This window comes from Nodularia harveyana UHCC-0300 (genome assembly GCF_034931085.1).
GTDB classification, from domain to species: Bacteria; Cyanobacteriota; Cyanobacteriia; order Cyanobacteriales; family Nostocaceae; genus Nodularia; species Nodularia harveyana.
In genome coordinates, this window is record NZ_JAYGHG010000003.1 from 115,343 (window position 1) to 173,013 (window position 57,671).

45 protein-coding genes (2 of these 45 running past the window's edge) are annotated in these 57,671 nt (G+C 39.8%); 22 read left to right on the top strand and 23 right to left on the bottom strand.

The genetic code is table 11. From position 1 onward, the window contains the following. Positions 1-1,804, bottom strand: partial view of an AAA domain-containing protein gene (locus tag VB620_RS03265; protein ID WP_323194699.1) — the 5' end (the start) only. It extends 2,423 nt beyond the left edge of the window; only the first 1,804 of its 4,227 coding nucleotides appear in the window; its start codon is at positions 1,802-1,804; its stop codon lies beyond the left edge, outside the window. A gap of 248 nt (positions 1,805-2,052) precedes the next feature. Beyond that, on the bottom strand, positions 2,053-2,967 hold the full coding sequence (locus tag VB620_RS03270; protein WP_323194700.1) for a histone deacetylase family protein: 915 nt from the start codon (positions 2,965-2,967) through the stop codon (positions 2,053-2,055). Positions 2,968-3,257: 290 nt separating this feature from the next. Here VB620_RS03270 and VB620_RS03275 point away from each other — a divergent pair, with 290 nt between their 5' ends. Together VB620_RS03275 and VB620_RS03280 are read left to right on the top strand one after the other, a co-directional pair. After that, complete coding sequence (locus VB620_RS03275) at positions 3,258-4,010, top strand: THxN family PEP-CTERM protein (RefSeq protein WP_323194701.1); 753 nt, start codon at positions 3,258-3,260, stop codon at positions 4,008-4,010. 165 nt (positions 4,011-4,175) lie between these two features. Then, a complete protein-coding gene (locus tag VB620_RS03280; RefSeq protein WP_323194702.1) occupies positions 4,176-5,222 on the top strand; it encodes a mechanosensitive ion channel family protein in 1,047 nt (348 codons plus the stop codon). A 429-nt stretch (positions 5,223-5,651) separates the two neighbouring features. Here the strand turns inward: VB620_RS03280 and rodA are convergent, their stop codons facing one another. Together rodA and VB620_RS03290 are read right to left on the bottom strand one after the other, a co-directional pair. Then, positions 5,652-6,974, bottom strand: coding sequence for a rod shape-determining protein RodA (gene rodA, locus VB620_RS03285; RefSeq protein ID WP_323194703.1), 1,323 nt, complete (start codon positions 6,972-6,974; stop codon positions 5,652-5,654). An 89-nt stretch (positions 6,975-7,063) separates the two neighbouring features. Further along, positions 7,064-8,134 (bottom strand): Mrp/NBP35 family ATP-binding protein, encoded by a 1,071-nt coding sequence (locus tag VB620_RS03290; RefSeq protein ID WP_323194704.1) that lies wholly within the window; start codon positions 8,132-8,134, stop codon positions 7,064-7,066. Positions 8,135-8,602: 468 nt separating this feature from the next. Here VB620_RS03290 and hemF point away from each other — a divergent pair, with 468 nt between their 5' ends. Both hemF and VB620_RS03300 read left to right on the top strand, forming a co-directional pair. Then, entirely contained in the window at positions 8,603-9,646 is a 1,044-nt protein-coding gene (gene hemF / locus VB620_RS03295) for an oxygen-dependent coproporphyrinogen oxidase (RefSeq protein ID WP_323194705.1), read from the top strand. A 387-nt stretch (positions 9,647-10,033) separates the two neighbouring features. After that, positions 10,034-10,402 carry an STAS domain-containing protein gene (locus VB620_RS03300; RefSeq protein WP_323194788.1) on the top strand — a complete coding sequence of 123 codons (369 nt, stop codon included), beginning with the start codon at positions 10,034-10,036 and terminating at the stop codon, positions 10,400-10,402. Positions 10,403-10,419: 17 nt separating this feature from the next. Here VB620_RS03300 and VB620_RS03305 read toward each other — a convergent pair whose 3' ends face one another. Beyond that, a complete protein-coding gene (locus VB620_RS03305) occupies positions 10,420-11,016 on the bottom strand; it encodes a chromophore lyase CpcT/CpeT (protein ID WP_323194706.1) in 597 nt (198 codons plus the stop codon). Positions 11,017-11,109: 93 nt separating this feature from the next. Here VB620_RS03305 and psb29 point away from each other — a divergent pair, with 93 nt between their 5' ends. After that, on the top strand, positions 11,110-11,811 hold the full coding sequence (gene psb29, locus VB620_RS03310; protein ID WP_323194707.1) for a photosystem II biogenesis protein Psp29: 702 nt from the start codon (positions 11,110-11,112) through the stop codon (positions 11,809-11,811). A gap of 220 nt (positions 11,812-12,031) precedes the next feature. Here psb29 and VB620_RS03315 read toward each other — a convergent pair whose 3' ends face one another. The 4 genes from VB620_RS03315 to VB620_RS03330 form a co-directional block, all read right to left on the bottom strand. Next, complete coding sequence (locus VB620_RS03315; protein WP_323194708.1) at positions 12,032-12,394, bottom strand: phage holin family protein; 363 nt, start codon at positions 12,392-12,394, stop codon at positions 12,032-12,034. A 239-nt stretch (positions 12,395-12,633) separates the two neighbouring features. After that, complete coding sequence (locus tag VB620_RS03320; protein WP_323194709.1) at positions 12,634-13,206, bottom strand: ExbD/TolR family protein; 573 nt, start codon at positions 13,204-13,206, stop codon at positions 12,634-12,636. Positions 13,207-13,210: 4 nt separating this feature from the next. Further along, positions 13,211-13,981 (bottom strand): MotA/TolQ/ExbB proton channel family protein, encoded by a 771-nt coding sequence (locus tag VB620_RS03325; protein ID WP_323194710.1) that lies wholly within the window; start codon positions 13,979-13,981, stop codon positions 13,211-13,213. Positions 13,982-14,513: 532 nt separating this feature from the next. After that, a complete protein-coding gene (locus VB620_RS03330) occupies positions 14,514-15,521 on the bottom strand; it encodes an aromatic ring-hydroxylating dioxygenase subunit alpha (protein WP_323194711.1) in 1,008 nt (335 codons plus the stop codon). A gap of 283 nt (positions 15,522-15,804) precedes the next feature. Between VB620_RS03330 and VB620_RS03335 the strand changes: the two genes are divergently transcribed. Then, positions 15,805-16,083, top strand: a complete 279-nt coding sequence (locus VB620_RS03335; protein ID WP_323194712.1) for a YkvA family protein — start codon at positions 15,805-15,807, stop codon at positions 16,081-16,083. A 59-nt stretch (positions 16,084-16,142) separates the two neighbouring features. Here VB620_RS03335 and VB620_RS03340 read toward each other — a convergent pair whose 3' ends face one another. The 5 genes from VB620_RS03340 to trmB all read right to left on the bottom strand — a co-directional run bounded on the left by VB620_RS03340 (position 16,143) and on the right by trmB (position 22,113). Then, the gene (locus VB620_RS03340) at positions 16,143-19,370 is read right to left on the bottom strand and encodes a glycoside hydrolase family 15 protein (protein ID WP_323194713.1); all 3,228 of its coding nucleotides are present in this window, start codon (positions 19,368-19,370) and stop codon (positions 16,143-16,145) included. 303 nt (positions 19,371-19,673) lie between these two features. Continuing rightward, a complete protein-coding gene (locus VB620_RS03345) occupies positions 19,674-20,012 on the bottom strand; it encodes a type II toxin-antitoxin system RelE/ParE family toxin (protein ID WP_323194714.1) in 339 nt (112 codons plus the stop codon). Further along, on the bottom strand, positions 19,987-20,217 hold the full coding sequence (locus VB620_RS03350) for a hypothetical protein (protein ID WP_323194715.1): 231 nt from the start codon (positions 20,215-20,217) through the stop codon (positions 19,987-19,989). Before VB620_RS03350 ends, VB620_RS03345 begins: the two co-directional genes overlap by 26 nt. Before the next feature lie 204 nt (positions 20,218-20,421). After that, a complete protein-coding gene (gene ygfZ, locus VB620_RS03355; RefSeq protein WP_323194716.1) occupies positions 20,422-21,405 on the bottom strand; it encodes a CAF17-like 4Fe-4S cluster assembly/insertion protein YgfZ in 984 nt (327 codons plus the stop codon). Positions 21,406-21,465: 60 nt separating this feature from the next. Further along, the gene (gene trmB / locus VB620_RS03360; RefSeq protein WP_323194717.1) at positions 21,466-22,113 is read right to left on the bottom strand and encodes a tRNA (guanosine(46)-N7)-methyltransferase TrmB; all 648 of its coding nucleotides are present in this window, start codon (positions 22,111-22,113) and stop codon (positions 21,466-21,468) included. Positions 22,114-22,445: 332 nt separating this feature from the next. Between trmB and VB620_RS03365 the strand changes: the two genes are divergently transcribed. After that, complete coding sequence (locus VB620_RS03365) at positions 22,446-23,546, top strand: metallophosphoesterase family protein (protein WP_323194718.1); 1,101 nt, start codon at positions 22,446-22,448, stop codon at positions 23,544-23,546. Between the two features lie 21 nt (positions 23,547-23,567). Here VB620_RS03365 and VB620_RS03370 read toward each other — a convergent pair whose 3' ends face one another. Next, positions 23,568-24,806 (bottom strand): FIST signal transduction protein, encoded by a 1,239-nt coding sequence (locus VB620_RS03370; protein ID WP_323194719.1) that lies wholly within the window; start codon positions 24,804-24,806, stop codon positions 23,568-23,570. Between the two features lie 374 nt (positions 24,807-25,180). On the opposite strand from VB620_RS03370, the gene VB620_RS03375 reads away from it, so the two are divergent. From VB620_RS03375 to guaA, 5 genes are all read left to right on the top strand, one after another. Continuing rightward, complete coding sequence (locus VB620_RS03375) at positions 25,181-25,414, top strand: Calvin cycle protein CP12 (protein ID WP_323194720.1); 234 nt, start codon at positions 25,181-25,183, stop codon at positions 25,412-25,414. Between the two features lie 347 nt (positions 25,415-25,761). Beyond that, positions 25,762-26,355, top strand: coding sequence for a DUF3177 family protein (locus tag VB620_RS03380; RefSeq protein WP_323194721.1), 594 nt, complete (start codon positions 25,762-25,764; stop codon positions 26,353-26,355). A 5-nt stretch (positions 26,356-26,360) separates the two neighbouring features. Continuing rightward, a complete protein-coding gene (locus tag VB620_RS03385; protein WP_323194722.1) occupies positions 26,361-26,660 on the top strand; it encodes a DUF7734 family protein in 300 nt (99 codons plus the stop codon). Positions 26,661-27,173: 513 nt separating this feature from the next. Further along, positions 27,174-28,289 (top strand): cobalt-precorrin-5B (C(1))-methyltransferase CbiD, encoded by a 1,116-nt coding sequence (gene cbiD, locus VB620_RS03390; protein ID WP_323194723.1) that lies wholly within the window; start codon positions 27,174-27,176, stop codon positions 28,287-28,289. 226 nt (positions 28,290-28,515) lie between these two features. Then, positions 28,516-30,135 carry a glutamine-hydrolyzing GMP synthase gene (gene guaA / locus VB620_RS03395; protein ID WP_323194724.1) on the top strand — a complete coding sequence of 540 codons (1,620 nt, stop codon included), beginning with the start codon at positions 28,516-28,518 and terminating at the stop codon, positions 30,133-30,135. A 164-nt stretch (positions 30,136-30,299) separates the two neighbouring features. Here guaA and VB620_RS03400 read toward each other — a convergent pair whose 3' ends face one another. After that, positions 30,300-33,998, bottom strand: a complete 3,699-nt coding sequence (locus VB620_RS03400) for an NACHT C-terminal alpha/beta 1 domain-containing protein (protein WP_323194725.1) — start codon at positions 33,996-33,998, stop codon at positions 30,300-30,302. Between the two features lie 426 nt (positions 33,999-34,424). On the opposite strand from VB620_RS03400, the gene VB620_RS03405 reads away from it, so the two are divergent. Beyond that, positions 34,425-35,834 (top strand): isochorismate synthase, encoded by a 1,410-nt coding sequence (locus VB620_RS03405; protein ID WP_323194726.1) that lies wholly within the window; start codon positions 34,425-34,427, stop codon positions 35,832-35,834. 58 nt (positions 35,835-35,892) lie between these two features. Then, a complete protein-coding gene (menD, locus tag VB620_RS03410) occupies positions 35,893-37,659 on the top strand; it encodes a 2-succinyl-5-enolpyruvyl-6-hydroxy-3-cyclohexene-1-carboxylic-acid synthase (protein WP_323194727.1) in 1,767 nt (588 codons plus the stop codon). A gap of 148 nt (positions 37,660-37,807) precedes the next feature. Here the strand turns inward: menD and VB620_RS03415 are convergent, their stop codons facing one another. The 4 genes from VB620_RS03415 to VB620_RS03430 form a co-directional block, all read right to left on the bottom strand. Next, on the bottom strand, positions 37,808-38,596 hold the full coding sequence (locus VB620_RS03415) for an ABC transporter permease (RefSeq protein ID WP_323194728.1): 789 nt from the start codon (positions 38,594-38,596) through the stop codon (positions 37,808-37,810). A gap of 33 nt (positions 38,597-38,629) precedes the next feature. Then, positions 38,630-39,610: an ABC transporter ATP-binding protein gene (locus tag VB620_RS03420; RefSeq protein WP_323194729.1), complete on the bottom strand. Its 981-nt coding sequence runs from the start codon at positions 39,608-39,610 to the stop codon at positions 38,630-38,632. Between the two features lie 106 nt (positions 39,611-39,716). After that, positions 39,717-41,363, bottom strand: coding sequence for an ABC1 kinase family protein (locus VB620_RS03425; RefSeq protein WP_323194730.1), 1,647 nt, complete (start codon positions 41,361-41,363; stop codon positions 39,717-39,719). A 176-nt stretch (positions 41,364-41,539) separates the two neighbouring features. After that, the gene (locus VB620_RS03430; RefSeq protein ID WP_323194731.1) at positions 41,540-42,604 is read right to left on the bottom strand and encodes a mannose-1-phosphate guanylyltransferase; all 1,065 of its coding nucleotides are present in this window, start codon (positions 42,602-42,604) and stop codon (positions 41,540-41,542) included. A gap of 116 nt (positions 42,605-42,720) precedes the next feature. On the opposite strand from VB620_RS03430, the gene VB620_RS03435 reads away from it, so the two are divergent. The 8 genes from VB620_RS03435 to VB620_RS03470 all read left to right on the top strand — a co-directional run bounded on the left by VB620_RS03435 (position 42,721) and on the right by VB620_RS03470 (position 52,824). Next, positions 42,721-44,229 carry an LCP family protein gene (locus VB620_RS03435; protein WP_323194732.1) on the top strand — a complete coding sequence of 503 codons (1,509 nt, stop codon included), beginning with the start codon at positions 42,721-42,723 and terminating at the stop codon, positions 44,227-44,229. Between the two features lie 116 nt (positions 44,230-44,345). Beyond that, positions 44,346-44,852 carry a pentapeptide repeat-containing protein gene (locus VB620_RS03440; RefSeq protein ID WP_323194733.1) on the top strand — a complete coding sequence of 169 codons (507 nt, stop codon included), beginning with the start codon at positions 44,346-44,348 and terminating at the stop codon, positions 44,850-44,852. A 68-nt stretch (positions 44,853-44,920) separates the two neighbouring features. Then, on the top strand, positions 44,921-46,525 hold the full coding sequence (gene murJ, locus VB620_RS03445) for a murein biosynthesis integral membrane protein MurJ (RefSeq protein WP_323194734.1): 1,605 nt from the start codon (positions 44,921-44,923) through the stop codon (positions 46,523-46,525). A gap of 492 nt (positions 46,526-47,017) precedes the next feature. Next, a complete protein-coding gene (locus VB620_RS03450) occupies positions 47,018-47,920 on the top strand; it encodes a hypothetical protein (protein WP_323194735.1) in 903 nt (300 codons plus the stop codon). Positions 47,921-47,932: 12 nt separating this feature from the next. Next, positions 47,933-50,653, top strand: coding sequence for an ATP-binding protein (locus VB620_RS03455; protein WP_323194736.1), 2,721 nt, complete (start codon positions 47,933-47,935; stop codon positions 50,651-50,653). Between the two features lie 2 nt (positions 50,654-50,655). Next, entirely contained in the window at positions 50,656-51,564 is a 909-nt protein-coding gene (locus VB620_RS03460; protein ID WP_323194737.1) for a hypothetical protein, read from the top strand. 55 nt (positions 51,565-51,619) lie between these two features. Beyond that, on the top strand, positions 51,620-52,189 hold the full coding sequence (locus VB620_RS03465) for a hypothetical protein (protein ID WP_323194738.1): 570 nt from the start codon (positions 51,620-51,622) through the stop codon (positions 52,187-52,189). A 32-nt stretch (positions 52,190-52,221) separates the two neighbouring features. After that, positions 52,222-52,824, top strand: a complete 603-nt coding sequence (locus VB620_RS03470; protein ID WP_323194739.1) for an ARC6/PARC6 family protein — start codon at positions 52,222-52,224, stop codon at positions 52,822-52,824. Positions 52,825-52,943: 119 nt separating this feature from the next. Here the strand turns inward: VB620_RS03470 and VB620_RS03475 are convergent, their stop codons facing one another. The 3 genes from VB620_RS03475 to VB620_RS03485 form a co-directional block, all read right to left on the bottom strand. After that, positions 52,944-55,325 carry a phosphoketolase family protein gene (locus VB620_RS03475; protein WP_323194740.1) on the bottom strand — a complete coding sequence of 794 codons (2,382 nt, stop codon included), beginning with the start codon at positions 55,323-55,325 and terminating at the stop codon, positions 52,944-52,946. 301 nt (positions 55,326-55,626) lie between these two features. Further along, positions 55,627-57,570: an SdrD B-like domain-containing protein gene (locus tag VB620_RS03480; protein WP_323194741.1), complete on the bottom strand. Its 1,944-nt coding sequence runs from the start codon at positions 57,568-57,570 to the stop codon at positions 55,627-55,629. A gap of 3 nt (positions 57,571-57,573) precedes the next feature. Then, on the bottom strand, positions 57,574-57,671 hold the end of the coding sequence (locus VB620_RS03485) for a TonB-dependent receptor (RefSeq protein ID WP_323194742.1). Its footprint extends 3,619 nt past the window's final position; 98 of the gene's 3,717 nt are visible here — the last part of the coding sequence; its start codon lies off the right edge, out of view; its stop codon occupies positions 57,574-57,576.

Below are 57,671 nucleotides of genomic sequence, written 5' to 3' on the forward strand. Positions count from 1 at the left end.
TACCGAATGCTAATTTAAAATCGGCAATTTTATCAGATATATCTTCACGCAACCAAACAGCTAAACCAAAAGCACCATAAGCAGGACGCACTAAACCAAGTTCATCAGTACAATGGATAGCTGCATGAACATTTGTCAAAAAATCTTGGACTACAATATTATTTTCTGTATATGGCTGAAGATGCGGTAAACAGTTTTTAACTTCCGGTGCTTCCCAATTAACATTCGGGGCATTTTTGAGGATATAATCTAAACCTAATTGCAGAGACTTAATCTGATTTTGTTTAATTAAACCTGCCTCAAAAGTTGCTGCTAGCTTTTTACATTCTGCTGCTAAAGTTTCCCGTTGCTGAATTAATTGATTTTGTTCCTGATTCAGTTCTGATTCTAACTGCAAATAATCTGTAAAATCTGGTAACTCTGCCCATAACTCTCCTAAAATCTCCACATTTTCTAAACGTTTAGCCAGACTATTTTCACAGTCAGTCGCCGTATTTTCCAGCCATGTACCAATAACTTGATCTTCTAAAAATGGCTGTCCTTCTTCCCCGACTCTCTCAGCCCTTCCTTTGCGTACCGCCCGAATAACAGGGTTATGAACTAATCGACTCAAAGCATTATCCACAGCTAAATTAGCTTGAGAAGCAATGAGAGTCCGTCCACCCTGCAGGGCGATTTGATAGCAAATTTCGGCAATTACAGTAGTTTTACCAGTACCTGGCGGTCCCTGAATCAGAACTAAATCTTCAGCCGCTAGTACCTTTTCTACAGCTGCTTTTTGTCCAGCATTAGCCGCAGATAATAATAAATCATCGGCTGACAATTCCACAATTTTTTTCATCCGTCTCGCCTGGGAAGCGTCGAATAAAAAGTTACCCAAATAAGGATTTTGAGTCTGTCCCTGCTTTAATTTTTCTAAAGCTTCCTTTTTCCGTTTTACTTGTTGAATATCACCAGCAGCATCAAAAAATAAAAATCCCTTCACTGGTGGCTGATAACGTTGTGTGGCGATATATTCAGCTAATTCTCGGTCTAATTTGACTTTAATTACACAATTTTTCGGGTCAACTTTTTCAATGGAACCAAACTTAGGAATTTTATGGGTAAATTTTCCTGTAGGAACAGTTTCCGAAAGTTTTACTTCTTGATTTTTAGAACGTTTCACCCGTTCCCAGAAACTAGAAACCTGTAAATAATTTTGTTCCGAACCATCGAGAGTAGCTGATTTCACATCTACTTCAAAGGTGATTTGTCTGGGATTTTTGCCATAATCATTCCCAACAAAAGCTACACAAAACTGACGGGATTTAGCAATATTTTCCTCAACTTGCAAAAATGCTTTCCAAGCTTTTAATTGTTCTTCAGTAGGTATATGGTCTCCACAAATTGGCATTTTTCCGACACGTGCCAAAGCTGATTTCGAAATACCTAAACGATGTTTATTATGAGGTAGGAGACGTAAGGGAAAAGGGGCAGCATAAGCATCAGCGTGTCCCCGTGAAACTTGTAATAACCGAGTCGATAAAATTTTCAACCCGCCAATACCATCATCCTTGATAGCGGCGATTAAACCTATAGTTTTACCGAGATTTTTCAACTTTAAAGGTAAAGGAAAATCATCTCTGTCAGTGGCAATTGTTAACTGCCAAATTTCCTCATCTTCATGTTTTCCCGCACCTTGACGACGCACATAAAACAGACAAACTTGATCACCCAATAACTCTATAATTTCATCTTTTGCCACTGATCCAACACATTTATAGCTCCAGTCTTGGAAATTGCGATTGTGGGGAAAAGTGGACATAGATAATCTTAAACTTCCTGATATGGGGTGAAATAATCAACTTTAGTATTTGGACTTATGCAAGGACTCTCTAAAACCCTCTTAACTTCGTGTCCTTTGTGTCCTTTGTGGTTCATTTTTTCATAATTTTGCGTAAGTCTTGAGTATTTGGAGAATAAGTCAAGAACCACAGAATAAAACCGCGCCAAATTCTCTTCTTCCCTCTTCCTTTGCGCCTCTGCGCCTCTGCGTGAAACTAATCCATATTTTCATATATACTGATGATAAACCTGACTAGCCGCGCGATGTAACAAAGAATGTCGCCAAACCAGAGACTTCATATCATCAGCGTACCCCCCACCAATCACACAAGCCACGGGGTAACCAGCAGCCGCACAGGTGCTTAAAACCTGCATTTCTCGGCAAAAAATGCCACTATCACTCAGGGCTAATTTTCCCAAGCGATCGCCTATATGAGGATCTACCCCTGCATCGTATAATACTAAATCAGGGCGGGTCTGCGCTAATAAATCTGGTAAATAACTTGCCAAAGTTTGCAAATAAGCATCATCTTCCATTCCCACCGTCAGAGGAACATCTAAATCACTGGTTTGTTTAGTACCGGGAAAATTCACCTCACAGTGCATAGAAAAAGTAAACACACTTTCATCTCCTTGAAAAATGAAAGCCGTACCGTCTCCTTGATGGACATCTAAATCTACAATCAAAACTTTCTTTACAAGTCCGAGTTTTTGCAACACTCGACAGGCGATCGCTAAATCATTGAAAATACAAAAACCAGAACCATAACTAGGAAAAGCATGATGAGTACCACCAGCCGTATTACAAGCTAAACCGTGACTTAGTGCCATCTGAGCAGTTAGCATTGTACCACCAACCGCTACACAGGTACGATTTACCAGTTCCGGACTCCAAGGTAAGCCAATGCGACGCTGTGCTTTCGGTTCTAGAGTTCCCTCACAGTAAGCTTTGACGTATTCTGGAGTATGCACCAACTCAATTAACTCCAGAGGTGGGCGTTTGGGTGTGTGAAATTGTTGACTTTGTGCTACACCATCAGCTAACAGCAATTCATAGAGTTGTCCGAACTTCGGCATGGGGAAGCGATGTTCTGCCGGCAATGGTGCAATATAATCTGGGTGGTAAATAATTGGTAATTCCATAAGATTTATTCTGAACCATCATCTCGTGCTAAATATACATAGGAACTATCCAGAATATTAATAACACAAATAACATTCAACATTTCTGGCTTATCTCTTACTTTCACCTACTATAAAATTCAGCATAGTTATTTTACTGATACTATTAATTTAATATATATACACAACAATATTGATTCGGTTTTCACTTAAGTATTAATTGTAAAAATTTGGTAAAGAAAAGAAAATAACTTTGGTCAGTGATATAGTAAAAATGACAAATATAGTCAAATAATCCGAATTAACTGGAAATGAAGAACTCAGGGAAATCTACTATCTCTACTTCCGCATTTGTATCAGCCGCAACCTTATCCCTATTTTTGGGAAATGCCATACCTGCTGTTGCTGCGGATATTACTTTAAACTCAGTTACTGGTAGCTGGACGAATCCAATTGGTGGTACATCACTAAACGGTCTTGATACTAATGAGATTCGCTGGGGTACTCCTGCGGCTGGTGAACAAAGTGGATTTAGGTTTGATAGTGCAGTACCGTCATCTGTCTCTATTAGTACAGAAACCAACTTTTTACTGGGTACATTAACTCACTTTAACTTTCCTACATTTTCTGGTACTTTTATCGATGCTGTAGATTTAGATGTTAGCCTCGACATAGGAAGCACACAAAACTTCAAATACACATTTAATATTGACGAAACATCCAACGGTCTTTTTGTATCAAGCTGTCCGAGCTTTCAGATTAGTAATACACCCTGTGATGACAGGATAACCTTTGGTTCTGGCTTTACTGATCAAACATTCTCCATCGATGGAGAAGAGTTTACTCTACAACTAGCCGGCTTTAGTAGCACTGCTGACGGTTTGAATCCGATTTCTAGTTTAGTTACTGAAGAGAACAGAGCTAGTACTGCATTCTTGGTTGGTCGCATCACAACACCAGTCATCGAAAGACCAGCCAGTACTCCTGAACCTGGAGCGCTGATAGGTTTCTCTCTGTTAGGACTTTATGGGTTCAACCGTCGTCCAAAGTATCAACAGTCTTAATTAAAGGCTAAGAGGTTCAGTTAACTTTCAAACTGCTTCCTTAACCATAAATATACATAAATATTTTTTTTAGCGCTTGCAAGGAATCATTCTTGTAAGCGTCATTTATGCTATCTTGACGGCAGATGAATTAAATTTTGTAACCAAACTTCAACCTCAAAATTAATGATACAGGAATGGATTGTACCAATAGCATTTATTCTGATTGGCTTGCTATCTGGGTTAATTGGTGAGAAAGTTATCTTCAGAAAACTGAGAAAATTTGTTGTTGATACAGATATACCAGGTGGTGAAATAATCTTTCAATCCTTAGACCACATGACCTTTCTGTGGTTTTTGCTAGCAGGGTTTTTCGGTGCAGTTATTTATTCTTCTGTGAATATCAGTGATGATCTTAAAAATCTCCTGCAAAAAATAATTACCATTTTATTTCTCTACACAGTAACCTTAGTTTTAGCTAGGTTAACTGCGGGTTTTGTAAATTTATTTATCCAGAGAACAGAAGGAGTACCCGCATCATTAATTTCTAACCTAGCTAAGATTGCTGTTCTAATTTTAGGAACACTCATTCTGTTGCAAACTGTAGGTGTAGAAGTTACACCCATAGTCACAACTTTAGGGGTTGGTGGTTTAGCCGTAGGTTTGGCGCTGCAAGATACACTAGCAAATTTGTTTTCTGGGTTTTATCTAATTATCTCTAAACAAGTGAGAACAGGAGATTATGTCAAATTAGATGATGTATATGAAGGTTATGTTACAGATATAACTTGGCGAAATACAACTATTAAAGAAATTAGAAATAATATAATTATTGTACCTAATTCTCGGCTAGCATCCGCGATTTTTACTAACTTTCATCTACCAGGAAAGCCAATTACTTTAACAATGGATGTTGGTGTCGGTTACGATAGTGATTTGGAACAAGTGGAAAGAGTGACTGTAGAAGTAGCCAAAGATGTCATGGCAGAAATTGCCCCAGAATTAATAGAGTTTGAGCCTAATATTCGATTTCATACTTTTAATGATTTTAGTATAGATTTTAAATTATATATGCGGGTGAATGAATATTTTGACCAGCGCATTGCTAGGCATTTATTTATTAAGAAATTGCATAAACGCTATCAACAAGAAGGAATCCAAATTCCCTTCCCCATCAGAGATATTTATGTACAGAATAAAGGCAACGAAAGTTCAAGTCTTGATTTAAATTAATATTAATCTGCTAGGTGGATAATGACTGATTCATTAGCATTTATCTGCATCCATCTGCGTTCAATTATTCGGAGAATCTTATTTTATACAGACTCATCTTAGAGGGTGTTTGAAAAGTTTTAGATGAAACTAATAATCTCCAAAAACCTAACCCCCCTTCCCTACCGTGTACACACAAGTGATCTGATCCCCCTAAATCCCCCTTAAAAAGGGGGACTTTGATTCTAATTCCCCCCTTCTCAAGCAGGGCTAGGGGGTATCAAAACGTGATGAGGTAACTTGATAGGACTTGTGTGTACACCGTAGTTGTAGGTTAGGGAGAGGTCGGGAAGAGGTTTGGAGAGTGGTTTATTTATACATTAAAAACTTTTCAAACATCCTCTTAATTTGTTATAAGATTGATGGTAAATACAGACTTATCTAAAATCTTTAATAATATTTCCTCTTGCTTGGACGAAAATTAGCTACTGATTCCACTAAGCCTAACGCAATAAAATTAGTCAGCATGGCTGAACGTCCGTAACTCATCCAAGGTAGGGGAATTCCCGCTACAGGTGCTAAACCAACAGTCATGCCGATGTTAACAACTAACTGAAATACAATCATTGATAAAACACCAATAGCCAATAATGAACCAAAGTTATCTTTGGCTGTTTCAGCTATTCGCAATAGGCGAAAACAAATCAGGCAGAAGACTAATAGTACTACTAAACAACCGACAAAACCAAATTCTTCACCGACGACGGAAAAAATAAAGTCTGTATGTTGTTCGGGGACGAAGTTCAGTTGTGTCATTGGCCCTTTGAATAAACCCCATCCCCAAACTTCACCACCACCAATAGCAATGCGAGATTGATGTTGGTGATACCCCACACCTAGAATGTCGTATCCAGGTTTGAGAAATACAGTCAACCGGTCTTTTTGATAATCTCTTAATATATTGTTCCAGGCAAAAACTCCTAATTCACCACCTAATAAATTGATAGCTGATGCACCAATACCATTGAGGATAAAATACCGCCAGGGGAGAGTTAGGTAACCCAAAATTCCCATAGCGATTACCCAAAGTATTCCTAATATTCCAAAGGATAAAATATTAAATATCTCTATTGGCTGTGACAATGGCCAATTGATGCTAAAAAGAATGGCAGAAATAATCGGCGAAATCAATAGGATTAGCCAAGCTGGGTTAGCATTTGCCCAATACATCATTCCTAAGACGATCGCACCAAAGACTAAGGATGTGGCTAAATCTGGCTGTAAAAAGACTAACGCCCAAGGAAGAGCGGTGATTCCTAAAGTACGGAAGACATCGTTTATATTGGCGGCTGTGCGCTTGTGTAATACAGCTGCTAAGGTGATAATCATGCCGATTTTGGCAAATTCCGAAGGCTGCACGTTGAAGTCACCAATGGTAATCCATCTCTGCGCCCCTTTAGCGCTAGTACCAATGATCATGACGGCAATGAGGCTGAAATTAGTCAGGGCGTATGTTACCCAATGCCATTGAATCAGATGTTCATAACGGGTACGAGCTAAAAACAAGGCTATCACAATGCCGATTCCAGCTACTGTCCAATGCCAGAACCAATCAGCTACTGGTTGCCTTAATTCTGTACTGAGAATCATCAGTCCGCCAAACATACTGATACCAATAGTCAGGCAGAATAGTAGTAAATCTACTTGTTGCCAGGGTTTAACCCAAGATTGCCAGCGAATTTTGGGGAGCCACCGCCACCGTTTTGATAACATTGTGCAATTTTATATTTAAATTTATAGGCTATTGTTAATCTTTCATTCCCAGGCTATTGCCCAGGAATCAGACAAAAACTGAAAATTGATTATGTCAGGGCGGCTACTGATATTTTACCGGCGATGTTAAGTGCGATCGCCTTTAATGCTTTAGCGGAAGGGGAATCAGGATCACCCACAACTATCGGCATACCGCTATCACCGCCCACTCTTGTAGAAATTTCTAGGGGAACGCACCCCAGTAAAGGAACTTCCAACTCAGCTGCTGTCTTGGAACCACCGCCAGAACCAAAGATGTCATACTGCTTATCTGGCATATCTGGGGGAATAAAGTAGCTCATATTTTCCACTATTCCCAAAACTGGGACGTTCATTTGCTGGAACATCCGTAAACCTTTACGTGAATCTAACAAGGCTACAGTTTGGGGTGTGGTAACGATTACTGCCCCTGACATGGGTACAGCTTGGGTTAAAGTTAATTGAGCATCGCCAGTTCCTGGTGGCATATCGACGATTAAATAATCCAATTCCCCCCATTCTACTTGATAAAGAAATTGGCGAATTACACCGTTGAGCATGGGACCCCGCCAAATTACTGGCTGATCTCGGTCAATCAAAAAGCCCATTGAGACTAATTTGACACCGTGATTAAAAGCAGGTTCGAGAATATCACCTTTGTCTGTGGAACGTACCACAATTTCGGCATCAGCTAGCCCCAGCATGGTGGGGTCATTGGGGCCATAAATATCGGCATCCAGTAATCCCACCTTAGCGCCTGTTTGTGCTAAAGCCACAGCTATATTCACCGCAACTGTGCTTTTACCTACACCGCCTTTACCACTGGAAACAGCGAAAATATTTTTTACCCCAGTAATCCCTGTCCGGTCAGGTAAGCTTTTTTGTTGGGGTGTTTCGGCTGTGACATCTACATTTATCTCTGTAACGCCAGGTAGCTTGTTCACAGCTTTTTTACAATCCTCAACAATAAATTCACGTAGGGGACAGGCGGGTGTAGTTAATACTAAAGTGAAACTCACCTTGCCAGCGTCAATTTTGATGTTGCGAATCATATTGAGTTCCACCAAACTCTTGCGGAGTTCTGGGTCTTCTACTGGTCGCAAAACTTCTAAGACTGAGCCGGAATCGAGAACATCGTACATACTTTTTTCACGGTTACTGTCGTAACGAAATTTAAGAAAATTTTATGATCATCTAGTTATGATCTTAACTTTGTTTGGAACGTGGCGATCAGGGAGTAGTGGTCATTAGTCATTCAATTTTAGATTTTAGATTTTAGATTTTAGATTTTGGATTAGACTGCAATCTAAAATTCTTTACTCCCCACACGTCCCACAGTACCGGAACAATAACTGAAAGGAGAGAGGGCTGATAGACTAATTAAACAGGGTCTGGTGTCGATATGAAGATGTTTACATCAAGAAGTACAAAAAAAACTCAGTTAATATACAAGCCTATACGCATTTGAGGGAAAATAGCTTTGGTGATACCCATTAATGGCGTAAATCCTCAGAAGTAAGAAAAAAGTAGATTAGGCAAATATTGCCCACAAATGTTTAAATTAACTAATTTGTGGATTTTTGAAAATTGTAATTTAGGTTCGGGAATCTATGTTAACTAACTCGCAAACGCCAGCTGTAGACGCAGCATCATCGCAGTTTTTGCCACCGACTGATGGTAAGACTAGGGTTCGTCAGTTTATGCAAGGGTTGCAAGATACAATTTCGCAAAACTTGGCGGAACTAGATGGTGTCGGTAAGTTTAACGAAGATGGTTGGGAACGTCCAGAAGGCGGTGGTGGGCGATCGCGTATATTACGTGATGGAGCGATATTTGAACAAGCAGGGGTAGGTTTTTCGGAGGTTTGGGGCGATCGCCTCCCGCCATCTATTTTAGCCCAACGACCAGATGCGGAAGGACACAGCTTTTATGTGACTGGCACTTCGATGGTATTACACCCCCGCAATCCTTATGTGCCGACAGTTCATCTCAATTATCGCTATTTTGAAGCTGGGCCAGTGTGGTGGTTTGGGGGTGGTGTTGATTTAACACCCTATTATCCTTTTGCCGAAGACGCTAAACATTTACATGAAACTCTGAAACAAGCTTGCGACAAGCATAACCCAGAGTATTATCCGGTATTTAAGCGTTGGTGTGATGAATATTTTTACCTAAAGCATCGGAATGAGACACGGGGTGTAGGTGGTCTATTTTTTGATTATCAACACAGCGAAAGTGGTTTTTATGGTGGTACTGACCCCCACGGACCGGCGGCTAAATACAGTGATCAGGTAGGAAAACCAGCACGACGCAGTTGGGAAGAATTATTTGCTTTTGTGCAAGATTGTGGCGCAGCATTTTTACCTGCTTATGTACCAATTGTGAAACGGCGACATGGAATGGAATATGGCGATCGCCAACGGAATTTCCAACTCTATCGGCGCGGTCGGTATGTAGAATTTAACTTGGTTTATGACCGAGGTACACTTTTTGGTCTGCAAACCAACGGACGCACAGAATCTATTTTGATGTCCTTACCTCCCTTGGTGCGTTGGGAATACGGCTATAAGCCAGAACCACAATCTCCAGAAGCCGAGTTGTATGAAACTTTTCTCAAACCTCAAGATTGGGTCAACTGGACAACTAATACTTAAAAATTACTCAGCAATGTTTTGCTGAGTTAAACTACTAAATGTCACCAATGCAACACCACAGGGGCGTAAAGTCAAAGCTCAGGAAATGTCCTCTGCTCCACGCCACTTGCTCATGGGGGAGACCCCCAAGACCGCAGTGGCTCCTCTGCGATCGCAGGAGTTACTGAGAAACCTACATTGTCATGCTGGCAAACAGTGTAGTATATGTCACCAGTAACTTGTTAATTCAAGTACCAGTGGTGGATAATTTTGTGGCTGGTGAGTCAATTTACTAACTGCACAACTAAAAAATTTTTTGGTGATGTGCAGGTCTCAAACAAGCAAAACCTGTTTTTTTTGGCTCACCAATCTCAAACTAACTTTAGACTAGTGCCACGGGGAGGCTTAGTGATTCAAATAGAACAAACAACCTATACAACCCAAGACGACAATACCGTTATTGTCTTAACACCAGCAGGACGTTTAGACATCACCACAGCTTGGCAATTTCGCCTGAAATTACAGGAATGTATTTCCAAACTCAGCCACCATGTTGTAGTCAACCTCGGTCAGGTAAATTTTATTGATAGTTCTGGCCTCACCTCTTTGGTGGCGGGGATGCGTGATGCTGATAAAGTCAAAGGCAGTTTCCGCATCTGTAATGTACACCCAGAAGCAAAACTCGTTTTTGAAGTCACAATGATGGATACAGTCTTTGAAATCTTTGAAACCGAAGAAGAAGCTTTAGAAGGTGTACCTCGTAGCATCGCCAGTTAAATGGTGAGTTCTGAGTGTCAATACTGTTCTCGCTTCGTGTATCTATAAGGCCCTAAAATGGCTCCCCAGGTTGCTTTTCCAGTCTCCGAGTCAATTCCTTTATCGTAGCTGTTAAATTCTCTCGCTGTGGCTTCAAATCCTAAAGCAACTTGCACAATCTGATTTAGATAACTAAAGCAGCAACGACTATTTGGCGGTTGAATAGCAGTAAATTTATAGCTATGGTCAGGGATTGTTTGTTGGTTAACTGTGAGGATGCAGCCTGGTAATAAATCTAATTGATCCACAGTCAATGTTTTCAGCACAGCCGGATTACTTCCTGCACCACGGAAAACACCAGGATCTTTAAACATATAGTACTGTATCTGTAAGGGTGCATCAGCGCCACTCCCAGACATTAAGCGCATAATTCGCTGGCGATAAGGATGCTCTAAATTGACAATATTCGCTTGCTCGGCAAACAAGGTGATACTGTCTTCTGTAAATAGATCAACTGGTCTTTGCCAAAGATGTAGATGCACAAACCAAGCAGGATCGGCTAAAGCTTGTTCTCGATTATCAAATTTTCCAGCTAGGTACTCACCTAGAGCCATTAAACTGGGCGCAAAACTCATAAATATAACTGATCGGAAACCTGAACTTGGCAAACTAGCCTTTAAGCGACAGAATATAATAACGTCGCCCTTAACATTCTTAACATTTTATTTGTGAATAACGTCCGTACTGTCTCAGATACAAAGCGAACTTTTTACTCCCTTCACACTCGCCCCATTAACACAATTTATCGGCGGGTGGTTGAGGAGTTGATGGTAGAAATGCATCTACTATCAGTCAATAGCGGTTTTAGCTACAATCCGATTTATGCTTTGGGAGTTGTCACCAGTTTTGACCGCTTCATGGAAGGCTACTTACCAGAACGGGACAAGGAATCTATTTTCCATGCTCTCTGTCAGGCTGTAGAGCAAGAAGCGCAAGGCTACCGACAGGATGCTGAACGGCTGCAAGCTTTAGCTAAAGACTTACCGGTAAATGATTTAATTGCGTGGTTAAGTCAAACCAGTCATTTAGATCGAGATCCAGATTTACAAGCACAATTGCAGGCGATCGCTAACAATTCTGAATTTAAATATAGCCGCCTATTTGCAGTTGGTTTATTCACATTGTTAGAACAGTCCGCACCTGAATTAGTCAAGGATGAAAAGCAACGCACTGAAGCCTTAAAAACCATTGCAGCTGGGTTACATCTATCAGAGGAAAAACTCAGCAAAGACTTAGAATTATACAGTTCTAATCTGGAAAAGATGGCTCAAGCGCTGATAGTGATGGCGGATATGCTCTCGGCTGATCGCAAAAAACGTGAACAGCGTCAACAAGAAAAAAGTACCCCAGTGACTCCCCCATCTGAATAATTCCTAATTGATATAGCAGGGAACAGGGAACAGGGAACAGGCTTAAAACTCTCTAATTGTCAGGGTTTCATATCTGTTTCTGTCCTAACCTCCTTGGCGGTTGCCATAACTCGTAATTCGTAATTTTTATCGACGGAAAAAACTTGATTTCTTCCATAAACAGATTGAGGAGTTGCAACCTGAATTAATTACGAATTACGAATTACGAACTAGAAATTATTCATACACCCAACAACTTATAAATTAGGCTGTTGATAATGGTTAGAGCAAAAGCCCCCAGTACAGCACTCCAGATCCCGTAACGTAAGCGAAACCCCTCGACTAACCAAGCGGCGACACTAAAACAGACAACGGCAATCATGAATGTGAAAATGCCGGATAACAAATCAAAAGTAAGTAAGTTTGGTACAGTAAAGATCAGGTTTAAAATTGGTCTGACTACTGCTGTAACAATACCCAAAACGACTGCCGAAACCATAGCTTTTTGTGGAGAGTCAACTTCCACTCCTAAAGGCAGCTTACTAATAATCAACAAGCTGATAGATGTTACTACCCAAACAATTAAAAGCGTCACAATATTCATGCCACAACCCTTGAAACGTGAATGGTGATTGGCGCTCAATTACTAAGTTCGACGATAAAGAAATTTTTGCAGCTTAACCAATTATTTGTAAATTAACAGCTATTTTTAGCTTCGGAGAATTTATTTTGGATATCTTTAGGTTTAGCTTTAGCTAAAATACTCCCCTCTCCTGAATCAGGAAAGGGGTTTTGATTAAAGAAAGGGGCGCTCTTAAGGGAATGGCGGTCTTCCCTTATTGATCAACGGCTAGGAGTTGTTGGAGGTGCTACAGGCATTTGAGGCGTAAATTCATTGGGTATAACTGGAGTCATAAAATCAGGATTCACCCCCGGAATTGGTGCGGGTACTCCCCCAGGACTCATGGATGGATTAAATGAGTTGTTGGGTAGTTGAGTCGGGCCGGGTATGATTCCCAAAGATACGCGATCGCCACCTACTTGCCGCATCAAATCTAGTATTTCCACTACATCATTATAAGTTGCAGTTCGTGATGCATTTAACACCAAAATGCCATTAGGGTTGGCTTGAAGATATTGGCTTAAGTTTTGCGCTAACTGATCTCTTTGTACAGGCTCTTTTTCGATGTAAACATTACCGACAGCATCAATAGTCACAATTTGAGTGGCATTCTGTGAAGTCACACCAGTAACTGTACTTGTACTAGCTTTCGGCAAATCAATATTAATTGCCTGTTGTCGCGTAAATTGCAAAGCTGCTAACAAAAAAAACGTCAGGATACAAAAAACGACATCAATTAACGGGAGAATTTGAATTTGTGTTTCTTCAATGGGAGTATGCAAATTAACTTTCATTTTACTATTCCTCCGGCTCTACAGGATCTAAAGAATCAGGTATCTTAGGCGGTTCAGGAGGTTTAGGAAAGGGTTTCTTATCTCGCTGGCGGGGAGGAGGAGTAGCACTTTCTGCTGAAGATTCTTCCTCGATAACTGCGGCAATTTTGTCATAGTTAGGCGGAGACTGACGATATAACAACTCCATTTCATTTCCCGCCTTGCGGAAAATTTTCACTTGGTCAACTACAAAACTTTGAAATAGGCGATAAAACACCAAACTAATAATCGCAACTATCAACCCACTAGCGGTACTGATTAAAGATTCACCAATACCAGTAGTCACACCAGCTGTTGACTCAGTTCCCAAATCGCCAATACGAATTGAACCCAAAGACTGGATCAAACCTAAAACTGTACCCAGCAATCCCAACAGAGGTGAGAGGGCGATGACAGCTTCTAACAGTTTTTCACCCCGACGCATTCCTGCTATTTCGTCTTCAGCAGTGGATTCCAGAGCTAGTCTAAAGGTTTCTGGATCACGCTTCGGGTAGCTTAAGGGAGCATAGAGAAACCTGCCAATAGGCTGATCGCGGGCATTTTTGGCAATATCCGCCGCTACTTCCCAACTATCTTCGGCTGCATTTAATACACGATCCACTATTTCCTTTTCTTGAGTCATGATTCGTAACCAGAACCACAGACGCTCAAAAATCACACTGATAGACAGAACTGATAAAACAAACAGGGGCCACATTGCGGGGCCGCCCTTTTGAAACAAATCTAAAATATCCACTGGTTAGGTTTCCTCCCTCCATTTCTACAGCAACAGTCCCGAAGTATTTTAATTCTCAAGATTAATGCATAATTACCATATTCCAATACAACATCATCGAGCAAATATTGGGCTACAGAGAATCCTTAAGTATCAAAAGTGTTTGATAAGAGAACAGGAAGCAGGCTCGAAACTCACTACTTGTCAGGATTTAATTATCTGTTTGTGTCCTCAGATCATTGGGGGTTGTTATACCTGTTTTTAGACTATATTTATTTTTAGCTGCATTATCTTAGCATTCTGTCAATGTGTCATTTCAATAAATATGGAAGCGAATTTAAAAATGCTAGATTTTGAGCAGTGATTTTTTTAAGCAATTTTCCCATTTAACCACGGTTCCAGTGGAATGTAATATCCAGTTGGGAAAGGTGGCTAAGATTCTAGAGAAAGAATTTCCGCAGTTTTGTCATACTCAATTTTAATGAGGCGATCGCCAATCTCCCTCTACACAGATATCTGCATTAATTTCCGGGGATCTAATACTATTTTCTGATTAATTTAGAGTTTCCCAACTTCCCCAGCTTAAAGCTTTTTGCTGATTAAGGTGCTGAATAAATTCCATAGTAGACTGGTCTGCTGCGGTGGGAGTCTTCAAATCAAACCGAATCGTTTGCAATAGCTGTATATCCCCTTTAGTGAAATAATTACCCACCTGTTGTATTAACCATAACAACCCGCGATTTAAAACCCATCCTAAAAATCCCCGACGTTTAGGAGTCACTAAAATTGTCTGTCCCTCCGCTTTCCCTCCTTCTAGGATGCGGAATGCAAAGATAATGTAAAACCGCAGACAATCTGGCCCTAGTGTCGCAGTGCCACTGCTACCATACCAATAGCACATATTATAAGTAATTTCTTTGGGGTATAGAGGACGAATCAACCGGATTAACCAAGAATCATCCCCTCCCCTTGTAGTGTTACTGAAGCTAATAGCATGGGAGTTGAGGTTTTGGGAATCAAAGACAATTTCCAAAGGTAAATTGTGTACTGTATTAAAGTGGTGAGCGTCAATAGCATTAATCAGCAACACATGGGGATGGCAGTTTTTGACAAACTTCCTACCTAATCTATAATCGCAATCGATCTGTTGTAGTTCCGGTTCAAAGGGTAATGAATTGGGCTTTTCATCTCCTACCCAAACCCAAATCATCCCGTAGTGTTCCGCCGTAGCCCAAGTTTTAATACATACAGGTAAGGGTTTTCCGAGGGCGGGAACATCTACACAAGTACCGCGATTGTCATATTTCCAGTTGTGAAAAAAGCAGCGAATACTATCACCCTCTACCTTCCCCTCGGCTAAATGAGCGCCCATGTGAGGACAATAAGCATCCATCGCCACAACTTCACCGCTAATACCCCGATAAATTGCCAGATTTTTACCCAGCAGCGTTACAGCTTTTACCTTCCCTACTTTTAATTTTTTCGATGGTAACGCCCAGTACCATCCCTCGACAAATTGTGTCGGATTGTTAAAGTTTGAATATGGGCTGTGAGAAAACATAAAAGTTAAAAGAGATCGTTTTAATTATCAGTTGTTCAGATTCTTAAAAGGTCTGTAAGATTAACATAGTATTTGCAGAAATGTCACCTTAGAGGGTAGGGCGGTTATTCCTACCGGGAACTTCTAACATAATTTGTCAAAATTAATTATGTGGTAACCGCGCAGGAGGTGAGGACACAAACAGATGATTAAATCCTCACAATTAGCCTGTTTTCTGCGATGCACTGAGCTTGTCGAAGTGTTCCCCTTTCCTTGTTCCCTTCTATAAATAGAGAGTCAAAACATGAAATTTCCCATCCCATTGTACACTTGGTATCGTAATTTGCTTCGTAATCCCATGTACCGTTGGTGGGTAATTTTAGGAACACTTGTTTATATTCTCAGCCCTATAGATATTTTTCCTGACTTTATACCCATTTTTGGTCAAATTGATGACGTTTTACTGTTGTCTGTGCTTTTTTCTGAGGTTTCTGCTTTAGTGATGAATGCTTGGAAGACGAATAAGGGTTCTGATGAACCTAGCGCCGAAACTGTTGATGTTGACGCGGTGTCTGTTGAGTAGGAGTTTAAACGCAAAGTTACGCGGAGGTACGCTGATAAGGTAGTTGCATATTGTCTGCGCTATTTTGTGGGAATTTGGGTTTCGATTTCTTGGACAAATTCTGTTAAGAATCTAAAGGCTTTTAAGATATAATCCACTGTATCTTGTGGTGAGGTGTTGTAAAAGGAGTTCCAGGCTGAGGCTTTATCTTCATCGTAGCGATCGCCTCTTTCGGGATTTTGTTCTAACCATGCTAATCGCACTGCGTGACCAATTAATACATCTAAAACTATATACTCTTCTATTTGTAAGCTGGGATTATTGGCGACTATTGTTGCTAATTCCATTAAGGCTTCAATATTGACTTTGCGGTATTCTGGCGCTTCGATTTTATTCAGTAAATGCTCAATTCTCAAGGCAAAGTTCTTTTCCCCAGGGGTCATCTCGGCTAAAATCAATTCACTGTCTAAACGATTGCGGCGCTCTAGTTTATCGCCAATGACAATCCCTTTACAATGTTTCATTAATAGCCAAACCTGCTGGAAAAATTCCTTGGGAACTCGGTTTAATGCTCCTTCTGCTTGACGAAATCTCCGCCAACCACCTTGAGGTGCTGTAGTTTCTTCTGTTTCTGTCGATCGCACTACCCAAGCAATATCAGTTTCTTTTTGCTTGACGTGTAGAGATTCCTGCTGGCGTAATAATTTACTTATACCTGTGTAACCTGTTAAGACTTGATGTAAGCGGATTTTCACTTCCAAGGGTGAAAGTTCCATCAACCGTTCATAGGCTTCATCTTGAGTTACACCCAACTCTTGGGCTAATTCACTGGTAATTAATAAGATCAGATAGCCAACTCTTAGGGTGAGTAACCCTTGAAATAGTTCTGGTTCCGATCGCATTAATACACCCAGATAGATGATAATTTCTTGAGTGAGGACGCGATCGCGGATATCTTCACGACAAAAATTATTAATTTTCTCCGTAATTTCCCCGTGAGGCATCGGCACAGAAATCAGTGATGATTTACTATAAGCTCTACCCACAGCAATTTGCTTACCCCGCACCAAAATACTCGTGACTGTATCTGATAAGCTGATATCAATCATTTGTCTTAATCCAGCAGCGCGACGTACCACCGCCCAGATACCTAAATCTCCTGCTTTGGTGTAGACTTCATCCAGTAAATCAGCAGCTGTCACCGGATGTTGTGGGCCACCAAAACCAGTATCAAATGTTAGTCCTTCTAAACGAATTAAAGTTTGTAATAACTCGATTTGTTCGTAGAGATTTTCCGATGACCGCAAGGAAGAAAGCAACAAACCCAAGTTAGTTTCGCATTCCATTTGGAATTCTTGGGTATTTCCTAAACGCCAGTTTCCTCCCGGATGATAAGCCAAGTAATAGCAACGTGGTCCCGCATTTTGCATGGGTGATTGGGAGAAGTCGCCATCTTGAAGAAAATCAATCCTTTGCATTCCAGATGTCAGCATCAGTTGATTCAGTCTGCCCAATTTTACAGCGACACCGTTACATACACCATCTTTAAATTCCTGCATCAGTTCTAATAAAGCCTCAGAACCGATTTCTAACATGGTGTGGGTTAGCATTAAAGTCAGGGTGGGACGACCTAAATCAATCCAATAATCCTGAATATAAGCGAGTTCACTTCTAATTTGATCTATAAGAAATTGATAGTCTAGAGTTAAATAAAACTGTTGCGAATCCAAAAATGAAGGTAAAAATACAATGGTTTCGCCATGAATCCGAAAAAATCGAGATGTGGTTAAACTCCGCAACCTCCTCACCGGGCGACCAGTTAAACCTAGTTTATCGTTACGTCCAATTTGGGTGTAAATAGTGGAAAGTTCGTCGGCTTTTCTGACTTGAATTGGTTGTACTTGCTTGGGTGTTTGAGTTTCAATTCCATGTACTTTGAGTTTAGTTTGTAAGTCCTCATCCTCAGCTAATAAGGCAATTTGGACTAAAGGCTCGCGTTTTTTACCTATACATAAATGTCTACCTAATGGGTCGATATCCCCAACGGCTAGTAAACCTTCATTTAATAGTTGACCGAGAAAGTATAAACTTTGCGCCCAAACTAAAGGGATATTTTCGTTAGGTAATCGCTTTTGACTTTGGGGGTTTAATCTTTCTGCTTCTACGTTTTCGGCGGGGACGTAATAAAGTTCTGGTAATAAACCCACGCCATCAATTTCAATGAGTAATGATTCTAAACGTTCTTGATAATCTTTAATTTGCTGGCTATCACCACGAAATAAACCATCTAAGAATAAGTAAGTGAAAAATAACGGCCATTCACATTCAATATTCTCAAATTGTTTGAGTTCCCAAGGTTCGTAGTGTAGGCGTTTGCTATCTTCTAAAACTGTTTGGTGTCCATCACGCAGGAAGCGTTTGCAACCATATTTTCCTTGGAGTTTGTGGATAATATCATTAAATGTGCGATCGCGTAATTGCACATCTTCGATAGCAAAAGCCGGATAACTAATAATACTTAACAACGCGCCATCAATTTCTTTAGAAGCCGATTCTCTGGGTAATAATGATTCTAAGGTAATGCGGGCGCGGGCGATTTCATCCGGGAGAACATGAATTACTGATGCTTGACTACCACGTACACCAAATAAATCTAGTCCATTGATAGCTTCTAAAGCTGCTTTCGCCATACCGACGGAACTAGCATTTAATTCAGCACTACCATGATTAATTTTATTACCCCGTTCCCAAATGCCGTAATCTGGTGTGCGGTAAGCGCGTCCAATATAGTAAACTAAGTTTTGGATAAAATTGACTTCATCCAGAGTATAAATAATTTGCAAACCTGAAGCTGTCATCTGTGCCAACATCAGTAAAAATATAGATGTGGCATCAATTTGTAAATGTCCCCACTCATCATCACCTACTACGATGTCGGCTGTAGCGGTGTTGTATTTGGCGTGTAAACCATCCAGGGGTGATTGAGTATGTTTAAATTTTTCTACTTTCTGGGATTGACGCAACATCGCAAATAGTAACCCCCGCATCAGCTTAATGACGCTATGTTCCAGTTCATAAGTGCGTCCCTGATCTTCGTCAATTTTGCGGTATGCGAGGGCTAAACCCCAAACGCCCAAAATGCTGTAAACATTATCTCTTACCCAAGCATCTGTATAATCACCGTGGGCGGTTATTGCTGTACTCGCGGGAAGTAAACCAGTAATGGGATTTTGACGCGCTAGGATGATTGTTTTGATTTGCTGGTAGTAAACTTCTAATCGAGCCGGCAATGTGGTGACTGTTTTCATGATTTTATTGAGGGAAACCTGGTAAAACGAGAATCTGTGGTTTTGAATTATATGGGTTTAGAGACTTTCTCATAAAATAACCACCAAAAGCGCACAGAATATATCTCTTTCTCATTTCTCTGTACCTCTGTGGTGGAGCTTCCAGCACGCTACGCGAACGTTTATTTCCGTTCAATCTCTGCGCCAAAGGAAGAATTTAAGTTTTAAAGTAGTAATAGTATCTTATACCAATTTAATATACTTGATCATGGCTGCCAATATCAATCAATCAGGACTTACGCAACAATTGCCAAAAATCTTGATTTATCGTTCGCGTAGCGTGCGCGAAGCGCATACCGCCAAGCCGCCAAGAACGCCAAGAAAACGTAGATTATGCGTAAGTCCTATCAATAAAATAACCATTTCTAACAACTGCTTATCTTCAGATAAATTAAAGATAATTCTACAATCATAAGCAACAGAACAAGACCACAAGCCGGCTAAATTTCCTGTTAATTTATGGGACTTTAGAGAAGGCGTAAATGGATCATCTGCCAAAAGCCTTAATGCTTTAACAATTTGATTCTTTAATGTGGGTTTTTTCTTGATTATCTTTCTAAAAGACCGCTTAAATCCACTACTCCAGACAACTTCCATCATCATTTCCTAGTAAATCAGCAATCAAATCATCAACACTTCCCCTCTTTGCTGTGCCATCATTAAAAGCCTGGATAAGTTCCTGTGCATTAGCCAAAATTTCAACCCGCCGATTCTCAATTCTCTGCTTGTGAAGAAACTCAAATAAATAGTCTTGGTCTTTGGTAGGCAAATTTTCAATGGAATTAATAATTTCTTGCAAAGTCATCATAGAACCTCCTCATCAAGTAAATTCTTTCTTTGCTAACTCTATTTTAATCTCTCAATAAAAATAGTAATTTCATAACAAAGAAGGCATATCCTCAGTAATATGGCATGAGTTCTTAGATGTTTGATGAAATATGGATATTTCAGAACCTTTGTGAGAAAAAATGAGCAATTTTCAGAGATATTGAAGTTTTAAATTTTGAATAGTTTATTCCGGGTATTCGTGAGATACAAAGGGTATTGCCACTATTTCACCTTGAGTTTCTCCGACTTGCACTTTTAAACCCACACCACCTGCTTTGCTGCGAATGTAACCTAGTCCAAAGTGACCGTTTGTAGTTTCAGTATAACTGGTTAGTTTACCAATTTTTTCATCTCCAATGGCGATCGCACTGCCAACTTCTACTGCTGCGTTGAGGCGGATACCCCAGAGGTATTGTTTTACACCTTTATATGTATTTAACCGGGCGATGGTTTCTTGACCGATATAGCAACCTTTATTAAAGGAAATCGTTTGCCATAATCCCACTTCTAGGGGGTTGTAATCATCTGTGAGTTCTGCATCTGGGGCTGGTCTTCCTTGTAAAATTCGTAAGGTTTCCCAGGCGCGATCGCTCAATTCTACCGCCCCTAGTGCTAAAATCTTTTGCCATAGTTGCTCTTTCTGTGCAGTGGGTAAAATCAGTGTATATCCTGGTGCAGCCAAGCCACTACCTACAGCCACTATTACCCCATCCACAAGTTGATGATCACCATAGGATTTACCAATAATTTCCCCAGCCCCCAGATGTTCTATAATGGCATCACTTTCTGGTCCGATGAGGCTAAAGGTTGATGTTTCCTCTGTGACATCTTTTAGTTCCACTTTGTCAGCAAAAAAGATATATTTATCCAGCCATTGGAACAGAGATTCCCGACGACTAGGGGAAGTTAGCAATAGGACTGCATCCTCTAAAATGTAAGCACTAACTAGATCAATGGTGCGGGCGGTGGATGAAACCATTACGGTATCACAGCCCTGTCCTGGTTTGAGGCTTTGAAAATCGTTAGTGCTTTGATTGTGTAAAAATCGCAGACGGTCATCATTAGAAACACGGATACGTCCCCAGTGGGAGCGATCGCAGATAGCAACTTTTGTGATTGCGGCTTGGATAGCTGCTGCATCTTGAGCGTTGGTTGCAGATATTGGCATGGTGTGAAGAGTTGCCCTATTTTCAAATTATTGATCACCTCAAAAATCTTACCAAATAAATTACAGTCCCGTATTTTTTCTGACAAACACCGCCCGATATACAGGTTCACCTTTGTTTTGAGTCCCTATTTCCCTTTCTGTCGCCACTGGTAGAGGGTTTTCTGTTAACCATTCTCCTGTACCAAGTTGCTCAAAATCCGGATTTTCGGCAAAGCGCGATCGCATTTCAGCCGCGACAAACTCCACATCCGATTGCAGAAACACGATTCCCCCCACCGCCAGATAACTAGCTAATTCCGTGACTAATTCTGGTTGTACCACTCGGCGTTTAGCATGGCGGTTTTTAAACCAAGGATCTGGAAATTGAATACTGACCCGTTGTAAAGTTCCTGGAGGTAAAGAAGACAACAAGGACTGCAAGGAATTATTCACATTGCAAAATAAATAATGGAGATTTGTTAAACCCAACTCACTGCGTACCTGATTCGCGTCCACTACCAAGGGTTCTCGAATTTCCAAACCCAGAAAATTCCAGTCAGTTTCTATCTCCGCCATTTTCAACAAAAACCTCCCCCTAGCGCAGCCAATATCTAGATGTAGTGGTTGATTTGGCTGGGGATAAACTTTTTCCCATTCTAGGGCATTTGCTGGCGTTTGATACTTTTTCGCCAGTGGATTTACGTGTTGACGGACTCGGACTAATGGCAAAATTAATACTTCTCCTCGCTTTGATTCTATAAGTACGGGATTTTAACGCAACCGTCCAGGAGGTGAGGAGAGCAATGATTCAACCTTCACAATTAGGGCGAGCCTGATCCCTTTACTAGCATAGATTAATCTTGATACCTTTAGCTGATTCAGGATGATGTTTTTCCCTGGAATTATTCACGAAGTTATTCCGGAGTACCATTTGTCAAAAGTCTGATAAATAAATAATCTTGACTGTACTGATGTAATTGGAGATCCTCTGGTTTAAGCAAGGGTTATACTTTTAATAAAAGCGCTTTTTCAAATTCTTTCTAACATTATCCTATAAATCAATGGTTTTAAATTTTCGTTTTGCCGTAGTTAGTGACTTACATATTACCCTTCCCCATACTATCTGGGATCATCCTAGCCGGTTTCATCTGGTGGAAGTGAGTATCCCCGCTTTTGAAAGTGTAATAGAACATTTAACACAACTTAATTTAGATTTTCTGTTGCTTCCAGGAGACTTAACTCAGCACAGCGAACCGGAAAATCATCTGTGGTTACAATCACGATTAGCCAAGCTACCTTTTCCTACCTATGTTATTCCTGGTAATCATGATGTTCCTGTGCTAGAAGCTAATGAGCAATCAATTGGTTTTGCCGATTTTCCGAAATATTACCGCAAGTTTGGCTACGAAAATCCCCAGAAACTTTACTATACACATCAATTGTTGCCGGGGGTGCGGTTAATTAGTCTCAATTCTAACTTTTTTAATGCAGAGGGTGAATTAGTAGGGCGTTTAGATCCTGCACAACTCAGATGGTTGGAGGAGGTATTAGCCGCCGCAGATGAGGAGTTAGTATTGGTGATGGTACATCATAATGTGGTGGAGCATTTGCCAGAACAATCGCGCCATCCCATAGGTAAGCGCTATATTTTAGAAAATTCTGCGGAATTGTTAGATATATTGCGGCGTTATGGTGTGAAATTGGTATTTACAGGACATTTACACATTCAGGATATTGCTTCCTCCCAAGGTGTTTATGACATTACTACTGGTTCTTTAGTTAGTTATCCTCACCCTTATCGAGTGTTGGAGTTTCAACAGGATAATTACGGCAGACAGTGGTTACAAATTTTATCCCATCGTGTAGCAACAGTACCTGATTTCCCTAATTTGCAGGATTCCTCACGCCAATGGATGGGCGATCGCTCTTTGCCTTTGTTAGTTAAATTATTAACTCAGTACCCTTTAAATCTACCATTGATAGAGGCTAAGAAATTAGCTCCTAGTCTGCGAGATTTTTGGGCAAATATTGCCGATGGTGATGGTTTATTGGATTATCCTGAATTTCCCCCAGCCGTGCGTGAGTATATCCAGACCTATGGTGCGATCGCCAAGGGGATTCCCACCCTCATTGATAATAACAGCACTCTCTTATTAGGTTAGTGAAAATACTGAGCTTGTAATTCAATCAGCAGTCAATTGGCGACAAATGCCGAAAACTGAAGTATAGCCATGTACAAAGGTACTCCCACTCACAGGGCCGATTTCGCCATTACAGAAAAAACCAGCTATGGGTACATCGTGAATGTAACGCCGGAATAACTCCGAATCAAAATTGGACTTACCGTAAAGACCTTGACCACGACCGACACAGGAAAACATCAAAGCAGCAGTTGCAGAAGGTTGGGAAAGTTGTTGCTGCTGATACCTTTCTAGGAGTAATTCTAGGTCTTCGGCCGAAGCTTCCGCATCACGCAGTTGGAATTGTAGACGTTGACCAGGACGAATAATATCACCAATGGCGATCGCCCCCACAGAAGGATCTACCCCCAAGATGCTGCGAATCAAAAAATCTCCCTGCTGTAACGAAAGTTTAAATTGATCCATAACTATCCCCACAAACAGAGACTGCTGTGCTAGCACCCGCTCTTTTTCACTCAGGCTACTAATCAAATCTCGTAACACCACTAGCGGCACTTTTTCATCTAGTTCCAAAATGATATTACGTTCCGCTTTTGTCACTTGCATCGGCTCCCCAATCGGTCTGCATCCTTGAGCCACAATAGTTTCTAAAACAACATTCCCACTCAATGCTAACCCTACCGTTCCCTGACGATATAAGCCTGGTTGCACTCCCTGAGACTCATCATGACAAAACAGAGCTATCTGACTGCTTGAACCCCCAGAACTAGCCTGACCGCCAATAGTTACAGAACCAGGATAAGCAAAATCCAACCCCTGCAATAAATCATTAATCCTGGAAGAAAACGCACTAGATAGCAAAATAAATTGCGTCCCTGGAGATGGTTCCACACCAATCACATCTATCCAAGCATCTGGTGAACTATCCAAATCAGGTAATTCCTCTGCCATCAGATGGAAAACTTGCAGATTCACCCCCGGTAAATGACCCAGTGTCAGGCTAATAGCAGGTTCTGACTCCAATTCTTGAGGTTCCCCACTAGCTGTAGTCCCAATTACCCCCACACCACTACAGCCAATCATTATAGGTACTGAAAGTTTTTCTGCTAGCAAAGGTAAAAGCCGAGAATACTCACTTGCAAAAGCAGAAGAAATAAATACCAGCCCTAAATCCGCAGGTGCTGCTAACGACGACACAGCCTGTTCTACTACATCTGTAACAGCTGCTTCTAAAGAAGGACGGGTTGATAGGGCATTCGCCCACTGCATTTGCTCTGCCATGAATTTCCGGCTGATTTTTTCTTAGTTTAGCTTTTCCGCCCCAAGCCTCCCACTGAAACGATACTCCGTTCAGTGGTGAGTAGTTTTGATTTTTGTCTACTTATTGTTGTCATTTTCATGCCATCATAGCCATAGCTGTGGAGAGAAAACAAGTGAGTAGTATTTGATTGTTGCCCCTACTACATACACTAAATGTATTGTATGATTATACTTTCATAGTACGGATACTACAAAATCTTTCACATTAAATAATCAATAAGCTAAAATACTCAATGTAACAGCTAAGTGGTTAGAATGGTTAACGATAGAACAAAAAGATGCCATTCTTAGAGTTTTTCTATACTGGTACGGAAACCACACAAAGAGATTAAATTATGAGCGATACCAAAGAACAAATCCAAGAAACAATTGAGTCAGAAGTAGAGCAAGCTCGTGCTGTCTGTGACATTTCAGGTAAAGACTCTGCTGAGTGTGCGGCGGCTTGGGATGCAGTAGAAGAACTGCAAGCTGAAGCCTCCCACCAGCGTAATAAGAAGCCAAAAAATTCCCTAGAACAGTACTGTGATGATAACCCAGAAGCAGTAGAGTGCCGTGTTTACGAAGACTAAAAAGTAAGTCGGTAAGTTTATTTTTGCCGCATCAGCAAGCAACTAGAATCTACTTACTGATATCTTGTACCTTAGTGCAAACCCTAGATCAAATGGGTAAGTCTTAAAGATTTCTATTGGGGGTCTATAGATCCTCAAGATGAAATCCCCAAGACGATGAAAATCGGTTTTTTTGAACTTACTAGGTCATAATTTTCTGGCAAGTTCCTTAAATCTCTCGATTGTGCTGTAGGCTAATCCAAGATATTTAAGTTCAAGATGTGTCGGTTGCTTGTTTTTTTACTAGAAATTAAGCAAATCTGAAGATAACTGATTAAAATTTATTATTACTAATCTCAGAAAAAATTATGAATGAAGTTTGGTTTCGCCAGTTTGTCTGGATTGACTATCGACTGGCACTGTTATTTTTAGTATTTATACCTCTAGTTCTGCTAATTTGGGCATTTGTGCAAAAAGCCGAAGGAATGCAACGCCTATTAACTATTTACTGGCGAGTATCAAGTCTGCTCGCAATCACGATTTATTTAATGATTGCTCAGTACCCAGTCGGCTTTATCTCAGCCTGGATGGGACGTATCCTGATTCCCATTTCACTGTGGTTTTGGGTGGATATCAATGATGAAATTGATTATCAAGCAAATACCCCTTTGAAACTAGTTTTTACCTCTTGGCGTTGGGGTGTCAGTGTTTATTCTATTTTAGGTGCAATAGCTCTGGTTCCTTTTTTGGGGTGTGGTGTTTCCGAAACCGCCTTCAAATCTCCTTATTGTCAAGTTTGGCTACAAGCACCGTTACTCTTTAAACAATATTTTCATTACAATAGCACACCGACTTTTCTGGGCTTTCTGGGTATAGTTAGTTTAATAATTTATATAGTTTACTTAACTTACTTTGTCCTGGTGAAGCTTGCTAAACAGGGACGTTCGGCTGCACCACAGTAGTAAAAATGAATCATTCCATTGGTAAGCGCTTGGAACAATACACCTCCAAACGCCCACAAGAAGTATTATTGGTAACAGTGCAAATTGCTGATAAGCAAGATAAAGTTGCCATTTTCAAAGGTTTCTCTAGTTCCTTGATGCGTTCAACTGCATTTGACCCAGATGTACAAGTCATCCCCGATGAAGCCATAATTCTGAGTGTGGATCGGATAAGAAGTCCTTATAATCCTGAATCTCCCGACTATATTCAAACAGCAATTTCTGGGGAAGCTATGGAAGTTTTACTCTCGGAAGTTGGTGTTTAATGGTCATTAGTCATTAGTCATTAGAGATTGGGAAGTAATAATCTTACCAAAAAATTGGGTTGAAAGCCCCGTCGTTCTACGACGGCTTTTAATTGGTTAATGCGCTAAGATGCTGCTATAGTAGTTGTAGTGGAAAGGTAATCAACCACTTAAAAAACCTAGCTGTCGAAAGACACAATACTGAACCTTGATAATTGAATCTATGCTGTTCTACTGCATTATTCTAGTTTCCTCCTAGCAGTGGGTAAAAGATTCATAGGGGCTAGACGAATCAGAATTTTAAAACAAATTGTTTCAAACCAAACAGGACTTGCTAATGCAAATAGGGTAGGGCATACCCGAATTAACGCTTGGGGAGAATCCCACCTCTGGTTTAGATGACGCAAGGACTCTAGATTAAGTGGTTTCGTTGAACCAAGAATCCCCGGCGATTTATCGCGGGGAGTGTCAAACTCCTCACACCTCCGACACTCCCCACACTCCCCACACCTCCCACACCTCCCACACTCCCTCATGTCCCGTTCTGGATACACTCTCCCAGTTTTTGCCTGTGCTGCGGCTATGGCGGCTTTACACTGGTTACGCCTTCGTCAACCTCTCACGTCTGTTTCACTAGACTTGATTTCACCAGCACAAATCGCAGAAATCCCCATTGAACAGGTAGCAGGACTATCTGAAAATATGGCTTTGGCAATTACCCGTAGTGAACCGGGTGATAATCTAGATTTGACGAGAAATACTCCGATTTGGGCGGTTGTGGAATGGCGGAAAGGAGATGGGGAACGGGTGATTATTCAAGGTGGGGAAGGTATTGGTAAACAGCTAAATGCTGGAAATCAACCGGCGATTTATGCTTATGCTCACAGGCTCATACAAGAAAATCTCTGTCGGATGTTAGCGCCTGATGAGAAGATTACGGTGAATATTATTTTACCTGAAGGGCGATCGCTTGCTGTTCGCACCTCTAATTCCGCTTTTGGTGTGGTGGAAGGACTTTCGCTGTTAGGAACGACTGGGATTTCTCAACCTTTAAGTACACCAGATCAATTAGCTACTTTTCGCAGAGAATTACAAGACAAAGCCAGTCGGTTTGAAACTTTGGTATTTTGCATTGGCGAAAATGGTCTAGATTTGGCGCGAAAACTCGGTATTAATCCCGAACAACTGGTAAAAACGGCTAACTGGCTCGGACCATTGTTAGTGGAGGCTGATTTATTGGGGGTTAAAGAAATCTTATTATTTGGCTATCACGGTAAATTGATCAAATTAGCCGGGGGGATTTTCCATACTCACCATCATTTGGCTGATGGTCGTCGGGAGGTTTTAGCAACCCATTGCGCTTTATTGGGTTTGAAGTCAGAAGATATACAAGCTGTATTTGATAGTCCCACAGCTGAAGCAGCTTTAACATATTTAAGGGATTTAGATGCTGCTACAGGTAGTGATTGGGTAAATCAGGTTTATAGTGCGATCGCCCAAGCTATTGATACACGTTCTTTAGAATACATTCAAAGCCATAGCAATAGAGGTAAAGATACCACTGTTTGCGGCTCAATTCTCTTCGACCGCGATCGCCAAATTATCGTCAAGAGCAAAATCGGTTGTATCTTCAGCGAAAAATTGTGTTAATTTATTATGAATAATCATAAATAATCCAAATAAATATTTTTCTCAGTACTCAATCTCAGTTAAGTCATTCTTTTTAACACCATGCCATAAACATAGGCTAAGAAACGCTTTCTACCTAGTGTTTGTGAGCAATCCACTCAACTATCTACCAGCTAAACCAGGCGGTAAGCCGTATCTAGTTTAGACCACAGATCAACCATCTACCTTACATCTACAACCCCCCATCATGAATACATCGGTGACTCTACAGACCGAACAAGGGTCTCAAATAGATAATTTGGGGCTACTAGATCGACAAATCATTGTCATTTTAGACTTCGGTTCACAATATTCAGAACTCATTGCCCGTCGGATCAGAGAAACTCAAGTATACTCAGAAGTTCTCTCCTATCGCACCACATCTGAGCAGTTACGCCAGCTAAATCCCAAAGGCATCATTCTCTCTGGTGGCCCCAACTCAGTTTATGCTGATTACGCTCCTCACTGTGACCCAGAAATCTGGAATTTAGGCATACCCGTTTTAGGTGTTTGCTACGGAATGCAGTTGATGGTTAAGCAACTTGATGGGGAAGTGGAAAAAGCCGAACGCGGTGAATATGGCAAAGCATCATTATATATAAATGACCCCACAGACTTGCTAACTAACGTCGAAGATGGCACCACCATGTGGATGAGTCACGGAGATTCAGTCACCAAAATGCCACCAGGATTTGAATTATTAGCCCACACAGATAATACACCCTGTGCCGCCATTGCCGACCACGAGAAGAAACTTTATGGAGTACAGTTCCATCCCGAAGTAGTCCATTCTCTCGGCGGTTTACCATTAATCCGTAACTTTGTTTATCATATCTGCGATTGTGAACCCACCTGGACAACCGAGGCGTTTGTAGAAGAATCAATTCGGGAAATTCGCGCCAGAGTTGGAGATAAGCGGGTACTGTTAGCTTTATCTGGGGGTGTAGATTCTTCCACCCTGGCCTTTTTACTGTACAAAGCCATTGGGGAGCAGTTAACCTGTGTGTTTATTGACCAAGGCTTTATGCGGAAATTAGAGCCAGAAAGGTTACTGAAGCTATTTAAAGAACAGTTTCATATTCCTGTAGAGTATGTCATGGCGCGCGATCGCTTCCTGAATATGATTGAAGGAGTCACAGATCCCGAAGAAAAACGCCGCCGTATCGGACATGAATTTATTCAGGTATTTGAAGAAACATCCAAACGCCTGGGACACTTTGACTACTTAGCACAAGGTACACTCTATCCCGATGTCATCGAATCTGCTGATACCAACGTCGATCCCCAAACAGGCGAACGGGTAGCAGTCAAAATCAAAAGTCATCATAACGTTGGTGGTTTACCCAAAGACCTGCGGTTTAAACTAGTGGAACCATTGCGGAAACTGTTTAAAGATGAAGTCCGTAAAGTCGGGCGTGCGATCGGTTTACCAGAAGAAATAGTCCAACGCCAACCCTTCCCCGGCCCCGGTTTAGCCATTCGCATCTTAGGGGAAGTCACCGCCGAACGGTTGAACATTTTACGTGATGCTGATTTAATAGTCCGCCAAGAAATTAACAAACGTGGTTTATATCACGAAGTTTGGCAAGCATTCGCCGTATTATTACCCGTTCGCAGTGTCGGCGTAATGGGCGACAAACGTACCTATGCTTACCCCATTGTCCTGCGTATAGTCACCAGTGAAGACGGTATGACTGCTGACTGGGCGCGGATACCTTACGATGTTTTGGAAGATATTTCCAACCGCATTGTCAATGAAGTCAAAGGTGTGAACCGTGTGGTTTATGATATTACCTCTAAGCCTCCTGGAACCATAGAATGGGAATAATTTTTCCCTAATTTAATCAACCATAGATGGACACAGATAATTTATCAGTGTCCATTTTTTCTGTTATTCTCCACTTTTCCGTTTCCCTAAAAGCCACCGTAGGGTGGGTATAGCCCTGGGGTCATACGACAGCGTAACCCACCAAAACCCTGTCATCTTAATTTTTATTCAATCTCATTAATCCAGTTTTGAATAGCACTGAGTAAATTTGACTGATTTTGTGGAAAACCTTTCAATGGTGCATCTAATGGTTGGTCAGTGATAAAAGCAATATCTAACACATCTGTTAGATTCTTACAGAAAGTCACAATTTCTTGATTTGGTTCGCAGTTCTTGATAATTAAAGCTAGTTTTTCTGTTTGCAGACGGTTTGTAATTTCGGGAATAATTCGTTTTAGTTGAGGTGCGTTGTTGACTGAGGGAATTTCTGTAAGTTTGGTAAAAGCGGTGAAATAAATTTGGTTACAGATTTCTTGAGATATGGCGCTGATATCTGTTTCGCCTTGGAGTGTTTGGAGGTTGAGAATAAGGGGATAGGTTTTATCTGTGGGTTGGAGTTGAGTCAGGAGGGAATCAGTATCTGTAAATTGGCTTTCTAAATTTTTAATTGGGGATAGTTCACCATGCCAAGCGCGGTAAAATTCGGGATAAGTCATATTTTCGGCGCAGCAAACAAGAAATTCTCTACAAATTTCATAAGCTATTGAACTGGTTGGTCGATTATCTTGAATGAATTTTTGCTCTCCCTCAAAACCATTCATAGATGAATTTTTTGGATTTTGTTTCTTCTTTTGATCCCGCCATTGCGATAAGATTTTTTGCCATTTTTTATCTTCTTCAAACCATCTAGAGAAATGTTGATAACAACTAGCAAAATTCTCTTTAAATATTTCCTTAACAAAGGGTATATAACTATTGGCATTTTTGAGCAATACTTCCCGTTTACCTCTGTGAATTTTAGAAAAAGATGTAACACTTATTATTTGAATATTATCGGGAAAATTCAATGTCCACAAAAACCAAAAATTATCCGTTGATTTATTAACTATCACTATTTCATCACCAGATAATTTGAGCAAAGCATCTATATTCTCTTCTAAAGAATCCAAAAGACACTCTAAGCCAAAGTCCAAATATTTAGAACCACAAATCAAATATAATAAACTTTGTAAAGCAGTTGAATTACTAGAGTCTAGTTTTAATAAATTAGAAGCAATCTCTACTGCAAACTTCTGAGACAAATCACTAGGGGTTACACTACACGAAAAATCTAGAATTTCATCTCTCATCTCAATAAGCAATTTTTCTAAGGTATTAATGACCGTTTGATTACCTCTTTCAATCCTACCCAATGTATAAGCTGCTTTTGCGCGCACATAGCGATTATCATCCGATGATATTAATTGCTTGAGTAATTCGATAAACTGAGGACTATCAATACCTATTTCCCGTAACATTTCAAAGAGATAAATCCGAATATACCAATGTTGATTAGTATTGATATTATCGATGGCATTTTCAATTAACTGAGAATAATCATAATTTTGTATCTTTCTCAGTTTATTAATAGCCCAGACAATTTTGTAAAAAATATTGCAATCTAAATCATAGTCTTCATCAGGATCATATTTTTCATCAGGATATGTACTTTCCATCATATCAATGATAGTTTCGATGGACTTTTTATTGTTAGGTTCAAGCTCACCCAATCTGATAGCAGCACATAGGCGGATATCTCTATCCTGACTATCTAGCAATCGTAAAAATACTTCACTAGAGTCAATATCAAACAAGATACTAATAATTTCATATTTACTCTGATAATGCGGATACTCTAGCCCCGTGAGTAATGTCTGAATAATATTTTCAACCGGAGATGTGTATCCATCAGAATCTTGAACGTTTTTATTCGTGTGAGTAATACAGTCAGCTATTTTTTTTGCTGCAATTTTCTGGGTATCTATATCTCGAGTATCTAGCAAATTGATTAATTCTGACATTTTTTTACTAGAGTCAATATCAGATTCAGGTAGTAGACTAATAGGTTCTTTTTCAATCTCTAAAGTGCTATCTGCTCCCTGTTCCGAATTTAAGCTAGTATTTGAAGTATTAAAGTTTTCTTCTTTCAAGGATTTAAATAAACTATCATTCTCTTTGTGCATCTCAAATGCCATTTTGTCTATAGGACAGATTACATCACTTGCCTTTTGTTTATATATACCCCAACAATTATCTTGAAAGTTATGGACATACTTCTTAAATTCTTCTTTTTTATGTAAATCATCTGTTTTCATTTTTTCCATCCAAAACATAATTACTTCCTTCCACTGCGGGTCAAAAATGCGATATGTTCCGTCTTCTGGGTTATCAGGAACATGATTTAAAAAATAATGCCCATAATCAATAGCCAAAGCTGCAAAATATTCCTGAAAATTAGGATGAAGGAAAGCATAAACCTTTTCATTTATATTTACCGGATTCAACCAACCTAACTCACAAGCTAAATTAAATAATTCCTGAGTCATCACATCAACTGCTAAACTCTCAGGTAGTTGAAATCTATACTTGCTGTCAATTCCTGCTAAAGCTAATCTACCTAAAGCTTCGTGTAATTGTTTTCTTAAGGTGTAAGTTAAATCTTTAGTAATGCACTCAGGTTTCCAATCATAAAAATGCTGTAGGTATAAATGGAATATTTCTGTTTTGGTTTCTGGTAATTCTCCATGCCTATTTTGATAAATTTCACATAAAATAGATAACATTAGAGGATTGGCAACTAATGCTCTAATATTCAGTTTAAATCGTTCTCTTAAATCTAATTCTGCCTTTAGTTCATAGCCACGTGGCATATTATTTGCATATTTAAACCATTCTTCAATAAATTCATCAACTTGTTGAGGCGTAAATTCCTGAATTTTATAGGTATCAAACTCAGGTAATATATTATTATTTAAACTTGCATCCCAAACATTTAATCGACAAGTCAAAACTACCCGCGCTTGTCCTACCCAAACTGTCAAGGCTTGAGAAATTTTATTTAATGCTTTTATAGATGAAGATTCCCCCATTTCATCTACACCATCTAACAGCAACCAAACATTACCTGCATAAAAACGGTTTATTAGCTGATTTTCTATTTCTGGAGTGGAATTTCTCCCAGATAATCCCATTGCATGAGGTAGCCACTTTGTGAGTATATATTCGTCTAATTTCATACCTTGCAAATTAGCAAGAGAAATCACAATCACTAGGTCTTTATTTTCTTCTTTGATGTGTGATGCAATAGCATTTAATAAAGTAGTTTTACCTGCTCCCGGTTCTCCCACTATTGCAATGTTCTTGTTTTTATCCCCAGAATTTTGACTGATGACCTGTTGCAGAAAATCCTTATGTTCATAGGTTTTGGTGATAAATTCCTCGTCTAGCTGATAAACTTGTTCTCTAGGAACACTCTCATCTCGTCTTTGTTGCTGTTTTCGTTGTACCAAACCCAGTGGAACATGAACATTTACCTCAAATCCCATTGCAGAGGCTTTTCTTCTAATCTGCTGCTCATTTAGGACGGTGTGACTAACTTCCAGCCAGTTAACATCTTCTTGTTTTTGAGTGGTATTTACAGATTGAGAAAACCACTCATCAGCATCAACAATATCTGTCGGTGATATTTCCAAAGCTTTTGCTATAGCTTCGATAGTATTTCTATCTTTTGGTTCTCCTCTCAAAAGAGTATTGAGAGTCTTAATATCTATTTCAGCCAGTTCTGCCAATTTCTTAAGAGAGTAACCTTTTTCTCCCCTTTTCTTCTCAATCAAATCTCTACCTTCAGGTTTGATAGCAATACCACGGTTACGTTGACTATTCATAGGTACACAGTTAACTTCGTTACAACTATCAATACTTTAGTCAACCTGATTGCTTATTGGGAAGTGGAGATAAAGGAAGATAAAGAATTTAATATCTTCCCTTAATTTCCCTATACATAAGTAATATTAGTGACAACGGCATTGAAGTTTTCTAATTTCTCTTGTTCAGGGCATTTCTTACCTGAATTCTTATGCTTGTTTTGTGTGATTTGTCAAGTCCACAATGTAGCAAATTATATCAACCTACCCTGGAACCCCTAATCAATACTCTGCGACAAATATCATGGTTTCATCGCCGTATTTGTTCGATTTCCGCTCCCCTAGCCTAGAGCTACATTCAGATTATTCAATCAAGCAAAAGTCACCAAATATGATATACTTCTTGAATTGTAAAGTAATAAAAAACAGTTTGCTAAAAAGTTAGCAATGATATACAGCCATGATAAAGGTTATAGTAAGTATCAAATTCAATTATCCCAAAAAATCAAAAAAATTAGCAAAAGCATCATAACATCATCAATAAATCATCACAAAATTATTCGTATCGAAGTAAAAATAGATAATAATATAGAACCTCTGCAATGGCTACTGCAACAGCAAAATAGTAGTAAAACTTACTGGTCAGATCGAGAACATAGATTTGAAATGGCTGGTGTAGGAGAAGCAGACGTTGAATTTGGTCAAAACTCAATTGAATATTCTAAATTTTTTCCTAAATTAAAGAGCCGCCTTTCCTCATCATACAAAAACCTCCGCTATTATGGCGGTATTAGTTTTAATCAAAACCGACAAAGAGAGCAAAATTGGCAGCAATTTGGTAATTATAGATTTGTCGTCCCCAAATTTGAAATTTATGCTGAAAAGGATGAAACTTATTTAGCCTGTAATTTCCTGCTCAAAGATTCACAAAATTACCGTTTACAGCTAAATCAGCTTTTATCTGAACTGAAAAATCTAGTTTTTGATCAACCTTCTCATCCCATCTCTTTACCCACACTTATTAGCAGAACTAATTTACCTAATCAGAGCGACTGGAATCGAAATGTTAACGCAGCATTGACTTCTTTTACTCAGGGAGACACGACAAAAATTGTTCTTGCTCGGAAATCTATATTTGAATTTAACGATAAAATAGAACCTCTGAACTTGTTGTTATTTCTCAAAAAAAATAATCCTCACCTCTTTCATTTTTGTTTTCAACCTAGTTTAGGTAACGCCTTTATTGGTGCTTCACCAGAGCGCCTATATAACCGTACAGAAAGATTATTACAGACCGAAGCCCTAGCTGGTACTCGTCCTCGCGGTAATTCTTTAGAAGAAGACCAAAATTTAAGTCAAGAACTACTCACATCAGAAAAAGATATCAGAGAACATCAGCTGGTAATTCACACCCTAAGAAAAGTCCTTCACCAGCTGTGCCATTCCATAGGAAAACCAAGAGATCCAGTGCTTCTAAAGTTGAATAAAGTTCAACATCTATATACACCTTGTAATGGTATTTTATTAGAAGATTTTTCTGATGTAGAGATTCTACCACAGTTAAATCCTACACCAGCAGTCGGAGGTTATCCTAGAGAGCAAGCATTAATGGCAATCAATGAACTAGAGCCATTTGACAGAGGTTGGTATGCAGCCCCTGTAGGTTCGATAGGTCATAATTCTGCTGAATTTGCTGTGGCTATCCGTTCTGGTTTAGTACAAAATAATCAGCTTTCTCTGTTTTCTGGATCTGGTATTGTCGAAGGTTCTCAACCGGAAGCTGAATGGCAAGAAATAGAAAATAAACTGGGAACTTTTATTCACATGATTGACTGTTTATCAAAGGATAAACAATAGTTAAATAATCCTACTGGATTCTTTTATCAAAAATTATCGCCAAAGTTCATTAGAAACTATGACTATAGATATATCTAACCTTAATACTCTATGGGCTTCTCTAATTGTTGAAGAATTAATTAGAAATAATATTAATTATTTTATAATTTCTATAGGTTCTCGTTCTACACCATTAACTGTAGCAGTTGCCCGTCATCCTGGTGCTAAAAATATAGTTTTTGTTGACGAACGTAGTGCAGCTTTTCATGCAATTGGTTATGCGCGAGCTAAAGGGAAACCCGCAGTGCTAATATCTACCTCTGGAACTGCATCTGCAAATTACTTTCCTGCTGTAATTGAAGCCTCAACAGATACAGTGCCAATGATTATATTATCAGCAGATCGTCCTCCTGAATTACATCAAACAGGAGCTAATCAAACTATTCAACAATTTAATTTATATGGTAATTATACAAAATGGCAATTTAACCTGCCTTGCCCAGACCAAAATATTCTCCCGCAAATGGTTTTAACAACCATCAATCAGGCAATTTATCAATCACAAAAATCACCTGCTGGGGCTGTACATATCAATTGTATGTTCCGTGAACCCTTAGCTCCTATTAATGCAGATATTGATCAGATGTACTTGGCTTCTTTAAATAATTGGCAAGAACAGCAAAAACCATATACTAAATATACACATTCAATTTGCCTACCTGATACTACCAGTATTAATCAATTAGCAGAAATTATTAATCATACAAACCGGGGAATTATTGTCGTAGGACGGTTAAATAATCAGGCTGATATTCAAGCAATAACACAATTGGCGATTAAATTAAACTGGCCTGTGTTTACAGATATTCAGTCAGGACTACGTTTAACTAACTCAATTCCTCAGATAATTAATTATTATGATCAGTTATTATTGACGAATATTATAAATAAAGAACAGCCTTTAGAAACTATTTTACAATTTGGTAACTTTCTCACATCTAAAAGATTTTTACAATTGCTTCATAAGCATCAATTCTCTAACCATATTGTCGTAATAGATCATGATTTACGCGATGACCCAGAACATACAGTTTCTCTGCGTATTGATGCTAAAATATCTGAAGTTTGTAATTTGTTAGTACCTCATATTGACATAAATATTAATTCTGATTGGGTGAAGAAATTAAAGCAGAAATCTCAATTAGTCAACCAGAGTATTGATAATTTTTTGTTTTCCCGCCAGGAAATTAGTGAACCTGCTGTAGCTCGAATGATTTCCCGTTATATTCCTCAAAATAATGGTCTATTTTTAGCTAACAGTATGCCTATTCGAGATATGGATATGTATGCAGCAGCAGAGAGTTCAACAATAGTAGTAGCAGCAAATCGAGGTACAAGTGGTATCGAAGGTACTATAGCTTCAGCTATGGGTTTTGCAGCAGGTTTAAACTCACCCGTTACTTTGCTAATTGGAGATTTATCATTTTTATATGATTTGAACTCACTTGCACTACTCAAATCTATTTCTCAGCCTCTAATTATAGTTATTATTAATAATAATGGAGGAGGTATATTTTCCTTTTTACCAATTGCTAACTTTCAAGATGTCTTTGAGCAGTATTTTGGTGTTCCTCATGCAATTAAATTCCGATATTCTGCTCAAATGTTCGGTATTGACTATTATGCTCCTGATACAAATGAGGCATTTATGTTTGCTTACCAAGAGGCAATTAATAATCAAAGACCTGCTGTAATTGAAGTAGAAACTGACCGGGATGCAAATTATGATTTACATCAAGAATTACAACAAAAAATTGTTACAGATTTACAAAATTCTATTATGTAAACTTTAGAGATATTGTAAAGAGCTATCAGCAATGTTTTCTAACTTATTACTGAAGATTAAAAATCCTCAGTGAAAACTCAAATCCAATGGCAATTAGCTAAAAAATATGCCTATATTTTATCCAATAACAGGGGGTAGAGGGTATTTTTTATGCACCCATACCCGAATAACGTTTTAGTCCCGCACGCCACAGCAGACGATTTGCACCTAAAAATATGAATATCCAACCCATAATCGCTAAAAACCCCCGTGATAAATCCACCGGTAGCCCCACCAAAATACTCACGGGAAAATTAATTAAATAGGGAAAAGGGGTAAACATAACTATTGTTCGCACATTCTCAGGAAACACATCTAAAGGCGCAATTAAACCCGACAAAAATAAATAAAACAATAGCCATAAACTTTCCAAAGCGCTAGCCCGTTCTGTCCAAAAGGCGAACATCGCAAAGGTATATTGAATGATAAACCGTAAAATAAAAGCTAAGGTCACCGCTAACCCAAACAATAAAAATTGCCCTAAATTTGGCAACCAAATAGCCTGGGGATAGAGGATGAAAAACAAGAAAGCTAATAGCAATATAAATGGTATGCGGGCAACTCTTTCAGAAAGATGAGAGGCGACGTGATGCCATACTGGATCTATGGGCTGTAATAACCGGGATGATAGCTTACCCTCTACTATTTCCTTTTCAAAATCCCAAATTAGCCAAACAACTGTCATTTGCCTGACTAGGAAAACGGTGATGAAATAACGGGCAAAATCTACAGGTGTTAAACCAAATTGTCCTCCTTGCGCCGCCTCTATCCAGACACCCATTAAGATAATGGGTAAAACCCCAGCTAAAACCCATAAAATCAATTCTGCCCGATACTCAACCATATAGGCATAGTAAACAGAAAGAAATGTCAAGATTTTCCGAATAATTTTTTTCACTTAAATTACGAATTACGAATTACGAATTACGAATTAAACCACTCCAGCCTGAAAAACCCTGCCAATCACTTCTTCTATAGGTGGTTCGGTTACTGTTAAGTCAATGACTTCTAAATCATTCAAAATCTGAGATACTGTGGTTGTGAGGTTTGCTTGCGGGACGATAAAGCTAACTGCACTGCCTTCTAAAAGTTGGACATCACCATAAAACGCGAGTTTTTCTCTGGGTAGGGGTTGGGCTAACTCAATATGGATTTCTCGATAAGGAGCGAAGTTGGCTAGTAGTCCATCTAAACTGCCGTCATACATCAGTTTTCCTTGGTGAATTAACAATACACGCTTACATAAGGCAGTGATATCAGCCATGTAATGGCTAGTTAATAATACTGTGGCTTGATAACGCTGATTATACTCTCGCAAAAAGTCGCGCACTGCCACCTGTGCATTAACATCTAGTCCTAGTGTGGGTTCATCGAGAAATAATACATGAGGATGGTGTAACAGTGCTGCTAGCAGTTCGGCTTTCATGCGTTCACCTAAAGATAATTTCCGCATGGGTTGGGTAAGCTTTCCTTCTAGAGTTAGCATTTCTGTTAATTCCCCGACACGCTTTTGAAATTCTTTATTGGAGATGTTGTAAACAGCAGCGTTGATTTTTAAGGAGTCGAGGGCGGGTAAGTCCCAGAGTAATTGCTGTTTCTGCCCCATTACTAAGGTAATTTTGTGTAAAAATGCTTCCTGGCGTAGAAATGGTACGTGTCCAGCTACTTTGACTGTGCCGCTAGAAGGATGAATTAGCCCTGTGAGCATTTTGAGTGTGGTGGTTTTACCAGCACCATTTGGCCCTAGAAAACCGACTATTTCACCGGGTGCAATTTCAAAGGAAACATTTTGTACTGCTTTAATTTGGCGGTAGGTACGCCGAAAAAAGTGGGTGAGTGTGCCTTTTATGCCGGGTTCTTTGACGGCTACTGGGTAGAATTTACACAGATTTTCAACGGTGATGATGGACATATATTTTGGGAATGACAGATGCACACTGAGAAGTTTTTGGCCAAGTTGCTGAAGAAATAATAATTAAATGCCGATAAACGCCGATGAAAATTATTTATGCAAGAGGTTATTTTAAACGTCCAGACCTCAAGATACTTATGACTAGCCACAAACCTAATAAACTAGCAGCAGCAAATAGGATGGTACTTAAAAAGGAGAGTTGGGTGGTTTGGGCTTTGGTGGAAATAATGGCTGCTCCCATAATGAGGGAACCTACTAAGATGCTAAAGGATAATCGGTTGGCGGCATCGTCTAGGGTGCGGCGCATTCCATCTAAACCTTTGAGGGAGAGATTCCACTGTAAGGTTTCGGAGGTGACTCGATCTAATAACAGTTCTATTTGTCGGGGGGATTGTAATGACAGACTTTTAATATCGAGGGCGGTTCTGAGGAGCGATCGCACTGGATTATTACCTAATAATTGCCGCCGAAACAAGTCTGTAATTAATGGCTGAACTTCATCAAATAAATTGACCTCTGGGTTGAATCCACGGGCTACCCCTTCTAAGTTAGCTAGGGTCTTGGCGTACAAACCCATATTGCTGGGTAAGCGAATTTTATTATTACGGGCGAGTTGCAAAATTTCATAAATTACTTGACTGAAATTCATTTCACCCAAGTTGACATTATGATACTTCCGCAACATTCTGTCATAATCATTTTCCAGCCTGGACAAAATGACCGTTTGAGAAGAATCTGCTAATTGTAAGGTTAATTGAGCGCATCGCCCCGCGTCTAAATCAATGATAGCTAAAAGCATTTCTATTAATATCTGCTGGGTGCGGGGATCAAGTCTGTCCACCATGCCACAATCTAAAAGGGCAATGCGACCATCTGCGAGATAAAATAAATTTCCTGGATGGGGATCAGCGTGAAAAAAGCCATCAATATATAGTTGCTGAAAAAAAGCTCGGAATAGTAAGGTGGTGATTTCTTGGCGTTGTGTTTCAGCATTTTTACCGTTTTCAATGCTGACCAAATTTGCTGAGAGCAACGGGACTCCATCCAGCCATTCCATCACCATTAACTTCTCGGTAGTTAATTCCCAGACAATTTCTGCAACTACCAGTTGTGTGGGATCAAACCAGCGACTACGGGATAAATTCCCCCGCAACTCGTCTGTAAAACCTGCTTCTAGGGTGAAATCTAACTCGTCTTCTAAGGCTTTGGTAAATTCTTCAGCGACGGATTTAATTTCGTAGGTTTGCCCAAAATCTGTCCGCGCTACTAAATCAGCGATACCTTGAATGAGCGCGATATCTTGAGCCACGGTGAGATCAATTCCCGGACGTTGCACTTTGAGAGCTACTTCTCGCCCATCTACTAACGTGGCGCGATGGGTCTGGGCGATTGATCCCGCCGCTACAGGGATCGGGTTAACGACACGGAAGGTCTCTTCCAGGGGGCGTTTTAGCTGCTTGCGGATGGATACTTCTACTTCTGACCAGGGAACTGGTGGTACTTCGTCTTGGAGGGTGGAAAGTTCCTCAATGTAGGCGGCGTTGAGTAAGTCGGGACGGGTAGAAAGTAGTTGACCAAGTTTGACATAAACTGGTCCCAAATCCACGAGGATATTCTTTAAAACCGCCGGGGTGGGTAGCTGGGGTTCGTCGGTTTTACCACCAGTCAGCAGCCTTCGCATATACTCCCAGCCATTACGGAGGACTACTTCGATAATTTCTCTTTGACGGGGAACAGTTTGGGTGAGGAACATTGTAGGGAGTGGGGAGATGCGGTATGGGGGGGAGAAAGCAGGGAATGGAGAAGAATTTGCTGTTTCCTTTAGTCTCTAGCTCCTAGTCCCTAGTTCTTCAAACAGATATTACAGTTATAATAGAGGCAACAAATTTTTTACCTCTGCTCTGGGTTTTAACTATTAAAGCTTAACAGTTACAACAGTTCAGTAAATCGGGGATCATCTGCGAGGGTTTTGAGAATCTGCTTAATTTCTTGGCTACGGTCTTTATTGATCACAAGGGTAACGTTGCGATCGCGCACAATCACCACATCCTCTAAACCAATAGTAACAATTACATCTTCTGAATCAGTAGCATAAACAATCGCCCCCTGGGTATCTAACCCCACGTGAGTAGCAAGTTCGACATTGGGATTATCGGATTTTTTCAGTAACCGCTCCAATGCATTCCAGTCTCCTAAATCATCCCAACCAAATTCAACTGGCAAGACGTATGCTAAATTTGTTTTTTCCATCAGTGCATAGTCTATACTCTGTTTAAGCAACTGAGGATATATATCAGGGCCTTGTTGTTCTAAGGGTTCGATAATTTCTGGTGCATGGGCATATAGTTCCTTGAGAATGACCCCAGCCCGAAACACGAACATTCCACTATTCCAGCTAAAACGCCCCGTTGATAAAAAAGTTTCTGCTGTTTCACGGTTGGGCTTTTCAGTAAAGCGGTTGACGTGATAGGCTGGCAAATCATTAAATCTACCAATGTTTTCGCCTTGCTCAATGTAGCCGTAACCAGTGGATGGGAAAGTAGGCTTAATTCCCAAAGTGACGATCGCCTCGGTGCTTGCCGCTAACTGGGTAGCAGCATCTAAGGTGCGTAGAAATGCTTCTTGGTCAGCTATCCAGTGGTCAGAGGGAAAAAAGCCAATAATTGCATCTTCTCCGTAACGTTTCTTAATTTCCAAGCTTGCCCAGGCAACAGCAGCAGCAGTATCTCGTCCTTGTGACTCAACTAATAAATTTTGAGATGGCAGTTCAGGTAGTTGTTGTTTGACACCTGCGGCTATCTGACTAGAAGTAATCACCCAAAGGTGATTCCAACCACTGGTAACTGCTACTAATCTATCGGCAGTTGTTTGTAATAAACTTCTAGCGCTACCATCAAGGCTTAAAAATTGTTTGGGTCGGTCTTTGCGACTCAGGGGCCAAAAACGCTCACCTTTGCCACCGGCAAGAATTACAGGGAACAGTGAATTATTCATGTTGTCACATACAACTAGCTCAGATCCCTATCAGTGTACAGTGAGCTTTTGCCTTGGCAAGAGTGATGGCTGCGATCAATATACCCTTAGGGAGTGGTTCAGTGGGGAGATAATTTGTGATTAAACAATTTCAATGGTCAGAAAATGAGGTAACACCTCAACAATTACCGGAGTTAGAATTAGAGGAAAGACCTCAACAAATACCGTGGGCAGAAAATGAGCTAGGAATTGAACAGCAATCAGCCTCTAGCCTGAATATAGTACCTCATCAGCCAGGAACTATTTCTCGTGGTGTAGTTGAGTCTGTGGGTGCAATTCCCAACGAGCTTTACGACCGATTAGGCTTGACCATGCCTCGGTGGTTATTGTGGATATTGACAGCTGTTATCGGCATAGTTTTTTCTGGGTTGCTGGTCTCCACTGTGGCGCTGTGGACTCCACTTTGGAGTAATCTGGAGCGCACAGAGGAAGAATTGGGCTTTTCTGGCCAAGATCAGCAGAAAGTGCCATTACCAGGAGAATTATGGGGTAATATCTCCCAGTATAAACTATCACGCCCCATGAATATCTTGATCATGGGAGTTGATCCCGTTTCTGGTAGTGTGGATGGCTCACCGGAAAGTTTTGCTGGAACTAGCGATACCATGTTGTTGGTGAGGCTAAATCCCAGTAATAAAACTATGCGGGTATTGTCAATTCCCAGGGATACGATGATTGCTATCCCTGAAAAGGGATTGACTAGGGTCTCTGATGCTAATGCTCAAGGGGGGCCTGTTTTGGCTGCACGGGTAGTTAGTCGGACTTTGAATAATGCCCCGATTGATCGCTATGTTCGGATTTCTACTAGTGGTTTAAGGCAGTTAGTTGACCAATTGGGTGGGGTTGATGTGTTTGTACCCCAAGAAATGCAATCTCAAAACACTAGTAATCAGTTGTCGATTAATTTGGTGAGTGGATGGCAAACTCTTGACGGAGAAAAAGCCGAAATGTTTGCTCGCTTTCGTGAACCAGGATTAGGGGATCTACCACGAGTGCAAAGACAGCAAGTGTTAATTACAGCCTTACTCCAACGCCTCAATAGTCCGACGGTGTTACCCAGACTACCCCAATTAACTCGCTTGATGCGAAAATATTTTGATACAAATCTCAAAATAGAGGAAATGATGGCTTTGGTCAATTATTCTATTAATTTGGAACGCGATAATTTCCAAATGACCATTTTGCCGGGTAGTTTCAGCCGATTCAGTCAAGATCCCAATAGTTACTGGCTAAATCTCAATGGACAACAAAGTTTATTGAATAATTATGTTGGGGTTGATATAGCTGGTTTGAATCGAGATTCAAGGCCTGTTAATAAACTGACAATTGCTATTCAAAATGCTTCTAATCAACCTGAATTAACAGAAAAAGTTATTAAGGATCTCAAAAACAAAGGATTTACTAATGTTTATGGGGTGTCTAATTGGCCTGATACTCAAAGGGAAACTCAGATTATCGTCCAGAAAGGTAATTGGGAAACCGGACTGGAACTAAATAAACTTATTGGTTTGGGTCAGATTCGGGTGTCAGCAACTGGAGATTTAGGATCTGATCTCACAATTCGGATTGGTCAAGATTGGAAATAGTTATTGGTCATTAGTCATTGGTCATTGGTGATTAATCATTTACAGTCGCTAATGACATTGGCTGGTGATCAAGAAATGGTGTGAGACTATGAATAATGATTAATTAAGGTCAAGTTATGAAAAAGTTTTTCCTGAGATTATTAAGTTTGATTGTGATTTTGGTTTTGGCTTGGTTATGGGTGATAATCAATCCTCAGCCGGCTTTTGCTCAAATTAACACCATCAACTATAGCAATGGTAGTCTCCAGAATCGTGATTTTTCTCACACGGATTTAGCCGGTGGAACTTTTGTGGCGGCGGAAATGCGGGGAGCAAATTTTACAGGGGCAGATTTAACTAATGCGATTCTGACTAAAGGGGTTTTATTAAATGCTAATTTGTCGGGTGCAAATCTCACAGGTGCTTTAGTTGACCGTGTGACTATGGATGGGGCAAATTTAAGAGATGCTATTTTCATCGAAGCGACTATGACCCGGAGTCGTTTTTTTGATGCGGATATTACTGGGGCAGATTTTACTGATGCTTTGATAGACCGTTATCAGGTATCTTTAATGTGCGATCGCGCCGATGGAGTAAATCCAGTTACCGGGGTGGCGACAAGGGATAGTTTAGGCTGTCGGTAATGGGGACTGGGGACTGGGAAATAATAATTACGAATTACGAATTACGAATTACGAATTAGTTAAAATTAGTGACACAAGAAGACTCGAAACCCGCTCGTTCTTTTGCGGGAATTGCTGGCATTGTCGCCGCAGCTACATTAATTAGTAAAATATTTGGTTTAGTCAGACAACAGGCGATCGCAGCTGCATTTGGTGTGGGGGCTGCCGCTACTGCTTATAGTTACGCTTATATTATCCCTGGTTTTCTCTTAATTTTGCTGGGTGGTGTGAATGGACCATTACACAGTGCAGTGGTCAGCGTTTTAGCCAAGCGCCCACGGTCAGAAGGCGCACCACTGGTAGAAACAGTCACAACCTTGGTGGGGGGATTACTGTTACTGGTGTCCTTGGGGCAGATATTCTTTGCTGATAAAATTATTGATATTGTCGGTTATGGCTTAGAAAGCACCACTAGGGCGATCGCCATTCAACAAATCCGCATCATGGCCCCAATGGCCTTATTCGCCGGTTTAATTGGTATTGGTTTCGGCACTCTCAACGCCGCCAATCAATATTGGTTACTCTCCATTAGTCCCCTACTATCCAGTATTACCGTCATTGCCGGCATCGCCATCTTAACCTTGCAACTGGGTAAAGACATTATTCAACCACAATACGCCCTAATTGGGGGCATGGTCTTAGCCTGGGGAACCTTAGCCGGCGCAATTCTCCAGTGGGTAGTACAGTTAATTGTGCAGTGGCGCTTAGGACTAGGGACATTACGGTTGCGGTTTGATTTTAAATCCCCTGGGGTGCAAGAAGTCATTAAAATCATGACACCCGCCACCATTTCCTCTGGGATGATGCCCATTAACGTCGCCACTGATTTATATTTTGCTAGTCCGATCCCCGGTGCTGCGGCTGGCTTTAACTATGCCAATCTGCTTGTGCAGACTCCGTTAGGGATTATTTCTAACATTATTTTGCTGCCTTTATTACCCATGTTTGCGAAATTAGCCGCTCCCGAACATTGGCCAGAATTAAAATTACGCATTCGTCAAGGAATTTTACTCACCGCCGTCACCATGCTACCTTTAGGAGCATTAATGATCGTGTTATCTGTACCCATTGTGCAGATCATCTATGAACGGGGTGCTTTTAAACAAGAAGCCACAGAGTTAGTTTCATCCCTACTGATTGCTTATGGAATTGGGATGTTTGTTTATTTAGGGCGTGATGTTTTGGTCAGGGTATTTTATGCCTTGGGAGATGGACAGACACCGTTTCGCATTAGTATTTTTAATATTTTTCTCAATGCTGGACTAGATGCAATTTTAATTAAACCTTTTGGCGCGACTGGTATTGTATTAGCGACAGTAGGTGTAAATTGCAGTTCCATATTAATGCTGTTATGGTTGCTAAATCGTAAACTCAATGGTTTACCTTGGCGGGAGTGGAGTTTGCCAATTTTGGGTTTAGCTGGGGGAAGTTTTGTCGCCGGGTTAGCTAGTTTTGGAACTTTGGTTGGTTTGCAGCAGCTGTTAGGAACCCAGGGTTTAATAGTTCACCTATTGCAGTTGTGTATATCCGGCTTAGTAGGGATTTTGGTATTTGCAATTATTGTGTCATTTCTGAAAATACCAGAGGTGAATACCTTTGTAGTGCGGATGCGGCAGAAATTTTTGAAGAGATAGTTCTAAGATTGTTTAAAACCTGATAAGTAAGTCGGCACAAATAAACCTAACTATGTAACAGAATGTAAAAACTCCAAAACCCTTGTGATTGCTTCGTTCCACTCCGTTACACTCGCAATGACATATATTGAAATTTTCACGCCGACTTACTTAAATATCTTCATTTAAGAATAAAAAATCTGAAAAAACACGACTATTTGAAGATTGCTCATAATATAGTGCTTATGGACTCAGATTAATTTCTCAATCAGAAATACTCAATCATCCAACAACAGTAAAATCGATATCTGCTAGCGTATTTTCAGTAATATTACTTGGTTAGATATAGTCAAAACTCATAATTTCAACTCATATTGCTTAGATGTTCTTGTATCAAATTAGTATAAATACTGAAACCGGAGAAAAAATATAAATTATTTATAAAGATTATATTATACGTGTTTATCTATGTATAATACTTCTCATACATAGAATTTCTATCCATAGATAAATATGACACAACAACCCACATCAGGCTTAGTTTCTCAAGATTCAAAACCTTCCCAAATAACCAAGGTTGCACCAAAAACACCACCTGTATTAATTGAGAAGTGGGTTGTGTGGGAACTAAAAACTTGCATCTATACCAATGGAAATAAACTTTCTACTGATGATTTACACGACATCCTGAAGTCAGAGATTGAAAAACAGAAAGCTCCTATTGAGATATTATTTACCAAAGATGCTAGTTGGTTAATTCAAGGTGCTAGAAACAAAATTAAGGAAGACGATGATCGTCGTCCTAGAGTTGTGGCTACCCTTAAAAATTCTATATATACAGACATTCAATTTATTGCTGGTATTGATTATTTTGGTGGTTCAGACTGGGCAGATTTGCAAATGATGATAATTGTGCAGCCCGAAGAAATTCCTCATGTAAAGAAACCTACTAAACCTTCTCCACTTAATGTTAATCCGCTCATTCCTAACGAAGCACTAGCTGTCTTAGGTACTCTTGCTGTACTGATATTTTTCTTTGGAGGTGATGCTGGCAAAGGATTTGGCTTACTTGGTGGTATTGGTGCAATTGTTATGTATATTCAATCAAATGCAAATGTAAAACAGGCTCAGGATAAATATGCACTGCAAATGAATCAATATGAAGCGGATTTAAGCAATTATACATATGAGAAAGAAAAAATAGCTCTTGAGCAGGAAGAAAGAATAAAAAATAGATTATCCAGAAGCTTTAAAACTGATGATTTAAGAGTATTTCATGCTGTTATGGTTGAATTAGTGGCTCAAGTAGTAAAACTCTATTTTATAGACAAAGGGGCAAAAGTTAAAGAAACGGTAGAAAATAACGAAACAGAGAAAAATATTGCAGCTAAGAAAAATATTTTTGATAATTTTTAGAGGTTTTTGCTTATGTTAATTGCCAAATCTCAACTTAACTATTGGCGGGGATCTGCACTCAATAGGGGACAACCTCAAGAATTAGATATTTATAGGTCTTGGGGACTCAATGTATTTAAACTTAAAGCTGTTCCTGATTTTGCTTCCGGTCGCTTTAAATTAATGGAACATTTAGATCCTTCTGGAAGAGTAGGTTTTATTGCTGGATTACAAAAAAGCCTTCTGAAAAATCTAGCCTATTTTACTTACACACAATTGAGTAGTAGTGAAGGTGAAATATCCTGTGGTTATAGTCTCAGAATTTTTTACAATATCACAGAAAATAACGGTTTAAATCCGGCAACAGAAATTTATTTAATTGGTAGAGTTGCCACAAAAACATCAGATATCAATACTGCACTCAAAAAGCAGTCAATTTATATTGAAAGTGTTTTAAAATCACAACTATACCAATTTGAATTTAATTGTGAGGATAAATTTAGAGACCAATCAAAATGGATGAATTTATCTCAAGCACCTTTTTGTAATGAAATTATTAAATCTGAAGAAGTATTTCAATGGCTTGAGGAAGATAAAAAGTATTTTTATTCCCCTGGGAACTTTCAGGTCAACAAGGGAAATAACATGATTGCTCTCTTTGAGCAAATACAAGGCTATAAACAGAATGTCTGTATAGATATTACTCTAGTTCCGACCCAAGTTGAAGGTTATGAGAAAAAGGTAGTTTCTCGCTACATAGAAGCATTATCAGAGGCTGGAAAAGGAAGTAAAGAAAACGAAATTGATCCTGATAGCAATACTCAAAGAGCTAAGTCAATTTATGAAGAAATCAAGAAAAAATATTACGCTGGGATAGTTTTTTTATATAGCTTTCGGGTTTTTTCACCTTGCCAGGATACTTGTCAAGGAGTCGCTAACCAATTAGCTGCTTGTTGTACAGCAAATACAGTTAGTCCCAAAATAATAGCTGTAACTGACAGAAGCTACGCGGTACAAACGGCACAACAAGCAACTGTTAATGATCAAGTTTTTACTCCGGGAATTTGGGATGATACAGGCAAATTATTAGACGGATTTCAGGGAGGTCCAGATACTCTTAAAAGATTGCATCGCTTAATAGATTTAGATGAAGCATCAGCATTTTTTCGCTTACCAATTCCTATAAACCAGCCATGTTCCGGTATTCAATATGATGCCGGTTCTGCTTTTATTGAAGAAAGACCTAAAACTAAAACTATTAATATTGGTAATTATTACCGTAACGTCAAAACCAACGAACTTTGTGAATTTGACATTGAGCAATTGAAAACTCATATGCTCATTGTTGGTGGTTCTGGTAGTGGTAAAACTACTACAACTTTTAACTTGATGACGCAGCTTTGGGACAAGCATAAAATACCATTTATGATTTTTGACCCTAAAGTAACACCTGAATATCGGTATCTAAAACGGCTACCGGAATTTAAAGATGATTTACTAATTTTTACTCCTGGTCAAGAATTTATTGCTCCTTTTAGGATTAATCCATTTGATGTAATTCCAGGTATTCCCTTACAAGAGCATATTTCTAGAATATTTGATTGTTTCATGGGAGCATTACCTTTAGATGATCCACTTCCTTCTTTTATTCAAGAGGGTATTGATTTTAATTATGAAAAGAGGGGATGGGACTTAGCTTATAGTAGAGGAGGTGAAAAAGATCAAAATGGTAATTCTTTACAAGCTCCTACAATGCAGGATCTTTATAGCAAGGTACTTGATTTAGCACAAAAAAATTATGGTAGTGACAAAGAGGTAGGCGATCGCATCAAAGGAGCTTTGAGAGCTAGATTATATCGGCTAACTGCTAAAAGTGGTGTGGGTAGTATGCTTCAAGCTAGTAGACCACTACCACTTGAGGATCTGATGAAAAAGCCTGTCATATTTGAATTAGGAGGACTCAATCAAGAAGAACAGTCTTTATTTTCCCTATTCATCCTCGTTTTTGTATTTGAGTATGTTCGTGCTGTCAGAATAGGTCAATTTCAGCCCCAACAGAGAGCAGATGGAACTATTGAAAGAGCTACAGATTTAGATTTACGTCATGTTCTGCTTGTTGAAGAAGCTCACAATATGTTGGGTAAAGAAAAAGGATCAGGAGAAGGAGGTGGTTCAAAATCTAGAGTTGTGGATAAGTTTGCTCAGATAATGCGAGAAATGAGAGCAACAGGAGAAGGTGTAATTGTTGTAGATCAATCTCCCGCAGCATTAGCACAGTCTGTTGTTGATGCAACTAACCTCAAGCTAATGCACCGCTTACCCTCACCAGATGATAGAGAATATCTAGGAAGGGCAATGTGTTTAAGCGAAGGTGAATCTCAGTTATCCGGTATTTTTTCGCCAGGTGAATGTTTTTATTATGTGCCTGGTTGGGATGCAGCAAAACGAGTGGCCACAGAAAACTTCAAGAGTAAGCCAGGAGTGAATGAGAATTTGCAAACACCATTTACAGATAATGATGTCATTAGCTCAATGAGTGGTTTTCTCAAACGTGATCATTTGGCTTTGATTTCTAGTTATCAAAGCACTGTGGATAAAATTAATGCAGAAATATTGCGCTTAGAAAATTTTGTTGCTAATTCTGCTAATAATTCAGTAGCCATTAAAAATATGGAGAAAAATCTTGAAAATAAAAAAAGTCAATTAAAGGAAATTGAAGAGCAGATTGAAACACTATCTAGAAGGGATTACTAACCATGAGTGACTTTAAGAAATCTAAAAAAATGGATTCTAAAAAATCTGGTGAAACTTCTGATTTAGAAAATCTTATCGAAGATATTGATCAGGCTGAACAAGAGGCTGATGAACAAATTCAGACTTTAGAAACTAGGATAACCGAAATTAAGGAATTGGAGCAAAAACTTGATTCCGTGACTGAGAAATTAAGCGAAGTTGAAGGTGATGCTTTACAGAAAGCTCAACAAGATATTAATCAAAACATCCGCCAAAAAGGAAGTGAAGCGGAAGAATGTCGAAATAAGTTAAATGAAATTAGTGCAGAAATGCAAGAAAAGCAAGGTGAAGTTCAGGAAGAAATTGGTAAACGTGAAGGTGCAATTTCTGAGCTTGATACTGCTGAAAGAGAGTGTGATGTTGATTTAAGCGATGCTAAAAATGCTGTTAATGAAGAAAAAGGTACATTTGAAGAAGCTAATAGCAAAATTGAGCAATTACTTGGAAGAATTAATGGATCTTTAGCAGATAACCAGGCTGAAAAAAAAACTGAAGTTTTGAAAAACTTTCTAGATTCATCTAGAAATTGGATTGGAGAGAGTTTACAGGAAGCTGTTAAAACTGGTAAAAATGTGCAAACAACTTTAATGATGGCCACAAGCCTTTATGGAGGTATCCTTACAAAAGGAATGGAGAATTTCGTTATGCCATTAACAGATGATATTAATAGTAGTATATTTGCTCCTTTAACGGTGAAAGATTCTCATTTTTCAATTATTAAAGATACTCTAGACAAATCCAAAGAGTATCATGGTATAGATTCTAACTTTTCCAATTTAGATTCATCTAGAGAACCTGATAAAAAGAGAAGAGAAAGGGAATCTGAAGTATTAGGTGAAGTAAGAAACAAGCCAGAATTTAGTAGCAAATAATTAACATGATTTGCTGAAGTGTAAAAAATAACAAACACAAAACAATGATCCAGTTATGAATGAAGATCAAGAAAAACAGAAACTTTGGAAAACTTACGTCCTTATATTGGGTGTAATGTTGGGCGGACCATTATTAATTATAGGTGGTCAATCTGTATGGAGTAGTATTAAACAGCAAAATACTTCTCAAGAAGCTACAATACAGCCTTCTTTATCTTCCGCTACTTCAAATCAAATATCTTCTACTTCAACAAACATAGCATCGGAATCTGCACAACCTATTATTTCAAGACCATCAACCCAACAATTTTTAATAGATTATTATACACATATAAATAATCAACAATATCAAAATGCTTGGAATAAACTATCGCCACAACTACGAAATAATTCAAATCTTCACCCTAATGGGTTTACATCATATATTGAATGGTGGGGAAAAGTTAATAACGTTACTATTGAAGAAATTAGTAGCGAAGAAATAAGTAATGAAACAGCTATAATAAATACTAAAGTTCGGTATTTGATGAAATCAGGAAGGCAAATTTCTCAATCTTTGATATTTTATGTGATTTGGGATTCTACATCACAACAATGGTTGATTAATCAGGTAAAGCGCATTTAGCCAAAATATTTCAACTATCTATTATTTAAATTATGAATGAAGATCAAGAAAAACAAAAACTTTGGAAAATCTATGGCATTATCTTGGGGGTAATGTTGGGAGGTCCATTATTAATTATAGGTGGTCAAACTGTATGGAATAGCATTCAACCTGCTATTCAAACTAATTCACAATCTACTCCCTCGGCATCTATAAGTGAATCATCTATACCTTCATCTAATGTTATCAATAATAATCTGTCAGCAAATACAAGTTCTTTAAGTAAGCTAGAAGCTGTAAATGTAATTAATCGATATTTGATAGCGAAACAAAGAATTTTTGGACCTGAGTTTGATCGTGAACTTGCTGCTACTGTGGCTACAGGTAAGGTTTACAAAGATATAGTTAGACCAGGAGGGAGAATTGATTCACTACGACAAGATAATGCTTACTGGAAATATGGATTCCAAAAAGCTGAACCCTTAGCTTATTTTTCACATAATGGAAATTATGCAGAAATAAATGTAAAAATTTCTGAAGAATTATTTTACTATGAAAATGATCGGCTTAAAGAAAATAAAACCAATATTCAAGATTATATATTCATCTTAAAACTAGAAGATGGGACTTGGAAAATAGCTGACAGAAAATCTTAGTAAAACATTCTCTTAGGTTCGCTGTTCGCGTAGCATACCGAAGGAATAGACGGACTTGCTGTAGCCCCGGACTTGAAGTCTCAGGGCTATCTACAAGAATTTATGGATGTTTTCTCAGCTTAATAAGGCCATTTCCAATCCCGGATTTCTGGCATATCGTCGCCGTGTTGCTGAATGTATTCCTTATGTTCAATCAGCTTATCTTCTAACATTTGCTTCACATAAGCAGCCTTAGAACCTAGCTGCGGTACGCGTTCAATTACGTCCATGACTAAATGGAACCGGTCTAAATCATTCAGCACAACCATATCAAAGGGGGTGGTGGTAGTTCCCTCTTCCTTATAACCACGGACGTGTAAGTTTTTGTGGTTGGTGTGGCGATAGGTGAGGCGATGAATTAACCAGGGATAGCCATGAAAGGCAAAGATGATTGGTTTGTCGGTGGTAAAGATGGTGTCAAATTCTTTACCGCTTAAACCGTGGGGATGTTCACTTTGGGGCTGTAGTTTCATCAAGTTGACGATGTTCACTACCCGCACTTTTAATTCTGGGAAGTGCTGGCGGAGAATGTCTACTGCTGCTAGGGTTTCTAAGGTCGGAACGTCTCCAGCACAGGCCATGACTACATCTGGTTCGCTACCTTTGTCGTTGCTAGCCCATTCCCAAATACTTAAACCTTTAGTGCAGTGTTTGATGGCTGTATCCATGTCTAAGAATTGTAATGATGGTTGCTTACCGGCGACGATGACGTTGACGTAGTGGCGACTTCTCAAGCAATGGTCTGTGACTGATAGCAGAGTATTCGCATCGGGGGGAAGATAGACGCGAATAATTTCGGCTTTTTTGTTGATTACATGGTCGATAAAACCAGGGTCTTGGTGAGAGAATCCGTTGTGGTCTTGTCGCCAAACGTGTGATGTTAGTAGGTAGTTGAGAGATGCTATGGGTCGCCGCCAAGGGATGTCAGTAGTGGTTTTCAACCATTTGGCGTGTTGGTTGAACATGGAATCAATGATGTGAATGAATGCTTCATAGCAGGAGAAGAAGCCGTGACGACCTGTGAGTAGGTAGCCTTCTAACCAGCCTTGACAGTTGGTTTCGCTGAGGACTTCCATGACTCTTCCGTCGTATGAGAGGTGGTCGTCTTCGGGGAGGATATTGGCTACCCATGTCCGTTCTGTGACTTCTAAGACTGCACCGAGGCGATTTGATACGGTTTCGTCGGGGCCAAAGACGCGAAAGTTTTTGCTGTCTGCGTTGAGTTTCATGATGTCCCGCAGGAAGTAGCCTGTGACTCTGGTGGCTTCGGCGTAGGTTGTTCCTGGGTTGGTGATCTCAACTGCGTAGTTGTGGAAGTCTGGCATTTTTAGATCCCGCAGGAGAAGACCGCCGTTGGTGTGGGGGTTGTCGCCCATGCGTTTCTGGCCTTTGGGGGCTAGTTCTGCGAGTTCGGGAATGAGTTTTCCGTTGGAGTCGAAGAGTTCTTCTGGTTTGTAACTCTTCATCCAGTTTTCTAGGAGTTTGAGGTGTTCTGGATTACCGACGACGTTACCAAAGGGGACTTGATGCGATCGCCAGTAGTCTTCGGTTTTTTTACCATCTACTTCTTTGGGGCCTGTCCAACCTTTGGGGGTTCTGAGGATAATCATCGGCCACTGGGGACGCTTGGTGAAACCATGTACACGGGCTTCTCTTTGGATGTTTTGAATTTCGGCGATCGCAATATCTAAAGTTGCGGCCATTTGCTGGTGAACATCTGCCGGCTCGGAACCTTCAACAAAGTAAGGTTTATAACCATACCCTAAAAAGAGGTTTTCCAATTCTTCATAACTCAACCGCGCCAGAATAGTGGGGTTGGCAATTTTATACCCATTCAGATGCAAGATCGGCAACACTGCACCATCATTTACAGGATTGAGAAACTTGTTAGAGTGCCAACTTGTCGCTAAAGGACCGGTTTCCGCTTCGCCATCACCCACCACAGCAGCCACAATTAAGTCTGGGTTATCAAAAGCCGCACCATAAGCATGAACCAAAGCATAACCTAGTTCACCCCCTTCATGAATGGAACCAGGGGTTTCTGGGGCTACGTGGCTAGGAATCCCACCAGGGAATGAGAATTGTTTGAAGAGTTGCTTCATTCCCTCCGCATCCTGGGAAATGTTGGGATAATATTCGCTGTAAGTCCCTTCTAGGTAGGTATTGGCTACCAGTCCGGGACCGCCATGACCAGGGCCAGCAATATAAATTGTGTTGAGGTCGTACTTTTTAATTACCCGGTTGAGGTGAACATAAATGAAGTTCAGCCCTGGGGTCGTTCCCCAATGTCCTAAAAGTCGGGGTTTGACGTGTTCTTTTGTTAAAGGTTCTCGTAGTAGGGGGTTGTCGAATAGATATATTTGCCCCACTGAAAGATAGTTAGCTGCACGCCAGTAAGCGTTGATTTTCTGTAGTTCTTCGCCTGCTAGCGGTTTGGTGTTTGGAGTACTTATTAAAGTCATATTACCCTTGATGACAAAATGATTTTGATCAGGTCTTTACTATTTCCTATTAGTTAGCGGTTTATCGTCAGCATTACATCTGACTAACGACTAATTTATCTAGTTTTTGCAGAAATATTAGGCAAAATTATTGATGGTTAAAGAGACTCAATTGAGCAACATCTCCATGAAAGGCTAACAAATTTAGTATTCAATTGCACAATTTTTAAGTTTCATTTAATCTCTTTGAGACATGGTGATAAAAAACTTCCATGTCTTTGTAGCATAGTGCATCTGTCTTATGGATGATTTAACGTCCCTGTTAATTGACTCTTACCCGGAACCGGACAAACCCATAGGAAGTAGTGGGATCACCTTGACTTATACTGTTAGGCACATTACCTAAATTCACGACTACAGCCCCATTGATGTTTGGACCCCCACAGTTAATATTGGGGTAGACACCTGTGGGTTCTATTCCTACTGGAAAATACTGTCCATTATCGCCATCTTGAATACCAGTAAATGGGGTGGAATTACCATCATAACTGAGAAGAATACCCGTGTCTGGGGATTGACCAAAAGCGTCGGGAATAAAAGTGGTATTTGGGGGTAGGCGATCGCACATCAATACATTCAGCGCAGTAGTATCACCTACGGAGAGAAAATAAATAGTATATTCCAATTCATCCCCTGAAAAAATATTACCCCCATTTAACAAACCTTGTAAGTAATTAGCCGGCCAATTAGGGTTATTATCATCTGGAGCGAAGGCAGTAGGTACATAATTGGGGGAGTTGATATCATCTACCCCATCGATGAGGTCGGTGTATTGTGTAGAATTAATTGCTGTAATCCGTTTAACTAAAACAATATTGGGGTTATTCGCCAGCGCTGGGTTAAACCCGAAGTTTTGATCAGTTATGGGATTACCAGCAACAGTTACAGCTAAGTTATTCGGTGTACTTAAAGCATCGCCAGTGGGAATATTGGGATCATTAGTATCAACTTGAATTGTGTAGTTGCCACTACCAACACCAAGAAAAATGTATGCACCATTAGCATTTGTATTGGCAGTTGCCACAACATTATTACTAGAATCTATTAATTGCAAAGTAACGTCGGGAGGTAAAGTCGGTTCCCCATTATTGAAAGTATTATCTTGATTTTGATCTTGATAAAGATTACCAGAGATAGTGGACAGAGTGTCAAGCATAAATATAGCTCCTCCGGTCATTAAGTCTAGCCCCCCTTCTCCTGAAGCACCAGATGTATCAGTAGGAAAATTCGTCAGATTCACTAGGTCTGGGTTAATAATGCTATTAATATCATTGGGAAAAACCGAGTAACCATAGATTACTTGACCATCAAAGTCTGTAAGATCGTCTATAGAAATATAAATACTAGATATCTCTTGTGAACCAACTAAGTGTGAAGGTCTGAATGCTGATTCGTTCTCCTCTCGGCGCATAACTGCACTGTTAATGTTAAATCCAGTGCCACCCCAGGTACTTGCAGGAACATTTGTCAATGTTCCATATGCGCTGGGATTACCACTGGCATCTAGGGCTGTAATTGCTGCTATGTTGAAAGGGTCATTACCACCACGTTCTAAAATTAGAAACCCAATGTCTGCGGCTGAGGCGACGGGTATGGATATACCTTCGGAAACAATATAGTCAACCCGTTCAATATTATTGGTAGCAACTGAATTTTCATTAGAAAAGCCATTATCAACACCTTTGTTAATGATAGTACCGAGTAAAGCTTCTTCCATTGTATTGGTATAAGACGATCGCATTTGAGTGTTATTGTTTGACTCAAAGAAAATCAGTTGTCTTTCTCCAGTGCTGAAGGCGTTATCTACGCGGCGAAATTGTAGTTTGTCAGCTACTAGTATTAAAGAGTAAATATTTCCCCCAAGTTGAAAGGCTGAAAGCCTTAAATCATTGGTTGCTCCCACACCAAATTCTAAATCTATGTTGCTGTTACAACCTGTGGGATAATTACCAGTACTACATGGATTCCCTACCTGAGTACTATAGTTAGTAGGCGTTGCGGATTCGTAGGTGGCTGTGAGGCTAGTTACTCCTACTTGGGCGGCCACTGGGGTGGGTGTGAGGAGTGCGATCGCACTGGCTATTCCTAGAGAAATTTCACGCAGAGACGCAGAGGCGCGGAGAGTGGGAGTTTTTAAGGGATTTTTCCTAGTGGTTTCTCGGTTGTGTTTTAATTGCTTGACAGTCCCAAAATATTTGTTGTTCATCCCCTATCTCCTTTTAAGCTGTTCGACTAAGGTGGTAACTACAGCGTTGGCGGCTTTTGTATCCTTGAGTTGATTAATCAAACTTTTTACTATGGTTTTTG

What these genes read in the sequence shown, in the direction of transcription:
- VB620_RS03420 (WP_323194729.1), bottom strand. Translation starts at nt 39,610, where the DNA reads ATGTCCATCATCACCGTTGAAAATCTGTGTAAATTCTACCCAGTAGCC.
- VB620_RS03475 (WP_323194740.1), bottom strand. Translation starts at nt 55,325, where the DNA reads ATGACTTTAATAAGTACTCCAAACACCAAACCGCTAGCAGGCGAAGAA.
- VB620_RS03465 (WP_323194738.1), top strand. Translation starts at nt 51,620, where the DNA reads ATGAATGAAGATCAAGAAAAACAGAAACTTTGGAAAACTTACGTCCTT.
- VB620_RS03440 (WP_323194733.1), top strand. Translation starts at nt 44,346, where the DNA reads ATGAAAAAGTTTTTCCTGAGATTATTAAGTTTGATTGTGATTTTGGTT.
- VB620_RS03365 (WP_323194718.1), top strand. Translation starts at nt 22,446, where the DNA reads ATGGTTTTAAATTTTCGTTTTGCCGTAGTTAGTGACTTACATATTACC.
- VB620_RS03385 (WP_323194722.1), top strand. Translation starts at nt 26,361, where the DNA reads ATGAATCATTCCATTGGTAAGCGCTTGGAACAATACACCTCCAAACGC.
- VB620_RS03450 (WP_323194735.1), top strand. Translation starts at nt 47,018, where the DNA reads ATGACACAACAACCCACATCAGGCTTAGTTTCTCAAGATTCAAAACCT.
- rodA (WP_323194703.1), bottom strand. Translation starts at nt 6,974, where the DNA reads ATGTTATCAAAACGGTGGCGGTGGCTCCCCAAAATTCGCTGGCAATCT.
- VB620_RS03280 (WP_323194702.1), top strand. Translation starts at nt 4,176, where the DNA reads ATGATACAGGAATGGATTGTACCAATAGCATTTATTCTGATTGGCTTG.
- VB620_RS03305 (WP_323194706.1), bottom strand. Translation starts at nt 11,016, where the DNA reads ATGAGTTTTGCGCCCAGTTTAATGGCTCTAGGTGAGTACCTAGCTGGA.
- VB620_RS03425 (WP_323194730.1), bottom strand. Translation starts at nt 41,363, where the DNA reads ATGTTCCTCACCCAAACTGTTCCCCGTCAAAGAGAAATTATCGAAGTA.
- VB620_RS03330 (WP_323194711.1), bottom strand. Translation starts at nt 15,521, where the DNA reads ATGTTTTCTCACAGCCCATATTCAAACTTTAACAATCCGACACAATTT.
- VB620_RS03400 (WP_323194725.1), bottom strand. Translation starts at nt 33,998, where the DNA reads ATGAATAGTCAACGTAACCGTGGTATTGCTATCAAACCTGAAGGTAGA.
- VB620_RS03375 (WP_323194720.1), top strand. Translation starts at nt 25,181, where the DNA reads ATGAGCGATACCAAAGAACAAATCCAAGAAACAATTGAGTCAGAAGTA.
- VB620_RS03430 (WP_323194731.1), bottom strand. Translation starts at nt 42,604, where the DNA reads ATGAATAATTCACTGTTCCCTGTAATTCTTGCCGGTGGCAAAGGTGAG.
- VB620_RS03480 (WP_323194741.1), bottom strand. Translation starts at nt 57,570, where the DNA reads ATGAACAACAAATATTTTGGGACTGTCAAGCAATTAAAACACAACCGA.
- VB620_RS03270 (WP_323194700.1), bottom strand. Translation starts at nt 2,967, where the DNA reads ATGGAATTACCAATTATTTACCACCCAGATTATATTGCACCATTGCCG.
- VB620_RS03460 (WP_323194737.1), top strand. Translation starts at nt 50,656, where the DNA reads ATGAGTGACTTTAAGAAATCTAAAAAAATGGATTCTAAAAAATCTGGT.
- VB620_RS03320 (WP_323194709.1), bottom strand. Translation starts at nt 13,206, where the DNA reads ATGAAAGTTAATTTGCATACTCCCATTGAAGAAACACAAATTCAAATT.
- ygfZ (WP_323194716.1), bottom strand. Translation starts at nt 21,405, where the DNA reads ATGCCAATATCTGCAACCAACGCTCAAGATGCAGCAGCTATCCAAGCC.
- VB620_RS03380 (WP_323194721.1), top strand. Translation starts at nt 25,762, where the DNA reads ATGAATGAAGTTTGGTTTCGCCAGTTTGTCTGGATTGACTATCGACTG.
- VB620_RS03340 (WP_323194713.1), bottom strand. Translation starts at nt 19,370, where the DNA reads ATGAAAACAGTCACCACATTGCCGGCTCGATTAGAAGTTTACTACCAG.
- VB620_RS03470 (WP_323194739.1), top strand. Translation starts at nt 52,222, where the DNA reads ATGAATGAAGATCAAGAAAAACAAAAACTTTGGAAAATCTATGGCATT.
- menD (WP_323194727.1), top strand. Translation starts at nt 35,893, where the DNA reads ATGACTATAGATATATCTAACCTTAATACTCTATGGGCTTCTCTAATT.
- cbiD (WP_323194723.1), top strand. Translation starts at nt 27,174, where the DNA reads ATGTCCCGTTCTGGATACACTCTCCCAGTTTTTGCCTGTGCTGCGGCT.
- VB620_RS03350 (WP_323194715.1), bottom strand. Translation starts at nt 20,217, where the DNA reads ATGATGACTTTGCAAGAAATTATTAATTCCATTGAAAATTTGCCTACC.
- VB620_RS03290 (WP_323194704.1), bottom strand. Translation starts at nt 8,134, where the DNA reads ATGTACGATGTTCTCGATTCCGGCTCAGTCTTAGAAGTTTTGCGACCA.
- VB620_RS03455 (WP_323194736.1), top strand. Translation starts at nt 47,933, where the DNA reads ATGTTAATTGCCAAATCTCAACTTAACTATTGGCGGGGATCTGCACTC.
- hemF (WP_323194705.1), top strand. Translation starts at nt 8,603, where the DNA reads ATGTTAACTAACTCGCAAACGCCAGCTGTAGACGCAGCATCATCGCAG.
- VB620_RS03275 (WP_323194701.1), top strand. Translation starts at nt 3,258, where the DNA reads ATGAAGAACTCAGGGAAATCTACTATCTCTACTTCCGCATTTGTATCA.
- VB620_RS03370 (WP_323194719.1), bottom strand. Translation starts at nt 24,806, where the DNA reads ATGGCAGAGCAAATGCAGTGGGCGAATGCCCTATCAACCCGTCCTTCT.
- VB620_RS03315 (WP_323194708.1), bottom strand. Translation starts at nt 12,394, where the DNA reads ATGAATATTGTGACGCTTTTAATTGTTTGGGTAGTAACATCTATCAGC.
- VB620_RS03335 (WP_323194712.1), top strand. Translation starts at nt 15,805, where the DNA reads ATGAAATTTCCCATCCCATTGTACACTTGGTATCGTAATTTGCTTCGT.
- VB620_RS03405 (WP_323194726.1), top strand. Translation starts at nt 34,425, where the DNA reads ATGATATACAGCCATGATAAAGGTTATAGTAAGTATCAAATTCAATTA.
- VB620_RS03345 (WP_323194714.1), bottom strand. Translation starts at nt 20,012, where the DNA reads ATGATGATGGAAGTTGTCTGGAGTAGTGGATTTAAGCGGTCTTTTAGA.
- guaA (WP_323194724.1), top strand. Translation starts at nt 28,516, where the DNA reads ATGAATACATCGGTGACTCTACAGACCGAACAAGGGTCTCAAATAGAT.